The 57,671-nt window shown below is 45.1% G+C and carries 52 protein-coding genes, 1 tRNA gene and 1 riboswitch (1 of these 54 running past the window's edge); of the genes, 33 read left to right on the forward strand and 20 right to left on the reverse strand.

The features are described from left to right. Positions 1-727 precede the first annotated feature (727 nt). A complete protein-coding gene (gene fabG, locus G9Q97_RS21975) occupies positions 728-1,474 on the reverse strand; it encodes a 3-oxoacyl-[acyl-carrier-protein] reductase (RefSeq protein WP_166150959.1) in 747 nt (248 codons plus the stop codon). A gap of 219 nt (positions 1,475-1,693) precedes the next feature. Between fabG and lpdA the strand changes: the two genes are divergently transcribed. The 6 genes from lpdA to G9Q97_RS22005 all read left to right on the forward strand — a co-directional run bounded on the left by lpdA (position 1,694) and on the right by G9Q97_RS22005 (position 8,572). Next, entirely contained in the window at positions 1,694-3,091 is a 1,398-nt protein-coding gene (gene lpdA, locus G9Q97_RS21980) for a dihydrolipoyl dehydrogenase (RefSeq protein WP_166150961.1), read from the forward strand. A 57-nt stretch (positions 3,092-3,148) separates the two neighbouring features. After that, positions 3,149-3,682: an RNA polymerase sigma factor gene (locus G9Q97_RS21985; RefSeq protein ID WP_166150963.1), complete on the forward strand. Its 534-nt coding sequence runs from the start codon at positions 3,149-3,151 to the stop codon at positions 3,680-3,682. Beyond that, positions 3,682-4,521 (forward strand): anti-sigma factor, encoded by an 840-nt coding sequence (locus G9Q97_RS21990; protein ID WP_166150965.1) that lies wholly within the window; start codon positions 3,682-3,684, stop codon positions 4,519-4,521. Before G9Q97_RS21985 ends, G9Q97_RS21990 begins: the two co-directional genes overlap by 1 nt. Before the next feature lie 1,258 nt (positions 4,522-5,779). Next, complete coding sequence (locus G9Q97_RS21995; protein WP_166150967.1) at positions 5,780-6,235, forward strand: DUF2721 domain-containing protein; 456 nt, start codon at positions 5,780-5,782, stop codon at positions 6,233-6,235. A gap of 14 nt (positions 6,236-6,249) precedes the next feature. Then, positions 6,250-7,275 (forward strand): threonine aldolase family protein, encoded by a 1,026-nt coding sequence (locus G9Q97_RS22000; protein ID WP_166151119.1) that lies wholly within the window; start codon positions 6,250-6,252, stop codon positions 7,273-7,275. A gap of 34 nt (positions 7,276-7,309) precedes the next feature. Then, positions 7,310-8,572: a replication-associated recombination protein A gene (locus G9Q97_RS22005; RefSeq protein ID WP_187357744.1), complete on the forward strand. Its 1,263-nt coding sequence runs from the start codon at positions 7,310-7,312 to the stop codon at positions 8,570-8,572. Here G9Q97_RS22005 and G9Q97_RS22010 read toward each other — a convergent pair. Next, the gene (locus G9Q97_RS22010; RefSeq protein ID WP_166150969.1) at positions 8,569-9,009 is read right to left on the reverse strand and encodes a hypothetical protein; all 441 of its coding nucleotides are present in this window, start codon (positions 9,007-9,009) and stop codon (positions 8,569-8,571) included. The two genes, G9Q97_RS22005 and G9Q97_RS22010, sit on opposite strands and share 4 nt — an antisense overlap. Positions 9,010-9,119: 110 nt before the next feature. Between G9Q97_RS22010 and G9Q97_RS22015 the strand changes: the two genes are divergently transcribed. Beyond that, positions 9,120-9,692, forward strand: a complete 573-nt coding sequence (locus tag G9Q97_RS22015) for a TlpA family protein disulfide reductase (RefSeq protein ID WP_166150971.1) — start codon at positions 9,120-9,122, stop codon at positions 9,690-9,692. Positions 9,693-9,969: 277 nt separating this feature from the next. On the opposite strand, the gene G9Q97_RS22020 is transcribed toward G9Q97_RS22015, so the two are convergent. After that, positions 9,970-10,137 (reverse strand): hypothetical protein, encoded by a 168-nt coding sequence (locus G9Q97_RS22020; RefSeq protein ID WP_166150974.1) that lies wholly within the window; start codon positions 10,135-10,137, stop codon positions 9,970-9,972. Positions 10,138-10,228: 91 nt separating this feature from the next. Here G9Q97_RS22020 and G9Q97_RS22025 point away from each other — a divergent pair, with 91 nt between their 5' ends. Beyond that, positions 10,229-10,507, forward strand: coding sequence for a hypothetical protein (locus G9Q97_RS22025; RefSeq protein ID WP_166150976.1), 279 nt, complete (start codon positions 10,229-10,231; stop codon positions 10,505-10,507). Between the two features lie 58 nt (positions 10,508-10,565). Here the strand turns inward: G9Q97_RS22025 and tnpA are convergent, their stop codons facing one another. From tnpA to proB, 3 genes are all read right to left on the reverse strand, one after another. After that, entirely contained in the window at positions 10,566-11,027 is a 462-nt protein-coding gene (gene tnpA, locus G9Q97_RS22030) for an IS200/IS605 family transposase (protein ID WP_166150978.1), read from the reverse strand. A gap of 2,178 nt (positions 11,028-13,205) precedes the next feature. After that, the gene (locus tag G9Q97_RS22035; protein WP_166150980.1) at positions 13,206-14,456 is read right to left on the reverse strand and encodes a glutamate-5-semialdehyde dehydrogenase; all 1,251 of its coding nucleotides are present in this window, start codon (positions 14,454-14,456) and stop codon (positions 13,206-13,208) included. Positions 14,457-14,482: 26 nt separating this feature from the next. Beyond that, positions 14,483-15,568: a glutamate 5-kinase gene (proB, locus tag G9Q97_RS22040; protein WP_166150982.1), complete on the reverse strand. Its 1,086-nt coding sequence runs from the start codon at positions 15,566-15,568 to the stop codon at positions 14,483-14,485. Positions 15,569-15,730: 162 nt separating this feature from the next. On the opposite strand from proB, the gene G9Q97_RS22045 reads away from it, so the two are divergent. Next, the gene (locus tag G9Q97_RS22045; protein WP_166150984.1) at positions 15,731-17,089 is read left to right on the forward strand and encodes an alanine/glycine:cation symporter family protein; all 1,359 of its coding nucleotides are present in this window, start codon (positions 15,731-15,733) and stop codon (positions 17,087-17,089) included. Then, complete coding sequence (locus G9Q97_RS22050; protein ID WP_166150986.1) at positions 17,086-18,180, forward strand: glycerate kinase family protein; 1,095 nt, start codon at positions 17,086-17,088, stop codon at positions 18,178-18,180. The genes G9Q97_RS22045 and G9Q97_RS22050 overlap by 4 nt, the downstream gene beginning before the upstream one ends. 164 nt (positions 18,181-18,344) lie before the next feature. On the opposite strand, the gene G9Q97_RS22055 is transcribed toward G9Q97_RS22050, so the two are convergent. Both G9Q97_RS22055 and G9Q97_RS22060 read right to left on the reverse strand, forming a co-directional pair. After that, the gene (locus G9Q97_RS22055; RefSeq protein WP_166150987.1) at positions 18,345-19,058 is read right to left on the reverse strand and encodes a LytR/AlgR family response regulator transcription factor; all 714 of its coding nucleotides are present in this window, start codon (positions 19,056-19,058) and stop codon (positions 18,345-18,347) included. Beyond that, a complete protein-coding gene (locus tag G9Q97_RS22060; protein WP_166150989.1) occupies positions 19,055-21,007 on the reverse strand; it encodes a tetratricopeptide repeat-containing sensor histidine kinase in 1,953 nt (650 codons plus the stop codon). Before G9Q97_RS22060 ends, G9Q97_RS22055 begins: the two co-directional genes overlap by 4 nt. A gap of 425 nt (positions 21,008-21,432) precedes the next feature. Between G9Q97_RS22060 and G9Q97_RS22065 the strand changes: the two genes are divergently transcribed. Then, positions 21,433-24,063 (forward strand): histidine kinase N-terminal 7TM domain-containing protein, encoded by a 2,631-nt coding sequence (locus tag G9Q97_RS22065; RefSeq protein WP_166150991.1) that lies wholly within the window; start codon positions 21,433-21,435, stop codon positions 24,061-24,063. 40 nt (positions 24,064-24,103) lie between these two features. Here the strand turns inward: G9Q97_RS22065 and G9Q97_RS22070 are convergent, their stop codons facing one another. The 3 genes from G9Q97_RS22070 to G9Q97_RS22080 form a co-directional block, all read right to left on the reverse strand. Beyond that, a complete protein-coding gene (locus tag G9Q97_RS22070; protein WP_166150993.1) occupies positions 24,104-24,424 on the reverse strand; it encodes a 2Fe-2S iron-sulfur cluster-binding protein in 321 nt (106 codons plus the stop codon). A gap of 15 nt (positions 24,425-24,439) precedes the next feature. Continuing rightward, positions 24,440-25,444 carry an NAD(P)/FAD-dependent oxidoreductase gene (locus G9Q97_RS22075; protein WP_166150995.1) on the reverse strand — a complete coding sequence of 335 codons (1,005 nt, stop codon included), beginning with the start codon at positions 25,442-25,444 and terminating at the stop codon, positions 24,440-24,442. Positions 25,445-25,538: 94 nt separating this feature from the next. Then, positions 25,539-25,973, reverse strand: a complete 435-nt coding sequence (locus G9Q97_RS22080) for a MarR family winged helix-turn-helix transcriptional regulator (RefSeq protein WP_166150997.1) — start codon at positions 25,971-25,973, stop codon at positions 25,539-25,541. 318 nt (positions 25,974-26,291) lie between these two features. On the opposite strand from G9Q97_RS22080, the gene G9Q97_RS22085 reads away from it, so the two are divergent. Beyond that, a complete protein-coding gene (locus G9Q97_RS22085) occupies positions 26,292-27,077 on the forward strand; it encodes an SDR family oxidoreductase (protein WP_166150999.1) in 786 nt (261 codons plus the stop codon). On the opposite strand, the gene G9Q97_RS22090 is transcribed toward G9Q97_RS22085, so the two are convergent. The 4 genes from G9Q97_RS22090 to G9Q97_RS22105 all read right to left on the reverse strand — a co-directional run bounded on the left by G9Q97_RS22090 (position 27,072) and on the right by G9Q97_RS22105 (position 31,459). Next, positions 27,072-28,052: a c-type cytochrome gene (locus G9Q97_RS22090; RefSeq protein WP_166151001.1), complete on the reverse strand. Its 981-nt coding sequence runs from the start codon at positions 28,050-28,052 to the stop codon at positions 27,072-27,074. The genes G9Q97_RS22085 and G9Q97_RS22090 overlap by 6 nt on opposite strands. A 186-nt stretch (positions 28,053-28,238) precedes the next feature. Then, positions 28,239-29,279: an ABC transporter ATP-binding protein gene (locus G9Q97_RS22095; protein WP_166151002.1), complete on the reverse strand. Its 1,041-nt coding sequence runs from the start codon at positions 29,277-29,279 to the stop codon at positions 28,239-28,241. Between the two features lie 4 nt (positions 29,280-29,283). After that, a complete protein-coding gene (locus tag G9Q97_RS22100; RefSeq protein WP_166151004.1) occupies positions 29,284-30,312 on the reverse strand; it encodes an iron ABC transporter permease in 1,029 nt (342 codons plus the stop codon). Further along, on the reverse strand, positions 30,305-31,459 hold the full coding sequence (locus G9Q97_RS22105; protein ID WP_166151006.1) for an ABC transporter substrate-binding protein: 1,155 nt from the start codon (positions 31,457-31,459) through the stop codon (positions 30,305-30,307). Before G9Q97_RS22105 ends, G9Q97_RS22100 begins: the two co-directional genes overlap by 8 nt. 95 nt (positions 31,460-31,554) lie before the next feature. Then, a riboswitch (cobalamin riboswitch) is annotated at positions 31,555-31,773 on the forward strand. A gap of 165 nt (positions 31,774-31,938) precedes the next feature. Between G9Q97_RS22105 and G9Q97_RS22110 the strand changes: the two genes are divergently transcribed. The 5 genes from G9Q97_RS22110 (at position 31,939) to G9Q97_RS22130 (ending at position 37,966) form a co-directional block, all read left to right on the forward strand. Further along, on the forward strand, positions 31,939-33,828 hold the full coding sequence (locus G9Q97_RS22110) for a TonB-dependent receptor (RefSeq protein ID WP_166151008.1): 1,890 nt from the start codon (positions 31,939-31,941) through the stop codon (positions 33,826-33,828). After that, positions 33,825-34,871: a YncE family protein gene (locus tag G9Q97_RS22115; RefSeq protein WP_166151010.1), complete on the forward strand. Its 1,047-nt coding sequence runs from the start codon at positions 33,825-33,827 to the stop codon at positions 34,869-34,871. The genes G9Q97_RS22110 and G9Q97_RS22115 overlap by 4 nt, the downstream gene beginning before the upstream one ends. A 263-nt stretch (positions 34,872-35,134) precedes the next feature. Then, on the forward strand, positions 35,135-35,995 hold the full coding sequence (locus G9Q97_RS22120) for a COG1470 family protein (protein WP_246255825.1): 861 nt from the start codon (positions 35,135-35,137) through the stop codon (positions 35,993-35,995). A gap of 1 nt (position 35,996) precedes the next feature. Next, complete coding sequence (locus G9Q97_RS22125; protein ID WP_166151012.1) at positions 35,997-36,965, forward strand: ABC transporter ATP-binding protein; 969 nt, start codon at positions 35,997-35,999, stop codon at positions 36,963-36,965. Next, positions 36,962-37,966 (forward strand): ABC transporter permease, encoded by a 1,005-nt coding sequence (locus tag G9Q97_RS22130; protein ID WP_166151014.1) that lies wholly within the window; start codon positions 36,962-36,964, stop codon positions 37,964-37,966. Before G9Q97_RS22125 ends, G9Q97_RS22130 begins: the two co-directional genes overlap by 4 nt. 889 nt (positions 37,967-38,855) lie before the next feature. On the opposite strand, the gene G9Q97_RS22135 is transcribed toward G9Q97_RS22130, so the two are convergent. From G9Q97_RS22135 to ruvC, 4 genes are all read right to left on the reverse strand, one after another. Further along, entirely contained in the window at positions 38,856-39,452 is a 597-nt protein-coding gene (locus G9Q97_RS22135; RefSeq protein WP_166151016.1) for a hypothetical protein, read from the reverse strand. Further along, positions 39,453-40,742 carry an LVIVD repeat-containing protein gene (locus tag G9Q97_RS22140; protein ID WP_166151018.1) on the reverse strand — a complete coding sequence of 430 codons (1,290 nt, stop codon included), beginning with the start codon at positions 40,740-40,742 and terminating at the stop codon, positions 39,453-39,455. Between the two features lie 113 nt (positions 40,743-40,855). Then, positions 40,856-41,272, reverse strand: a complete 417-nt coding sequence (locus G9Q97_RS22145; protein ID WP_166151020.1) for a nucleotidyltransferase substrate binding protein — start codon at positions 41,270-41,272, stop codon at positions 40,856-40,858. Between the two features lie 205 nt (positions 41,273-41,477). After that, entirely contained in the window at positions 41,478-42,059 is a 582-nt protein-coding gene (ruvC, locus tag G9Q97_RS22150; protein WP_166151022.1) for a crossover junction endodeoxyribonuclease RuvC, read from the reverse strand. 35 nt (positions 42,060-42,094) lie between these two features. On the opposite strand from ruvC, the gene G9Q97_RS22155 reads away from it, so the two are divergent. The 16 genes from G9Q97_RS22155 to G9Q97_RS22230 all read left to right on the forward strand — a co-directional run bounded on the left by G9Q97_RS22155 (position 42,095) and on the right by G9Q97_RS22230 (position 54,556). Then, positions 42,095-43,216 carry a glycosyltransferase gene (locus G9Q97_RS22155; protein ID WP_166151024.1) on the forward strand — a complete coding sequence of 374 codons (1,122 nt, stop codon included), beginning with the start codon at positions 42,095-42,097 and terminating at the stop codon, positions 43,214-43,216. Between the two features lie 43 nt (positions 43,217-43,259). After that, positions 43,260-43,511 (forward strand): hypothetical protein, encoded by a 252-nt coding sequence (locus G9Q97_RS22160; protein ID WP_166151026.1) that lies wholly within the window; start codon positions 43,260-43,262, stop codon positions 43,509-43,511. A 1-nt stretch (position 43,512) separates the two neighbouring features. Continuing rightward, positions 43,513-44,730, forward strand: a complete 1,218-nt coding sequence (locus G9Q97_RS22165; protein WP_166151029.1) for a PP2C family protein-serine/threonine phosphatase — start codon at positions 43,513-43,515, stop codon at positions 44,728-44,730. A gap of 1 nt (position 44,731) precedes the next feature. Continuing rightward, positions 44,732-45,358: a polysaccharide deacetylase family protein gene (locus G9Q97_RS22170; RefSeq protein ID WP_166151031.1), complete on the forward strand. Its 627-nt coding sequence runs from the start codon at positions 44,732-44,734 to the stop codon at positions 45,356-45,358. A 4-nt stretch (positions 45,359-45,362) separates the two neighbouring features. Then, the gene (locus G9Q97_RS22175; RefSeq protein ID WP_166151033.1) at positions 45,363-46,463 is read left to right on the forward strand and encodes a glycosyltransferase; all 1,101 of its coding nucleotides are present in this window, start codon (positions 45,363-45,365) and stop codon (positions 46,461-46,463) included. Between the two features lie 155 nt (positions 46,464-46,618). After that, on the forward strand, positions 46,619-47,401 hold the full coding sequence (locus tag G9Q97_RS22180) for a TatD family hydrolase (protein ID WP_166151035.1): 783 nt from the start codon (positions 46,619-46,621) through the stop codon (positions 47,399-47,401). Further along, positions 47,391-48,467: an asparaginase gene (locus tag G9Q97_RS22185; protein WP_166151037.1), complete on the forward strand. Its 1,077-nt coding sequence runs from the start codon at positions 47,391-47,393 to the stop codon at positions 48,465-48,467. The genes G9Q97_RS22180 and G9Q97_RS22185 overlap by 11 nt, the downstream gene beginning before the upstream one ends. A 162-nt stretch (positions 48,468-48,629) precedes the next feature. Beyond that, positions 48,630-48,717 (forward strand) — tRNA-Ser (locus tag G9Q97_RS22190). A gap of 299 nt (positions 48,718-49,016) precedes the next feature. Next, positions 49,017-49,829: a MotA/TolQ/ExbB proton channel family protein gene (locus tag G9Q97_RS22195; protein ID WP_166151039.1), complete on the forward strand. Its 813-nt coding sequence runs from the start codon at positions 49,017-49,019 to the stop codon at positions 49,827-49,829. A 131-nt stretch (positions 49,830-49,960) separates the two neighbouring features. Continuing rightward, the gene (locus G9Q97_RS22200; protein ID WP_317168801.1) at positions 49,961-50,218 is read left to right on the forward strand and encodes a hypothetical protein; all 258 of its coding nucleotides are present in this window, start codon (positions 49,961-49,963) and stop codon (positions 50,216-50,218) included. A 2-nt stretch (positions 50,219-50,220) separates the two neighbouring features. Further along, a complete protein-coding gene (locus G9Q97_RS22205) occupies positions 50,221-50,856 on the forward strand; it encodes an ExbD/TolR family protein (RefSeq protein ID WP_246255826.1) in 636 nt (211 codons plus the stop codon). Between the two features lie 2 nt (positions 50,857-50,858). Then, positions 50,859-51,323, forward strand: a complete 465-nt coding sequence (locus G9Q97_RS22210; RefSeq protein WP_166151043.1) for an ExbD/TolR family protein — start codon at positions 50,859-50,861, stop codon at positions 51,321-51,323. Between the two features lie 140 nt (positions 51,324-51,463). Then, positions 51,464-51,790 carry a rhodanese-like domain-containing protein gene (locus G9Q97_RS22215; protein WP_166151045.1) on the forward strand — a complete coding sequence of 109 codons (327 nt, stop codon included), beginning with the start codon at positions 51,464-51,466 and terminating at the stop codon, positions 51,788-51,790. Positions 51,791-51,869: 79 nt separating this feature from the next. After that, complete coding sequence (locus G9Q97_RS22220; RefSeq protein ID WP_166151047.1) at positions 51,870-53,291, forward strand: MBL fold metallo-hydrolase; 1,422 nt, start codon at positions 51,870-51,872, stop codon at positions 53,289-53,291. 152 nt (positions 53,292-53,443) lie between these two features. Beyond that, a complete protein-coding gene (locus tag G9Q97_RS22225) occupies positions 53,444-54,025 on the forward strand; it encodes a YeeE/YedE family protein (RefSeq protein WP_166151049.1) in 582 nt (193 codons plus the stop codon). 42 nt (positions 54,026-54,067) lie between these two features. Beyond that, positions 54,068-54,556, forward strand: a complete 489-nt coding sequence (locus G9Q97_RS22230) for a DUF6691 family protein (protein WP_166151051.1) — start codon at positions 54,068-54,070, stop codon at positions 54,554-54,556. Between the two features lie 54 nt (positions 54,557-54,610). Here G9Q97_RS22230 and smc read toward each other — a convergent pair whose 3' ends face one another. Next, positions 54,611-57,671: the 3' portion of a chromosome segregation protein SMC gene (gene smc / locus G9Q97_RS22235; RefSeq protein WP_166151053.1), read on the reverse strand. It continues 500 nt past the right edge of the window; only the last 3,061 of its 3,561 coding nucleotides appear in the window; its start codon lies off the right edge, out of view; it ends in the stop codon at positions 54,611-54,613.

Consider the following 57,671-nt stretch of genomic DNA (forward strand, 5'->3'; position numbering starts at 1 on the left):
AATAATCATAAAAAAACCACGAAGGATATAGTTTTATCCTAGGTGGTCAAATTTTTATCGAATTTTCCAAGAAGCCCATTGTAAATGTCGGACAGCGCGGCCTCCTGCTCCGCGGGATTTGCAATCCCGTGGTACAGATAAAGGGGATTTGTAATCCCCGATCTTACGCGTCAACAGGATTGCAAATCCTCTTCATCTGTGGACCGACATTGCAAATGTCGGACAGCGCGGCTTCCAGCTCCGCGAAATTTGTAATTTTGTGGTACAGATAAAAGGGGATTTGTAATCCCCGGATTTACATGAAATAATCCCCCTTAGTATGGGGGAGTTGTTCTGTCTGGGCTTTTTGTTTTCTTTTCCGATTTACAGTTCTACGATTAGCTGTATCATTAAACCCTTAACCACCCCACAGTCCGAACCCCACAAGTTATATTGCCTAACATTCCACTTGATCCTTCCAAAACCATCCGAACCCATTAACCCTTAACCACTCCGGTTCTACCCGGAACAAGGTTTGTTGTCAAAATCAAGCCTGAAAGCCATTATCCCATTTCGATCCATATTCCCCCTTAACATTCACTCAGGCTAAAAATCATGGCTTATTGGGATCCTCGGGCAAGCCATGCTTTTGGAAAAAGGTAGCCGGATCTTCCGGAACTTCCACCGTTTCATCATATGCCCTGCCTGTTTTTTCAAACATGGTATTTTGGGTTTTAATGAATAATCATCAGGTCAGCATGGCACCATTCACCTGCAGGGTCTGCCCGGAAATATAGCTACTCATGTCAGAACCCAGGAATACACAGGCATCAGCCACCTCTTCGGGTTTGCCGCCCCTTTTCATGGGGATGCCATCTCTCCATCCCTGTACGGTCTTTTCGTCCAGTACGGCCGTCATTTCTGTTTCAATAAAACCTGGTGCGATGGCATTACAGCGGATGTTGCGGGAGCCCAGTTCAAGGGCCACGGATTTGGTAAAGCCAATGATCCCGGCTTTGGAAGCAGCATAATTGGCTTGCCCTGCATTGCCTTTAATGCCCACCACAGAAGTGATGTTGATAATGGACCCGGCTTTGGCCTTCATCATGGTGCGGGTCGCCGCCTTCACGGTGTTGAAGCAAGACTTCAGGTTTACGTTGATGACCTCATCCCAATGTTCCTCCGTCATGCGCATGAGCAGGTTGTCTCTGGTGATACCGGCATTATTGACCAATATATCCAATCCTCCCAGTTCAGCTACCACATCAGCGATCAATTGCTCGGCGGCTTTGAAATCGGAGGCATCTGAACGAAAGCCTTTGGCTTTGATGCCGAAGGCAGCCAGTTCCTCCTCCAGTGCTTCTCCTTTTTCCACGCTCGACAAAAAAGTAAAAGCCACATCAGCTCCTTCCTGTGCAAACCGCAGGGCAATGGCCCTGCCTATACCTTTGGAAGCCCCTGTTACTAAGGCTCTTTTACCTGTAAGTAATCCCATATTGAAAATTTTTATTGTTTTTTCCTGGTCAAAAATAAGTATTTATTCCAAAACATAGGGTATGCAATTTAATTTTGTGCTTGATCCTTATTTGGAAATTTATTCCAGGGCTGGAGATTCGTTGGGTTAATATCCGGTTTGATTATCAAAACCAAATTTTTTTCTGAGCATTATTATTATAAATTTGCATAGCAAAAAAGTAATCAAAAATATAAAAATATGTCTTCAACAAAATTTGATGTCATTGTTCTGGGCTCTGGTCCAGGTGGTTATGTGGCTGCAATCAGGGCCTCTCAGCTTGGATTGAAAGTAGCCGTGGTCGAAGCGGAGGAACTGGGCGGCATATGCCTGAACTGGGGCTGTATTCCTACGAAAGCCCTGATCAAGAGCGCTCAGGTATTCGAATACATCAGCCACGCAGATGATTATGGTATCTCTGTAAGCAAAGCCAACGTCAATTTTGACGACATGATCAAAAGAAGCCGCGATGTGGCCAATGGCATGAGCAAGGGCGTTCAATTTTTGATGAAGAAAAATAAAATCGAACAGTTGCTGGGCTGGGGAAAAGTAAAGCCCGGAAAAAAGGTAGAGGTAGAAGACAAGGACGGTAAGAAAACCGAATACAGCGCAGACCATATCATCATCGCCACAGGAGGAAGGTCCAAGGAACTGCCCGCACTAAAAATAGACAACAAAAAGATCGTGGGTTACAGAAAAGCCATGACCCTCGACAAAATGCCCAAGAAAATGGTGGTGGTAGGTTCCGGAGCCATAGGCGTGGAATTTGCCTACGTATATAGTGCCATAGGTGTGGAAGTTACCATCGTGGAATTTCTCGACCGCATTGTGCCCAATGAAGACCAGGAAGTATCCAAAGCCCTGGAAAAAATATACAAGAAGAAAGGCATTAAAATAATGACCAGCGCAGAGGTGACCCAGGTCGACACCAAAGGTGCCGGTTGCAAGGTAACTGTAAAAACCAAAGAGGGAGAAGAAAAGATCGACTGCGATGTGGTGTTATCTGCCGTAGGGGTGGTCTCCAACGTAGAAAACTGTGGGCTTGAGGATGTAGGTATTCTGGTAGATAAGGGAAAGATCAAGGTAGATGAATACTACAATACCAACATGCCCGGTTATTATGCCATCGGAGATGTGGTGGCGGGACCTGCCCTGGCACATGTGGCCTCGGCTGAAGGTATCATCTGTGTGGAAAAGATCGCCGGGGAGAATCCCGAACCTCTCGACTACAACAACATCCCGGGCTGTACCTATTGTATACCTGAAATTTCTTCTGTGGGATATACCGAGGCCCAGGCCAAAGAAGCCGGTTACGAACTGAAGGTCGGTAAATTTCCCTTTTCTGCTTCCGGAAAAGCCTCCGCAGCAGGAGCCAAGGATGGTTTTGTGAAATTGATCTTTGATGCCAAGTATGGAGAATTGCTGGGTGCCCACATGATCGGTTACAATGTTACTGAAATGATTGCCGAAATCGTCGCCATCCGCAAGCTGGAAACTACCGGTCACGAGTTGATCAAAACCGTGCATCCCCATCCTACCATGTCAGAGGCGGTGATGGAAGCGGCTGCTGCAGCTTATGATGAAGTGATCCACCTTTGAGATGACAGGTAGGGTTATCCTGAAATTATAAACCTCATTTATTGACCAACAGGTTTTTTGGAAGAACAAGCATTGATACAAGGGCTTAGGGCCAGAAACAGACAAGTTCAGGAATATTTGTACGAGAAATATTCCCGGGCCTTGTTCGGCGTGATCAGCCGGATCATTTATGATCCGGACCTGGCCGAGGAAGTGTTCCACGATGCTTTTGTAAAAATCAGCCAGAAAATCGACAGTTACGATCCTTCCAAGGGTCGCCTGTATACCTGGATGGCCAATATTTGCAGGAATGCCGCAATCGACAAAACACGCTCCAAAGAATTTTCCAAAAGCAGTAAGACCAATACCATAGATGATTACGTATATGGAATGGAGAGCGAGTCCGGCACAGCAGCAGCTGTTGATGGAATCGGTGTCAGAGAGTTGATGGAGGAACTGAATGAGGAGCAGCGGTTTGTCATGGAATGCATCTATTTTAAGGGCTACACACATACAGAAGTAGCCGAAAATTATGGCATTCCACTGGGAACGGTGAAGTCCAGGGTCAGATCTGCGATCACGGTGTTGAAAAAGAAAGCTGATATAATCTAGTGGATATCCAAACCTACATATCGTCCGGTAAATTGGAGCTTTTCGTTTTGGGAGACCTCAACGAAACGGAGCAGCAGGAAGTCCTGTCCATGGCCAAAAAATATCCTGAAATTCAGGAAGAGCTTAAAGCCATTGAAGCGGCCATGTTTGCTTTTGACCAGGCATCAGGTAAAAAACCTTCCGATGCGGTGAAAAGCAAGATTTTTGCCAGTTTGGATGCAGCGGGTGATGAGACTGCAGACGAGGTACCTCCCTCCGGGCAGGCGAAGCCTGTAGAGAAGGAAGTGAAGCTGTATCCGGGCATCAACCCCTGGAAGCCCTTTGCGGTAGCAGCTTCACTGGCAGCCGTGTTGGCCATTGGGGTAGCAGGTTATTTTGCCTACCGTTACTTTGATGCTGAAGAAAGGTACGCCATTGCCCTGCAGCAAAATGCGATTTTGGCAGAGGATGTTCAAAGCAATCAGGTAAAGCTCAATGAGCTGGACAAAAGCATGGAAAAACTGCTTGCCGGTAATTTCGAAAGAATACCCATGAAAGGGGAGGGCCTGCCAATGCAGGAAGATGCTTTGGTAGATGTCTTCTGGGATAGGGAGAGCCGGGAAGTATTGCTTTCCGTAAACCAACTTGCCGATCTGGACGAAAACAGTGACTATCAGCTATGGGCCATTGGAGCAGACGGCCCGGTAGGTATCGGTCTGGTAAATGCAGCGGATAAACTGAATCTTCAGTCCATGCAGGAAGCCGGAGAGGCCCAGGCATTCGCCATTACCATTGAACCCAAAGGAGGCAGCGAAAGCCCAACTCTGGAAAAACTAGTGGTCCTGGGAGAGATATCCTGATAAGAAATTGCCCTTGTCAAAGGCTACTCACAGACTAAAAAGCTAGAAAAAATTATTCTCCCCTGCAAAAGTCCTGCTGCCTCCTCCTGAGAAAACTCAGTACAGGCCACTACCGATGACCTGTTTGTTAAATTGCTGAAAACTAACATGTTAAAAATACACATCGTCATCCCGAGTTCTGCGTTTTTTTAAAATGTTAAGTCTACCGATGACGGATCTTGTCGTCACTGCGAGGGCGCAGACGGGAATAAAAAGGAATCGAAAATTGCCATGCGCCCGCAGCAGTCTGAGGGGGTACGTGGACGACCTTTCGATCCTATTCCCATTTCCCGATGAATTAATGTCGCCGCTCCGAATCAGATCGCTTTTTAGGCTGAGCCTGCCGAAGCCCGCTATACTACCGATGAGGTGTTTGTTAACTAGCTGAAAATCAATACGATAAAAACCCACATCGTCATCCCCATTTCTGCGTTTTTTAAAATGATAATTCTACCGATGACGTGTTTATTAAAAACCTGTAAATCAATGTATTGAAAAACAAACAATATCATCCTGATTTGTGTAATTTCTAAATGTTAAGCCTACCTGTGAAGTAATTGAATCAGTTGTTTTTATAAAGAAGAAACCCTAAAAAATCTGTTAGATAAAGAAGAGATAAATTTTAATACGAAAAGAGCGTAGGCCCGACAAAAAACCGAGCCTGTCCTGACGGTAGTCAGTGGCCTGTCCCGATTTTTTTCGGGAGGGTGCGGCAGGTTTGTGGGGAGAAGGATTTTTTTGTCTTGATTTCCTGCCCTCCGGGAGGCGGGTTTGGTACTTTTCATCATAGCCTGTCCCGAGCAGCGCAGCGAATCGGGAGAAAAAGTACAATAGAAACAATCTAAAATACCATAAATAGCCTTTAACTCACCATTATTCATTAAACAATGAGAAGTTTATATTCCCATATAATGCAAAAAACCAATCGTTATACCGATTTCTGCGTTTAAAAAAATGTTGGGTCTCGTAAAGACAGGCCACTGACTCGTCAGTACAGGTCCGGATTTTTCAGTGCCATTTTCATAATTCAATCCGGTTTTTCGGTTAATTTTCTAATCCTGTTAAATGCTGCCTAAGGGATTTCATTTTTAATTCATGGATGTTTTGCCCGAAAGAAAGTTCTTATTCAAAGATAAAAATTGACCCCGGGACCCCCTAGGACCTTGATGGGGTTTTGGATTTGTTTTAACTTGCTGGCAAAATCCTTCGTTAACCATTCATGGAACTACAACTATCCACTCCTGCCTTGCTTTTTTCTGCCATTACCCTGCTGATGCTGGCTTATACCAACCGCTTTCTGGCCATGGCCAATTTGATCAGGGGGCTCCACAAAAAATACCTGGAAAGCACCCGGCAGGAAAAGGCCATCATCGGACAGATAAAAAATCTCCGTAAACGCCTCCATATGATCAAAAACATGCAGATCTTTGGTGTACTTAGCTTTTTGCTCTGTGTGATTTGCATGTTCCTCCTGTATCAGGAATTTATTACTGCCGCCAACTGGGTTTTTATGGGCAGCATGCTATGCCTGCTGATTTCATTGGGCATTTCACTGGTGGAGCTACAGATCTCCAACAATGCCCTGAACATAGAATTATCAGACATGGAGGATGTGCTGAGCAAACAGCAAGGCAGCAGCCTGGATCAATTGTTCCATAAAAAAGAAGAAGATTAATGCAAAATGATGAACTGGTCATAGACCTTCGCAGTGATACCCTTACCCTGCCTACCAGGGAAATGAAAGAAGCCATGATGATGGCCAGCCTGGGGGATGATGTGTTTGGAGAGGATCCTACGGTACGGCAGTTGGAAGGCAAGCTGGCAGGGATTTTCGGTATGGAGGCCGGCTTGTTTTGTCCATCCGGGACCATGACCAATCAAATCGCCATCCGCCTGCATACCCGACCACAAACCGAGGTGATCTGCCATAAAAATTCCCATATTTACCTGTATGAGGGAGGCGGGATCATGTCGAACAGCCATGCCTCTGTAAAGCTGCTGGAAGGGGAATTCGGAAAACTTGAAGCAGAGGCCATCCGGCGGGCCATCAACCCGGATGATGACCATGCACCTGAGACTGCTCTGGTATCCCTGGAAAACACCATGAACAAGGGAGGGGGCAGCGTTTACCTGTTGGAGGAGATAAGGCCTATCCGGCAGCTCTGCAAAGAGACGGGCTTGAAATTGCACCTGGACGGAGCAAGGATATTCAATGCCCTGATTCATTCCGGTGAAAGGGCATACGATTGGGGCAAGATGTTTGATACCATTTCCATCTGCCTGAGCAAAGGACTGGGATGTCCCGTGGGTTCTGTTTTGCTGGGCAGTCATCAGGATATAAAAAGGGCCAGAAAAATAAGAAAAGCATTGGGTGGAGGCATGCGGCAGGCCGGAATGCTGGCAGCTGCGGGAATATATGCCCTGGACCACCATGTGAGCCGGCTTGAAGAAGACCACGAAAGGGCCCTGGAAATCGCCCGCATTATGGAACAAATCCCAAATGTAAAGCGTACTTTGCCGGTGGCTACCAATATTGTCATCGCTCAATTGGAAAAGATCAGTCCGGAATCCTTTTTGGAGAAACTGGCAGAAAAAAATATCAGGGCGGTAAAGTTTGGCCTGGACCAAATCCGGATGGTCACCCATCTGGACATTGATGACCGTCATCTGGAAACCATGGAAGAACGGCTTTCCAATTGGAAAATGACACTTTAAAATTTACCCATTCCACAAAAAGAATTGATTGATCATGGACCAAACCCCACTTGCAGAAAGGATGCGACCGGTCCGGTTGGAAGAACTGATTGGTCAGGAACATCTCTCGGGCCCTCAAACCTTCTTGTTTAAAGCCATCCGCTCCGGATCCGTGCCTTCCCTGATTTTATGGGGTCCGCCCGGGGTGGGCAAAACCACCATTGCCAATATCATCGCCAATGAGGTCAAAGCACCTTTTTATACCCTCAGTGCCATCAGCTCCGGTGTAAAGGATATCCGTGAAGTGATCCAAAAGGCCCGTTTTCAGCAGGGAGTGGTGCTTTTTATCGATGAAATTCACCGGTTCAACAAGTCGCAGCAAGATGCCCTGCTGGGAGCTGTGGAAAAGGGCACCATTCGTTTGATAGGTGCCACCACGGAAAATCCTTCTTTTGAAGTCAATGCCGCACTGTTGTCGCGCTGCCAGATTTTTACCTTAAACCCCCTGGGCAGGAAGGAGCTGGAAGCCATGATGTTGCAGGCCCTGGAAAAAGATGTGGTACTGAAAAAGAAAAATGTAAGCCTTAAAGAGACCGATGCCCTGCTTCGGATCTCGGGAGGTGATGGACGGAAGTTGCTGAATCTGCTGGAAATCGTAATTGACAGTTTCAAGGAAGAAGATATCGTCATTGAAAATGAGCGGGTCATGCAGGTAGCCCAACAAAAAGTGGCCTTGTATGATAAATCCGGCGAACAGCACTATGACATCATATCGGCTTTTATCAAGTCTATAAGGGGATCGGATCCCAACGCTGCTGTCTACTGGCTTGCCAGGATGATTGAGGGTGGGGAGGATGTGAAGTTTATTGCCCGCAGGTTGCTGATTCTGGCCTCCGAAGATATAGGAAATGCCAATCCCAATGCCCTGCTATTGGCCACCAATTGTTTTCAGGCGGTCAATATCATCGGTTATCCCGAAGCAAGGATCATTTTATCCCAGTGTGTTACCTACCTGGCTTCCTCTCCCAAAAGCAATGCAAGCTATATGGCCATCAATCAGGCACAGGCATTGGTAAGGCAGGAAGGCGATCTGCCGGTGCCGTTACACCTGCGCAATGCCCCAACAAAATTAATGAAGGACCTGAATTATGGCAAGGCTTACCAATATGCCCATGATTTTGAAAATAATTTTGTCCTGCAGGAATACCTGCCGGACAAAATCAAACATACCAAACTTTATGATCCCGGTGCCAATGCGCGGGAAAATGACCTGAGAAAGCAATTGAGGCAGTTGTGGGGTAAGAAATACGGCTATTAATCGGCTTTGCTAAAGGTATAGCGCAAGCCTATCAAAGCCCTGAAAGTAAAATTGAAAGCATACATGGGAGTACCTTCCATTACCACCGCAAACTGCCGGTGGGCGGCTATGGGCTTGAAGCTAAGCCCTACAGGCAGGCCAAACCTGCCATCATCAAATTCCGTATAACCCAGCATCAATCCGGCATGCGCATTGTACCAATCTGTTTGCTTGAGATTATACTGTCCCATAAGTTCCAGTCCAATAAAAGGATTGACCACATCACCAGCCAGAATGCGCGCCTCTCCGAAAATTTGTTTTTCCGGGTTGGTACCCAGTCCAATATGGTTTAGGATTCCTCCCTGGTACACGCCGACATGCATCTGGGCATTAACGGTGGTTGTTCCTGCAAAAATTAACAGTATAAAAAGGCAAAATAATAAGGTAAGGTTTTTCATAAGACTTTTTTTGACAAAATTAAAGAAATCTTTCGTTATTCATAGTCTTGTGTGTAAAGTCACTGGAATGTATACTAAAAAAAAGTAGTTTTGTGAAAATTGAAAATTCTATGAACTGGAAAAAGGAAATAAAAAGTTGGGGCATCATGTTGGGTATTTTTGCCTTTTTGTATTTTACCGGACTGATCACGCCTATTGTGGGAGGGTTGCAATCCATGGTATTGTCCACAGGTCTGATCAAGCCTAAAGTACTTTTGGAAAACAAGGAAAAGGAAGCTTTTGACTATACAGGGCAGTTTTTGGACGAATATGGGGATCGTGTTGGGCTTTCTCAGTTTCGGGGCAAAACCCTTTTTATCAACCTCTGGGCTACCTGGTGTCCTCCCTGCAGGGCGGAAATGCCCCATATTTCCGATTTATACGATAAATTGAAGGATGAGGGTCAGGTGGAATTCCTGATGATAGCACTGGATGACGATTTCAGTAAAAGTATTCAATTTGTTGAAGACAAGAAATTTTCCTTTCCGGTAATCCATGCCGCCTATGGGCTGAATCCTTCCCTTCAAAGCCAGGCCATTCCCACCACATTGGTGGTCAGTCCGGAAGGGGAAGTTGTTTTTTACCAGGAAGGCATGAGTAATTTTAATAATCAGGAGTTTCAGGATTTTCTTTTGGGCCTCTAGTCAATCCCGATTTTCCCCGAAAAGTATCGTCCGTCCCTACGGGACTTTGGGAAGGTTTGATTTCCCGGTTACCGCAGGTTAAAACCTGCGGTTACTACATGGTTCGTGCCTACGGCACTGGTTTTGGGTTAACGGCGGAGCAAGCTTTTTGCTTCATCCCAGGAAAACCGGTAACAAATTTCCGTTTTGTATTGATGTCCCTATCCAAAGCTCCGTAGGAGCGACCGATCTGGTAACCATGGGGTTCAGCCCATGGAAACAGGATCAGGCAAGATATCTAAAGTGCCGTAGGCACGGCCAATCTTTTTTCAGGAAAACCGGTAACACAGTTCCAGGTAGTAGTTTCGACCGTGCACAAAGCTCCGTAGGAGCGGCCGATCTGGTAACCATGGGGTTCAGCCCATGGAAACAGGACCAGCAAACGAATCAAAAGTACCGTAGGCACGGCCAATCATTTTCCGGAAAGCCTATAAAATATTTCCAGGTGGTAAATTCCCCCTACACAAAGCTCCGTAGGAGCGGCCGATTTAGTAACCATGGGGTTCAGCCCATGGAACAGGATCAGCAAACGAATCAAAAGTGCCGTAGGCACGGCCGATTTTTTCAGGAAAACCGGTAACACAGTTCCAGGAGGTAGTTTCGACCGTGCACAAAGCTCCGTAGGAGCGGCCGATTTAGTAACCATGGGGTTCAGCCCCTGGAACAGGATCAGCAAACGAATCAAAAGTGCCGTAGGCACGGCCGATATACTACCCCGGCAAGGTCTGAATCACCAAGAAAATCCGCCCAAAAACCCACCTTCGCATATAGGTTAGCCCCCAGCTCCATCTCAGATAAGTAGGTCAAAACCAATACTCCCTGGGAGCGGCCAATTTATTCAGGTAATTTAAAGATATACTTCTCTTCAAAATCCACCTCATACTTTTCGAGCATCTTTTTGTATTCTTCAAGGAAAGGGACTTTCTTATGGTGATTTTCTTGACCCTTAATATATTTGAATACATTATCCACCTGGGAATGGCTGTAAGTAAAAGCACCAAAGCCATCCTGCCATTCAAATCTATTTTTGAGGTACCCGGATTCATTTACCCACTTGGATGATTTTGATTTTACTGTTTGCATTACATTCGAGAGCGCATATCTTGGTTTAAAGCCAAAAAGACAATGCACATGATCCGATACACCGTTCACGATGTATGTTTTGCAATCCGCTTCATTGATCAAGTTACCGATCACAGAGAATAGCTTTTCTTTCCATTCACTTTGGATAAGGGCTTTCCTATATTTCACTGCAAAGACTGTTTGAACAATTAATTTTGAGTAAGTATTGGCCATTTTAAAAAAGGTTTATTGGATATATGAAGGACTTATCTAAAAGTAATAAAATTTTTCATGATTTTATAATCTTTTGATATACAGCAGTATTCTATTCATTGAGATAATTAAATCGTCCGTCCCTACGGGACTTTAGGTAGGTTTGATTTACCGGTAACCGCAGGTTAAAACCTACGGTTACTATATGGCCCGTGCCTACGGCACTGGTTTTAGGAAAACGGTGGGGCGATCTTTTTGATTTTTGCGGCATTTCAGAAATATTAGAAAGCTATTTCCATTGTAAATTTAATACCATCTAAAGCTCCGTAGGAGCGGCCGAATTAGTAACCATGGGGTTCAGCCCATGGAAAAACAGGATCAGCAAACGAATCAAAAGTGCCGTAGGCACGGCCGATAAACTACCCCGGCAAGGTCTGAATCACCAAGAAAATCCGCCAAAAAACCCATCTTTGCTTATGGGTTAGCCTCCCTAGCTCTATCGAAAAACCCGCAGGTTAAAATCTGCAGTTACTACATGGTTCGTGCCTACGGCACTGGTTTTGGGTTAACGGCGGAGCAAGCTTTTTGCTTCATCCCAGGAAAACCGGTAACAAATTTCCGTTTTGTATTGATGTCCCTATCCAAAGCTCCGTAGGAGCGGCCGATCTATTTTACAAAAAAAAGCAGGCCTTTCGACCTGCCTTTAAACTAAACCAACACTTTGCACAAAAAGGAATTTGCTTCCCCTACAAAATTCTTTCTGCTTTTTATTCCGTAACCGTGATGCTTCCTTCCATGGCCCCATGCACCGTACAATGGTAAACTGCGATTACTGCGGCGAGTTCTTCGGTCAGGGTGAAACTGATATTCGCTCAATCCGGGTCATCTTCACCGCAGGAAAATGCTAAAAGAAGTGTTGATGCAAAAAAGAAACTGCCCGCAGTTTTTTGTAGTTTTTTAATGGTATGGTTCATAAAATAAATAATATTTGGTCTAAAAAAGTAACCAGCCCATGCTGGAATAGTTATAGAAATTTAATCATAAGTAATATATTAGGTATGAAGCACCAAAAATGTATAATGGGTGAGACTAATCAGCGGGAAGCCACTAATCACCAATCCTGTGTATTTTCAGAGTTGTAAACCCTGAAAACCTAGGATCGACATGGCAAATATCGGACAGCCCTGTTCCTCGGGATTGGTAATTCCAGGGCGTGTATGAAAAAATCCCCCCCCTGACTCTGTTCAGGGCATCCTGTGTCCCTCCGCCGCGGCGGAGGGATTTCGTTCAGTCTGGGTTTTTTATTTAATTTGACCGATTTAAAGTTCCAGGGCTAACGACTAGAACATCCTCAAAAAAATCTGTGATAATCTATGGTGAATTTACGCTACAATTAAACGATTAACCAAATAACCAATGAAACATTTTAACCCTTAACATCCAGGGTTCAACTACCAATAAGCTTTATAACAAAACAACCCCACTCAACTCCTCAGTCCGATCCGAGCCATATTAACCTTTAACAACCATGATGCTACATAAACCAAGCACCGATGCCAAGCAGCAACTTTGATTCCCTCAGCCGACTTCCAGCCTATTGATCCCTTAGCAACCACGGTTCGATTTAAAAAAGTTTAGTTACAGGGAAGAAACAATGACCAGCTCAAACTGCTATCCGGCGACGAAGCCTGTAGGGCTTCAACAACAATAACCCCGGGCGAAACCCGGGGTTTAGATGACAATTCATCCTGCCAGCAACCCCGGAGTGGGTTGAACATGGTCATGCGAATACGGAATGCCACTTGGTAATATTTCCAACCGACACCCAACGATTAATCGATTAACCAAATAACCAATTAAACATTTTAACCCTTAACCACCACAGTTCTACTTAATACAAGCACAATTACCAGCAAGGAACATTGCCCAGCTCACCACCTTTCCTTCCTTTTAACCATTAACATCCAGGGTTCAACTACCAATAAGCTTTATGACAAAACACCCCCACTCAACTCCTCAGTCCGATCCGAGCCATATTAACCCTTAACAACCACGATGCTACATAAACCAAGCACCGATGCCAAGCAGCAACTTTAATTCCCTCAGCCTACTTCCAGCCTCGTTAACCCTTAACTACCAGCGTTCGACATACATTGCAAATATTTAACAGCAGGTAAGCCATAAGATTTACTCCCTGCTTTATGGCCTGATCTGACCCTGACCCCGGATCAGCCATTTGTAGGAACACATTTCTTCCAGTGCCATCGGGCCCCGGGCATGTAGTTTTTGGGTGCTGATACCGATTTCTGCTCCCAGGCCAAACTGTGCTCCATCCGTAAATGCTGTAGAAGCATTGGCATACACGGCCGCTGCATCCACAGCCTGGAGAAACAGGTCAATGGTATTTTCATCGGTAGCCAGGATGGCCTCACTGTGTTTGCTGCTATATTTGGCAATATGCTCCAGGGCTTCCTCAAGTCCACTTACGGTTTTGATGGCCAGGGTAAGGGAGAGAAATTCCGTTCCAAAATGTTTTTCTTCAGCATGTTGCAGCAATGTGTCCGGATAGTTTTTATCCAGGGCTTCATAGGCTGCCTCGTCTGCAAAGATTTTCACTTCCTTATTGGCCAGTGGTTTGCATATGGCTTCCAGGTCCTTTAACCTGCTTTGGTGAATCAACAGGCAATCCAGGGCATTACACACACTGACTCTCCGCGTTTTGGCGTTGAGGATGATTTGGGTTCCCTTTTCCAGGTCTGCCGACTTGTCAAAGTAGGTGTGGACTATTCCTGCACCGGTTTCAATGACTGGAACTTTTGCATTGTCCCTGACAAAATCAATTAAGCCCTGGCTACCCCTGGGTATAATCACATCCACCAGGCCAACGGCCTCAAGGAGAGCTTTGGTAGCTTCCCTTCCGGCTGGCAGCAGATTGACAATATGGGGATCAACTTTATTTTTATTCAACACCTTATGGATGACTTCAACGATCTGGGCATTGGAGGCATAGGCATCCGAGCCGCCTTTCAGGATCAGTGCATTCCCGGTTTTAAGACAGAGGCTGAAAACGTCAAAGGTTACATTGGGACGGGATTCGTAGATGATCCCGATGACTCCAATGGGCACCCTGGTTTTTTTGAGTTCCAATCCATTGGGCAGCCGCTTTTCAGCCAGAACTGTGCCCAAAGGAGAGTCAAGCCTGGCCACGTTGATGATGTCTTCGGCAATGTTTTCTATCCGCTCCTCGGTTAGTTTCAGCCGGTCATATTTAGGGTCGGAAGGATCCATGCGATCCAGGTCTTCCTGATTGGCATCCAATATTTCCGGGGTATATTTAATGGCGGCCATGGCCAGGTCATCCAGTATTTTGTTGATTTTTCCTTCAGGAAGCAAAGATAGTTTTCTGCTGGCATCCCGCGCTTGTTGAAAGATGTGTTCCTGGTTTTTCATAAGAAGCATTTGGCTGCGGCCAATTTTTAATTCAATTCTGAAATGTAAAGGTAATCATAATGCACCAATGGTTTTTGTCCCCCCAAACCGATTTTGTCCCTGGCAGTGGCAGCGCCATATTCCGCCTTTCCCAGACCGATTTTTTTACCGGAGGTATCCATGATCCGGACAATGTCCCCCTTGAGGAAATCTCCGTTGATCGCATGGATGCCTACAGGTAGTAAGCTGGTGATTTTTTCGGAAAGTAAAGCCCTTTTAGCGCCTTCATTGATGATAATTTCTCCCTTGGAATAATTGTCGCTATGGGCAATCCATTTTTTATGGTTGTGTTTTGATTTTCCGGGTTCAAAATAGGTGCATTTCAGGTCTTTGTTGTAGTAGGCGATCAGTACATTGTCCTTTTTTCCATTGGCAATCAGCACTTCAATTCCCAAATCAGCTGATTTTTTGGCCATGGTCATTTTGGTCAACATACCGCCCCGGCCAAAAGAGGACTTATGGGTGGAAATGTATTGGCTGAGATCGGGCATTTTTTGTCCTACATGGAGGATAAGTTCTGATTCCGGATCTGAAGGATGACCTTTGAAAATGCCATCCACATTGGTAAGCAAGATCAGGCTGTCGGCATCCACCATGGCTGCTACCAGGCCGGCCAGCTCATCATTGTCGGTAAACATCAACTCCGTAACAGCTACCGCATCGTTTTCGTTGATTACAGGCACAATATGGTTTTTGAGCAGACCTTCCAGGCAGTTTTTCATGTTCAGGTAATGGGTACGGTCCCTGAAATCCTCCCGGGTGACCATCAATTGGGCGATGGGGTGGCCTTTACCGGAAAACAACTCCTTATAGGCACGGATAAGGTCAATCTGCCCAATGGCTGCCCATACCTGTTTTCTGGAAACGGCATCTGTTTTTGGGGAAAGCGGCTGGGATTTTCTACCGAAAGCTACCGCTCCGGAGCTTACCAGGACCACCTTCAGGCCTTTTTCCAGCAGGAATACGACCTGGTCCACCAATGTGCGCATCCGCTGCAGGTCAGGACTGCCATCCACCATGGTCAGCACATTTGAACCGATTTTAATGACTAGAGTCTGGGTAGTAGAGGGCATAGGTGCTGGTTTAAGCGGATTTCCTGCAAAAATAACAAGCTTTGGGGAAATAGACTACTATATATAGCCCATTTATCAGATTGGTTCGAGGTTATTTACAGATTTAATCCTTACTTTGTGGGGGTTAATATAGAGCAATCGTCAGCTAAAAAACATTTGAAATTGGGAGATTTAATCATTGACTTCAGTAATTGGATTTGGGGCACTCCATTGTTAGTCCTGTTGATGGGTGGAGGTTTTTTTATGTTACTTTATTCTGGTTTTATTCCATTCAGAGGTTTGAAGCATGCCATGAAAGTGGTGGGGGGCAAATACGATGACCCCAATGCTTCGGGTGATATTACTTCATTGCAGGCATTGTCCTCTGCCATAGCTGCAACGGTAGGACTGGGCAATATCAGTGGTGTGGCTTTGGCCATCGGTACCGGCGGCCCGGGAGCCATTTTCTGGATGTGGGTATCGGCATTTGTGGGTATGGCCACAAAATTCTTTACTTGTACCCTGGCCATCATGTACCGGGGAAAGGATTCATCAGGGCATGTACAGGGTGGCCCCATGTATGTGATAGAGGAGGGGATGGGAAAGAAATGGCGCTTTCTTTCTGTTATTTTCTGTGTGGCCGGGATCATGGGACTTTTGGCCATATTTCAGGCCAACCAATTAACGGCGGTAATCAGGGTGGTCATGTTGCAGCCATTTGATCTGGATTGGGGGCAGCCTTCCCGTTGGATCATTGGCATCACGGTAATGTTATTGGTAGCAATGGTCATTCTGGGAGGTATCCAAAGGATAGCCAAGGTGGCTTCCAGGTTGGTGCCGTTCATGGTCACCATGTATTTTGTTTGTGTATTTATTATATTATTTAAGAATTTAGGTGAGGTACCATCCATGTTGATGGTGATCCTGGAAGATGCTTTTACCGGAAACGCCGTATTGGGAGGTGCTCTGGGTCAGGTCATTATCATTGGTGCCAGAAGGGCGGCATTTTCCAATGAAGCAGGAATAGGTACTGCCCCAATGGTTCATGGAGCTTCCAAAACCAGTGAACCTGTCCGGGAAGGTTTGATTGCCATGTTGGGACCATTTATCGACACCATTGTGGTCTGTACCCTTACTGCATTGGTGATTCTGGTAACCGGGGTTTGGAAAACAGGGGAAAGGGATGGGGTGCTTTTGACCTTGTCCGCTTTTGAGCAGGGTTTGCCCGGTATTGGCAAATACCTGCTGATGGCAGCCGTATTGATCTTTGCGCTCTCCACCATGTTTACTTATTCTTATTACGGGCACAAATGTTTCAATTATCTGTTTGGGGCAGATAAAGCAGATTACTACAATTATTTTTACCTGATCACCATCGTGGCAGGTGCAGTTACATCTCTGAGTGTGGTCATGAGTTTTGTGGATGGCATGTATGCGGTCATGGCCTTTCCCACCATGATTTCGGCCATCTACCTGTCTCCAAAGGTGGTAGCATCGACCAGGGATTATTTTGAAAGGATGAAAATAATGGATAAAAAATGAAATGGCTGGTAGCACCCAACGCATTTAAGGGCACATTGCTGGCAGAAGAGGCTGCTGCCACCATCAAGAAAGTAATCCTGGACTTGCATCCCAGTGACCAGGTGGATACCTGTCCCATTGCTGATGGTGGAGATGGTACGTGTTTTTTGCTGAGTCAGCAATTGGACCTGGACATTATCCCCGCCACAGCCTGTGGTCCTTTGGGCAGGCCTGTGAAGGGTTTTTTTGGCTTCGATAAAGCTTCCGGGGCCGCATTCCTGGATGTGTCCACCGTTTCCGGGATCAAGTGGCTGGCAGATCATGAAAGAGACCCCTGGACAGCAAGCTCCTATGGCACAGGGGAGCTGATCCAAAAGGCCCTGGCCCTGGGGGCGAAAAAAATCATTCTGGGACTCGGGGGAAGTGCCAGTGTGGATATGGGAACTGGTATTTTACAGGCCCTGGGCGTTCAGTTTTTAGATGCAAAAGGAAGGGAATTGTCGCAATTCAGCCCCGGGTTTTTGGATAAAATCAGGCATATTCAGTTGAGAAGAAAACTTCCTGAGGTATCTTTTACCTGCTTATGTGATGTAAGCAATAATTTCTTTGGCGCATCCGGTGCCATCCCTGTATTTGGTCCTCAAAAGGGCTTGCTTTTAGCAGATCACCAAAAATTTCTAACGGCTTCTCAAAACCTTTTTAATTTGTTCCAAAGGAAATGCAAATGGGAACTGCAGGATCAGCCCTGTTTTGGAGCGGCGGGGGGAATTGCTTTGGGCTTAAGTGCTTTTTTCCCTACCGAAATGAAACAAGGGGCCAGGTATTTTTTTGACAAAACCCGCGTAGAAGAGCGGATGTTGGCGGCAGATATCGCAATTACCGGAGAAGGTAAGTTTGATACCCAATCCGCCCATGGAAAAGGCAGTTTTGAATTGTTGCAATTGGCCAAAAGAATAGGAAAGCCGATTTGGCTGGTTTCTGCTGGGAATGAGGGAGAGCAAATAGGTTTTGATAAGGTGTTGCGGTTGCCAGATCTGGATTTCAATTCCCCGGAGCTGATGGAAAAGGCCCGGGAAAACCTAAGGGATACCGTTATGCAGGGTTTAGCCTAGCATGGTTTTTTGACAATTGTATTATCGGTCCAGGATTAACCAGGATTGAAATTCTGAGCATGTTTACATTATGCGGATTTCGAATCCCCAAAATCTGTACCGGGGAATTTAAATCCCAGTGAGCAGGTAAGCCTCGCAGGGATTAAAAAAAACACAAGCATTCGCTATAAGGTATTGATTTTCTTCAATAAGCTTTGCTTGAACTGCTTGCTCACAGGTAATGTTTTTTTGTTGATTTCAACAAAACCATCCCCAACAGCTTCAATTTTAGGGATATTGACCAGATAGGACCGGTGAATGCGGATAAAGCGATGAACGGGAAGTTTGTTGGCCAGCACTTTCAGCGGTGAAACTACCAGAATTGTCTGCTCCCTGGTGTGGATTTTTGCGTAATTTCTTTCAGCTTCCAGATAATATATGTCCTCATAAAGCACCTTTACCAGTTTGTTATGATTCCTGATGAAAATACTTTCTTCATTAAATGTTGCAGGCCTTGCCTTCTCATTATTATAATTGAGTTGTGCTATGACCAACTCCAATGTTCTTTCCAATTCCTGGTAGCGGAATGGTTTAGAAATAAAGGCAAAAGGGTGGGTTTTTTTGGCTTTTTCAAAATGCGCTGCATCATTGTTGCCGGTAAGGAAAATAACAGTGGTATCATCGACTTCCTGTATCCTGCTAACGGTTTCAATACCGTCCATTCCTCCTCCCAATCCGATGTCCACCAACAAAATATCAGGCCGGAATTGGTGAAAATGTTGTATGGCTTCTTCTCCATTGTTTTTGATACCGGTTACTTCATAACCAGACTTTTTGAGATTTTGAGCCAGATCCGCAGCCAGAACCAAATCATCTTCAATGATCATTGTTTTTATCATGCGTAAACCGTTTGTGGTGCTGTGTGAAAGGTCAGCAGGAAGTATGTTCCCTTATGGTTTATTTTTTCTATTTCCCCATTGAGCTGGCTGCTTAGCAACTGAATCAGCTGGGCACCGAAACCTGCCGGACTATCCGGATTCTTTTCTCTGAATCCTACCCCATCGTCCCTGTAATGCAGTTTTAAGCTGTGATTTATTTTTTCCAGTTGAATGGTAATTTGACCTGAACCTGTTTTCGGGAAGGCATACTTCAGGGAATTGGTAATCAATTCGTTTACGATCAGTCCTATGGGTATGGCCTTCACAATATCCAATTCCATGGGTTTCATATCACATGTCAGATTCACCTTATTTCCGGCACCAAAACTGTAGACGATTTCCTCTCCCAATTTGGAAAAATAATCCTTCATTTCTATGCAGGCAAGGTTTTTTCCCTGGTATAGCTTTTGGTGAACCAAACCCATGCTTTGCACCCTGGTCTGGCTTTCAAGCATGATTTGCAGCATTTGCGGATCTTTTATACGTGCGGATTGAAGGGAGAGCAAACTACTTACTACCTGAAGGTTATTTTTGATGCGGTGATGTGTTTCCCGAACCAAAAAACTTTTTTCTTTATTCTGAATTTCCAGCAAATGGTTTTTCTTTTTGATTATCCTGTAACCCCGAAAAAGTACCAGGATGAATACAAAAAGGAGTATACTTCCAACATACCAATAGGTTGCTTTCTTTTTCTGTTGAGCAAGGTCAATGGATTGCTGCTTTATCGTATTTTCTTTTTGAGCCAGATCCAGAGCTGCTTTCAGGGTAGCTGTTTTTTGTTCGGTTTCCTTATTGAATATGGTTTGGTTTAATGTATGGTAGGTCTTATAGGCTGACAAAGCCTTATCACTATTCCCCAACATTTCATAGGTGTTACTTAAGTTTTCATAAACCTTGCTTAAAAAAAAATGGTCGCCGAAATCCTCCCCTGCCACTTTGATACTGTTTATCAAATAACTTTCGGCTTCCCTGAAATTGCCCATCGCATAGGTTACTTCCCCCAATCCAAGTAAAGCCCTCATTTGCATGAATTCGTTGTCCAGTAATTCGGCATAGTACAGAGCGTTGTTTCCTGCTTTTTTTGCCGCCGGGAAGTCATTTTTATAGATATAAAGGGTTACCAGTGAAATGTAAGCATCGCTGAGGTTATTGTAAAAACCAAACTTTTCTCCCATGGCAATACTTTCCAGGAAATGACTTTCCGCCTTGTCGATCTGAGACAAAGCCAGGTAATTGTTTCCCAGGACGTAATGGGTAAAGTCAAAATCCAAATCATCAATCCCCCTTTTTTGAAACAATTCCAGGGATTTGAGTCCATAGATTAATCCGCTTTCGTACTTTCCCTGCTTCCAAAATAAATAACTGATATCGCTATAAGCCATGGCCTGGGCTTTAAGGTCGCTGGTGGCAATGCCTAAATCCAGGGTTTTTTTTGCCCAGTCAAAGGCTTTGCCCAGATCACCCCTGCGCTCATAAACATATCCCAGGTTGGTGTACAATAACCACAGGTCATTTGGGTAGACTTTATGCTGAGCAGACCTTAGGTAGATTTCAGCCTGATCCGGTTCATCCATTCTCAATAGTATGGCACCTTTGATCAACTGAAACCTGCCTTCCCAAACCTTGTTTTTTGCCTTTCTGCTTTCTTCCAGCCCCTGATCCGTAAAAACCAAAGCCCGGTTGAGATTCCTGGTATGTGTATAATACCCCAGGTCCCATAGTACCCTCCACCGGAGGCTGTCAGGTTTCAATGGCTGAAGCGATAAGTGCTGCAATTCATCCAGATACTCCCGTGCAAAATCAGGAGGATACGAAAATACCGGCTTGTATGTTGTTGAATTCTGGCCAAACACGTTTCCTGGTAAAAAACAAAACCAAATAAAACCAGGGAGAATGAGCAAAAACTTCATACAATAAATATAACAAAAAACCGCTAATAACCGGCTTTTTGATATTGTCAGGTATAGGATTTTTTTACTATTTATAGGTGCCAGGAAAACAAAAGTCCGCCGCCCGGACAAAAATTCAACCCATTGGGAAAACAAGTCTTGTTTGCAGCAGGGATAATGGTTTACTTTCAACCTGAATACAATCCTACAAAAACAATAAAGATTAAGGTTTTTAACAAAATAAATGCAGCCTCCCCTGGAGGCTGTTTTTATTTTTACCCTTCTTTTTTTTAAACAACTTTTTATGCATTGTAAGGCTCTTTTTGTTTATGATAAAATTTATAAATTCATCAAACATATGGTCATATCGGGTAAATAATTATTAATAAAGTACCATATGTGTTTTTATTCTTCTATATTACTTCTCAATAAGAAGTTTTTTTACTATGCTTTCGTATTCGGAATATCCCTTATTGTTTTTCGTTTTGATGGCTGTTGCTATCGTTCCTGTTTTGTTTCCACTTCTGATCAGAAAGGAGAAACAACAAAGAGTATTCAGGTATTTCATTGGATTGATGCTGGCTTGTTTTGCCTATTCATTTTCCTATTTTCTGGAATTGACCCTGCCAGCTGTTTCAATAAAAATAGTAATGGTCAAAGCCCAATACCTGGGGGCGGTGTTTTTTGCGCCCCTTGTCATTTTGTTTACCCTGGCTTATACCAGAAAAAGCCAGTGGATTTCCAATAAATTGATCTATGCTTTACTTTTTCTTCCTTTTCTGAATTTAATCGCTGTGTGGACCAATGAATGGCACCAGCTGTTTTATACTTCTTTTGAAACCGTAGACAATGGACATTTTCAAGTGATGCAAACAGGGAAGGGCCTCGGTTATTGGATACATCAGGGCTACACGTTGATTTTATTGTTTGTCAGTCTTGGTTTGCTGCTTAAAAGAGTCAGGGAAATCCCGCCCTCTGATTCAAGGCAGGTGATCATGGTCATCCTGGGTTTATGTAGTCCTTTGTTGTTGTATATATATTATTTAGTGGGAAAATTTCCCTTTCTTCTTGATCCTATCCCTTTTGGGTTCCTGGGTACAAGTGTGTTTTTTTATTTTGGACTAAAAAAATTCAACCTTTTTAAAATTGTGCCCATTGCCTATCACACCCTTTTCAATAATATGCAGGAAGGTGTACTGGTATTGGATAGCAACGGAAATCTCGCAACCTTGAACCTGTCAGCAGCAAAAATGATTGGTATTAGCAAAGTTGATGAAAAAAGGGCCGTTTTGGAAATAGAAAAAAACTGGCCCGAAATAAAGGAGCTATTTACGGGGCAGAATGACTTTCAGGTTTGTGAAATAAAAAGGAGGGTGGACGGATTTACCCACTGGTACCTGCTTACCAAATCTTTAATAAAGGATGAAAATCAGAAAGTAGCCGGTAGCTTGCTTGTGATTAGGGAAATTACCCAACAAAAAAATTTCCAAATGGAAATAGAGCGGTCAAGGGAAGCTGCTGAGGAGGCCAACCGGGCAAAGAGCGAGTTTTTGGCCAATATGAGTCATGAAATCAGGACCCCATTAAACGGGGTCATAGGCTTTACGGAATTACTGACCAAAACAAAATTGAATGAGCAGCAACTGAGATATGCTCAAACTGCCCTGAATTCAGCCAATACCTTACTGGGTCTGATCAATGATGTGCTTGACCTGGCAAAAATTGAGTCAGGTAAAACTGATCTTCATCCCGAAAATGTCCCCCTCCATGAGCTACTTGAAAATATTTTGGACGTTTTAAGTTTTCAGGCCCACCAGAAAGGTCTGGAGTTGATTTTGGACCTGGGATCTAATGTGCCTGCTGTTATAGAAACAGATGAACTTAAACTCAGGCAGGTGTTGATAAACTTGCTCAACAATGCTTTAAAATTTACCGAGGCAGGGGAGGTATTGCTGAAAGTGGAATGGATGGAAAATGTGGAAGACGGCGATAGGGGAAACATCCGGTTTTCTGTTATCGATTCAGGTGTAGGTATACCCGAGGAAAAACAGGAATTGATTTTTGAGGCTTTTTCTCAGGCAGATTCCTCCACAACCAAGAAATTTGGTGGAACAGGTCTTGGGCTGACCATTTCCAACAAACTGCTCAAACTGATGCAGAGTAAGATACAGCTTAGGAGCGAGGCGGGAATAGGGAGCTGTTTTTATTTTGACCTGATGGTGCCCTATAAAAAAAGGACTGAGAAAAAGATAAGGGGGTTTTCTGAGGTATTGATCATTGACGGGAATGAAAATTCAGGCAGGTCGATTGAAAAATACTGTATGAATTTCGGGTTGAAAACCATTGTCCTTACTTCAATAAATGATTCATTTACCCTACTTGAGAAAAACAGGGATATTTCAGTGGTATTACTGAACCATAAGATATTGGGTAAAAACAGTGTGGCTGCCATGGAGCAAATGATGCGCATTGCCCGTCCTTCAAAAAAGAAAATTGAATTTGTGGCAGTAGTAGGCAGCAGCGATAAGGAAGAAACGATCAAATCCTACGAAGGGATCGGCTGTACCTGGGTGCTGGACAAACCTGTGACACCAGGCAAATTAAAGGCATTGTTTACCAAAATCCTGGCTATTGAGCTTAAGCCCAAAACATCTCGTCCTATTGCCAAAAAACCCGCAGAAATTCCTCACAGCGGTTTCAAGCTGCTGCTGGCAGAAGACAATGCGGTAAACCGGATGTTGGTAAAAATTCATTTTGAAAGACTGATACCCGGTGCCAGGGTGCTGGAAGCCGAAGAAGGAAAGCAAGCTATGGCTATTTTTTTGAAAGAAAAACCGGACCTGGTCATTACAGACATTCATATGCCTGGAATGAATGGATATGAATTGTTGCGGGCCATCAGGGAAACACCTCATGGGAAAAACATACCGGTAATAGGGTTTACCGCCAATGCTATAATCAGGGAAAAGACGGCTACACCGGACCATGACTTTGATGCCTATCTCACCAAACCAGTGAAACAGGATAAATTCCGCGAGGTGGTGAGCAACTGCCTATTCAAAAATGAAGCGGAATAAAAAAGGGGCACAGCTGCTTGGCTGTTCCCCTCATTGATTTTTAATTGTCTTCTCCCCTTAGCTTGATGACTGCCCCATCCAATTCTTCACTTATTCTGATTTGGCAAGCCAGTCTGCTGGTAGGAAAAAACTCCGGAAGTGCTTCCAATTGATCCAATTCAACATCAGTGGCTTCTCCCAGGCTTGTTTTTCCGGACAAAACCTCTATGTGGCAAGTGGCGCAAAGTGCCATGCCTCCACAGGTGGCCAGTACTGGATATTCGGATGCTTTTAAAACCTCCATCAGACTGAGTCCCATGTCATCAGGGGCCTCAATATCCTGGCGATTGCCTTCCAGGTCTTCTACAGTGAATGTTACCATTTGCTAAAAATACAATTAAAATGAATTGACTCCGTTTACAGTGGTATATTTAAAACTCAGTTTTTTATCCGGATACACATATTTAAAGGCCGACTGCATCATGATTGCGGCCTCATGAAATCCGCATAGAATCAGCTTCAATTTGCCAGGGTAGGTGTTGATGTCTCCAATGGCGTAAATTCTTTCAACTCCGGTGGAATAATCCCTGGTGTCTACTTCAATGGCATTTCTATCTACCGTCAAACCCCAGTCTGCAATGGGTCCAAGCTTGGGGCTAAGACCAAAAAGCGGGATTAAATAATCGGTATCAATCTTGATCTTTGCTTTGGCTTTATCTTCCAAAAGAACCGACGCCAGGTGCCCATTCCCTCCCAGTTCTTTCAGGTTGGCAGATAAAATCAAATCTATTTTCCCTTCATTGGCCAGGTCAAATACCTTGGAGGCAGAGTCCGGTGCTCCCCTGAATGTTTCATTCCTGTGCACCAAAGTCACCCGCTGGGCCACATCGGAAAGGTAAATGGCCCAATCAAGGGCTGAATCACCTCCACCTGCCAGAATCACTCTCTTATCCCGAAACTGCTCGGGATTTTTAACCATATAAGCCACGCCCTTGCCTTCGAAAGTTTCTAAATTTTCCAGTACGGGCTTTCTGGGTTCAAAACATCCCAAACCTCCGGCAATGACCACAACCTGAGCATGAATTTGCGTTTTGTCATTGGTGGTCAGAATATAAGACCCATCGGTTTGTTTACTTAGATGGTCTACCCGTTCTCCCAGCGAAAAGGTGGGGGTGAAGGGTTTGATTTGATCCATGAGCTTATCTACCAACTCCTGGGCCTTAACCTCAGGATACCCCGGAATATCATAGATGGGCTTTTGGGGATAAATTTCCGAAAGCTGACCCCCTACCTGCGGCAAGGCATCTATCAAATGGCAGCGCATTTTCAATAAACCGGCTTCAAATACGGCAAACAAGCCTACCGGGCCTGCTCCTATAATACAAATGTCAGTAGTAATCATGGTATTATTCGATTTTTATGGTTGAACCCCATGAGGATTCGATTGTTTGTACAAATATAGTTAGTATAACAACTATTATAAATAATTGGCGATTTTATTCTTCCAGGTTGCTGTAAATGGTGTTAAGAATCCGCTTGAATTCATGAAAATCTTTTTCATTTAAATTTTCCCAGGCCTTTTGCCTGATCAGTGCTATTTGAGGCTTTAATTCCGCTACCTTTTCTTTGCCTTGCGGCGTCAGGTGAAGCTGGTAACTCCTCCTGTCTTCCGGATGCTGGATCCGCTCCACATACCTTTTTTTACAAAGGATGTCCACAATCCTGGTCAATGTGGGATGATCTTTGAAAACAAGATGTGCCAGTTCTGTTTGACTGAGCTTCTCCTGTGCATCCAGATTTTTCATGACCAGCCACTGATCTACCGTGATGTCAAATTCCTTTACCTTAAACTTTTGCTGGGCATATTGTTTGACCTTCCTTGCGGTCCTGTCCAGCAGAAAGGAATACCTGCTAAATTGCTCGTATGTCATGCCAATTATTAGTACGACAAATATAAATATTATTTTTCAACAATATCCAACAAAGCCTATAAAAATTATAGGCTTTGTTGATTAATTCTTTCCGGCTTTTTTTCATAACGGTTTTGGCCAAGTGCGGGTTTAGTTTTATTTTCAACAAACAACAATCGCCGATAAGTTGCAAAAATACCTTTTAAACACCTGAATACTAAGAAGATAAATGCAACAGGTTTTACGCTGTAGATTTTGACAGGGGTTTGGTGATTGCTAAAGCCTGAAAGGCAATTGGAATTCAGGAGTCGTATAAATGTTAATTAAATAAAATAAAAAATGATTATTGACCTTACAGGATATCATGCAGTAGTAGGTGGGGCCACCCGTGGTTTGGGTCTTGCCATTGCCCAACAGTTGGCCGAAAGTGGGGCTAGCATTACCCTTTTGGCAAGGAACCAGGCTAAATTGGAAAAAGCCCGGGATTCGCTTGCGGCAGGGGCGGGGCAAAAACACGATTTCCTGGAAGTGGATTTTTTGGAATTCGACACTTTCAGGGACCACACAACCAGCTTTTTTGAGAATAAAAAAGTAGACATTCTGGTCAACAATACCAATGGACCACAGGCCGGAACGGTGGAACAAAAGTCAACGGAAGCCTATCAGGAAGCTTTTGACCTGCTTTTTAAAACCTACCATCATTTAAGCCACCTGCTCCTGGAAGGGATGAAGGAGCGGGGGTTCGGACGGATTTTAAATGTGGCTTCAGTTTCCGTAAAGGAGCCCATGCCCAATTTGGTATTGTCCAACAGCATCCGGTCTGCCGTGGTCAGCTGGGCAAAATCACTTGCCCAGGCAGCGGCACCCTATGGGGTAACGGTAAATTCCATTCTGACCGGAGCTTTTGATACGGAACGGATTCGGGAACTGACCGAATACCAGGTGCAGGGGAGTGATAAATCTTTGGAAGAACTGATGGAAGCCAGAAAAGCAGCCATTCCCGCAGCTCGCTTTGGTAAACCCGAAGAATACGGGTATTTGTTGACCTTTCTGGCTTCTCCCCAGGCCGCCTACATCACGGGAGCAAGTATTCCCATAGATGGAGGGGCAAGCAGGGGCTTATGAGTTTTCACCTGCGATAAATTTCGTAACGGTATTGTCTACCGGTTCAAGGCTTTGCAGGTAATCATAGATGGCCCCCAGGTCTTCCCGGCTCATGCCGGCATACATGGCCCAGGGCATGATGGTTTGCATTTCTCCGGGGTTCAGCTTGCTGATATTTTCCGGCAATTCATACATTTTAAACCGCTCAATAAATTGTGACCTGGACCAGTTTTTCAACCCTGTTTCATGCGGGGTGAGGTTGGCTGAGTTAAGTATGCTGCCATCTGGAAACGAAAAAGAACGTCCTCCTGCAAGGGGCTCACCCGTATAGGCTCCGTTCTCAAATTGAGTATGGCAGTCGGCGCAGGCAGATGCGGTGGTAAGGTATTTGCCATAGGCCACAGCATCTTCTGCAGGAGGCCTTTTGGTCAACTCGGCTTTTACCGGCATGGTCCGCATGATCAGATTTACCGGAAAGTCCGCTTCGGATACCGGGTTTTCGGAAGGATTGGACTCCAGGCTACGGATATAGGCAATAACGGCTTCTTTGTCTTCGGGATCCATCTTTCCATAGCTGGCATAAGGCATGACGGGAAAAATGGGGTTTCCATCTTTTTTGACCCCTGTTGTGATCAGTCTGAATAATTCTCCGTCTGTGTAATCCCCTATGCCTGCCGGGGTAATGTTGGGAGAAACAAATACACCGGGGAAGCCCATGCTATGGTCAAAGCGCTCTCCCCCTATGGCTTCAGTTCCGGGTACAGGCGGAGCACTAAATAGGCTGAAATCTCTTTTGGAATGGCAATCGATACAGAGCATGACGTGATTGGCCAGATACTCGCCCCGCTCGATCTTTTCAGGGCTGGCTTCAACTATTAAGTTTTCAGGAGCGGGCCCTACATTGGGCAAGGCCGTGGACACATAGACCAGTCCTGCAATAAGCAGCAGTACAATAACGGAAACCGAAACGATAAGGACTTTGATGAAGGTGGACATCTTTACTGGGGTTTTTTGGGGAATATTTAACTAAAGTTTCACTAAAGCACCTCTTGTGCCTTTCAGTATTTTCAGTTAATCAATGTTAATGAAAAACCTGAAAATACAAGATAAATGGAATTAAATATAGGTAGTGTTGCTTTCTGAAAAATGATAATTTGATATTAAATATAATAAAAAAATTTTTTAACGGCTAGTATTTGAATTGTTTTTCTTTGCACGAAGTCGCAAAAAACCAATCATTTCAGCAATGCTGTTAACCTCCTCTTTTTGGTCTGCAAAATCAAGAAGTATACTGAAAGGCTGTTCACTTACCACGATGCGTTCAGGCTGGGCCAATTCCCGATTTTTCCTGAAGGCATTCCGGATCCAATGACTCAGGTGGGCAGGGCCATCAATTTGTGGCAGCCGTGCAGGGTCTTTAAGCCTGATTTTACCTGATGCTGCATCTATTTGCCACTTGTTTCCCGGAAGCAAATTTTGGATGCCTCCCTGTATCATAAGGTCCTCCGGACTACCTGTCAGCAAAGGCTTGTGGGCTTCCATAATCCATAGCTTATCGGCCGTTTCCATGGCTACTTCCAAATCATGGGTGACTACCAGGATGGCCTTAGCGGCTTTTTTGGCCAGGTCACGCAACAAATACATGATTTCAAACCGGTTGGTCAGGTCCAGATGGGCAGTGGGTTCATCCAAAATCAGGATGGGGCTGTCCTGTGCCAGTGCCCTGGCAATTAAAGCGGTTTGCCGCTGACCATCACTGAGTGCAGCCAGTTTTTTACCGGCCAGGTCCCTGATATTGGTCATGTCCATGACCTTGTTCACCACGGACTGATCATGTGGACTGAGCCGGCCCCACCAACCGGTATGGGGCACCCTTCCCAAAGCCACCAACTCAAGGACTGTCATGGCACCGGAAGGAATTTTCTCCGTGAGCACTACTGCCACTTTTTTGGCCCGCTCCTTATCGCTGATTTGTCTTACATTCTCTTTTCCAAGGAAAACAGCCCCTTTTATTGGGGGATGCTGGTCCATGATTGCCTTCAGTAAGGTGGATTTACCTACACCGTTTGGTCCCATCAGACAGGTTAGCTCTCCCTGCTGCAAGTCAAAGGAAATTCCAGAAGCAAGCAGATTTAGGCCCTGGGCAGAGCGGTAGCCCAGATCCAGACCTGCTGCATGAATTGCAGGTGTTTCCGCTTTATGCCATTTATTTTCGCCATCCATAGCCTTAAAATTCTTCGCTAAAATTCCTTCTCATGATCAGCCATATGATCAATGGGGCCCCGAAAGCTGTGGTCACGGCATTGATGGGCAGGCTTGTGGCCATGCCGGGCAGTTGGCTGATGCTGTCACAGGCCAGCAATACCAATATCCCCAGAAGCGCAGCTGCCGGGAATAGCTGGGTATGGTTATTGGTTTTGAAGAGCAACCTGGCCAAGTGGGGAACAGCAATTCCAATAAAGGCAATGGGGCCGCAAAATGCCGTAATGCTTCCCGTCAATATCCCGGTGCTCAATATCATGGACCAGCGCAATCTTTGAAAATTGATGCCCATGCTGACGGCATAGTTTTCTCCCAAAAGCATGGCATTATAGGCTTTCACTGAGGTCAGTACAGGCAAAAGCCCCAGCAGGACTGCCCCGCTGAGCAGCCCCAACTTTTCCCAACCGGTGCTGCCCAGATTACCCATGGACCAAATGGTGAACATCTTTAATTCCTCGGCAGCACTGAAATAGGCCAGTAAGGTAATCAGGGAGGAGGCGGCACTGCCAAACATCAGCCCCACAATCAGCAAAGTCATGCTGTCGCGGACTTTCCATGCCGCCAGTCCCATCAACACCAGCACACCGATAGAACCCAGGCTGGCCGCTGCTATTGCAGACCAATAACTCCCGGAAGCCTGCATGAATTGCCAGCCAAATGCCGTTCCCGCCATGGAAAGCAGCGCTACCCCAAGTCCTGCCCCGGAACTGATACCCAGTACATAAGGCCCGGCCAATGGGTTTCTAAAGAAAGTTTGCATTTGCAAACCGCTGATGGTAAGGGCTATGCCGGCCAGAATAGCGGTAATGGATTTGGGCAGGCGGTATTCCATGACAATGATTTCCCAACTGCTCCTGGGAAAAGGGATGCCCAGCAGCCTTTGCAGCAGGTGCTCCACAGGAATCGATACCGAACCCAGGCTCAGGTTGACCAGCCATAGTAGCAGACATAAAATCAGGCAGATCAGTAGCTTATAAGGCTTTAGTTTATTCATCCAGTCGTTGGAAATATTGAAAGTCGTGCCTGAGGGCTTTCCCCGGATGCAGGATTTTGATCATGTCCAGCAACACCCAATCCGGCCGGAGGTAGCCCTCTTCAAAGTACATCAGCCCCCCGGTTTCCCCTTTTTTCAAGGTATAGGTATAAACCTGTTTATTTTTGAAAGCTTCAAAATTTCCGTATTTGGGGTTTTCTGACAGCATGTGGCCCAGGTTTTTAAAATCTGAAGCCCCAATCCAATAGCTGGCATCCCGGGCCTTTTCCAGCACGAATTCATAGTTCAGCATCAAACTGCCATTTCCGCCAAGCTCCCCAAACAGGTACTGCCCTCCCGCATCCTGTATGATCTGCGCTGCCCAGCTGTCTTTCGAAGGGGCATACCAAATGTCTTTGTAAAGGTTGCCCGAAAGTACCGAAGGCCTATCTTTTTCCGGAATTTGGAGGGTTTTGGTCAAGGCTTCCTGGTAGTTTTTTTCGATCTGATCAAAGACACTGTCAGCCAGATCAGGTTTCCCCAAAAGGATTCCGGTTAGCTTGATCCATTCGCTTCTTCCCAGGGGATGCTTTTCCAGAAATTCACCATTGACAATGACAGGAATATCTGCCGCCTTTAGCCGCTCTGCCAGTTGCCCTGCCTCTCCAAAACCGGATACCATTACCCAGTCGGGATCTGAAGCAACAATTTTTTCCAGGTCAGGGGAGGGGCCCTTTCCCAGATCCAGGATTTCATTGCCGGCAATTCTCTTGCGGACTTCCCGGGAGGATATCAGGTCCAGGTTGGGAAAGGCCATTAAATGCTCTTCTGCTCCCAAATAGCTCAGGTGTGGGATTTGGGTGGTGGCTGTAAGGATGATTTTCCGGCTTCCCATAGGAATAGACCCGTCAATTTTACCGGCGAAAGCACTGCTTTTTTTACCCGCTTCATGGACCAGCAGGAGGCCTTTGCTTTCCTGATCCGGCCCGATTTCCAGGAGGTAAAAATCAGCTCCCTTATAGATGGAAAACCCCCGGGCATAGCTCATAGGGATTTTCTCCAGGGAGGACAGGTCGGCTGCGGCCGGCTTTTCGCTGCAGGCAAAAGCCATTACCCATAGGATGGCAATGAAAGGGATGAAAACTATTCCTGGTTTGAAAAGCAGCATTGATGATGTGATTTGGCTCCAAAGTAAACCAATGTGCCTTCCATTTCCAACAGCTAAATTTTCATCAAAAATTTTTTGGATGCGGAATTTGCTGTATGTTTGTGCCGAATTATGGTTCCCGAACCTGTTCCAGGCTCTCGGGATTAATAGGGAATCCGGTGAAAATCCGGAGCTGTCCCCGCAACTGTAACCCATACCTCCAGCCGGATTCCGGCAAGAGGGGTTGTCCATCCTCAGCCATTGTCCCTTTTCAGGGATGAGAAGGCGGATCAACCAGGGAAAGTCAGGAGACCTGCCATTTTTTATGTATTCAACGCTTTCGGGAGAAAGGCGGAGAACTAGGTTTTCTTACCTGTAATTTCTGCTATTTCAAGAGCTGCTGGATATTTTCCAGGCAGTGAGTGGATTGTGGCGTTTCCCGGGAACAAACTGATTTCTCTTGCTATTTCTTGCCGGATGCTTTAAGAAAAGATGTCCCAATGGCTGGAATAAAAATGCGTATGGCAAAAGTCACGGTCTTTCTGTGGCTGGGCTTGACCCCGGGTTTTTCTCAGGATTTTTCTGCAGACACCCTGGACCTGACAGCAGTGGAAGTCCGCGCAAAGCAGCTGCAAAAATATGCCTACGGGCAGTTCGTCCGGAGCCTGGACAAAGAAAGGTTGACACAAATGTCAGGCATGACACTGGGCGAGGCCTTACAGCAAAGCACGGGTTTGTTTGTCCGGGAATACGGTCCCGGCATGCTGGCTTCCGTGAGCATGAGAGGGACTTCTGCCGGACACAACGCCCTCTTCTGGAATGGCCTGCCGGTAAATAGCCCCTCCCTGGGTCAGGCCGACTATTCCATTTTCACCATGGGGGGAGTTGACCAGGTGGCCATCCATTACGGCAGTTCCGGCACACGCTATGGGACGGATGCCATTGGTGGAGCCATTCACCTGGACAATACACCTGACTTCGGGAAAGGCAATGAAACCAGGGTCAACACCCGCCTGGGCAGTTTCGGTCGTTGGGATCAGGAGCTGAGCCACAGGTATGGAGGTGATGCTTTTTCCTTCAAGACAAGCCTTTACAGAAACTTTGCGGCCAACCGGTTTCCCTACACCGATTGGGCCAGCGCGGGGACGCCCACAAGGGTGCAGGACCATGCCGAAGTCACCCAAATGGGCTGGGCACAGGATCTGGCTGTCAAACTGGACAAAAGACAATCCATTGAGGCCTCCTTCTGGCTCAATGAAATCAACCGGGAAATACAGCCCCTGCTGGGTTCTTCGGAGCGGGATCAGCAGCTGGATTGGAATATCAGGGGAGTGGTGGATTATTATCACCGAAGGGATAAGGCCAGCTGGAATGTAAAGGCAGGCCTGGTAAGGGATAAAATGCGGTTCAACCAGGAGGAAAACCAAACCCTTTTGGCCCTGTTGGGTGCAGAGCTGGACTGGGAACCTGCGGATGAATGGCAATCAAACACAGGCATTCGCCTGACCCATATCAAGGGTAATTTGGCTACCTATTCAAGGGAGGAACAGCGGCTGGAATTGTATCAGGCCACGAATTTTAAGCCATTGCCCCGGCTGGGTTTTTCCCTGCAACTTCGGCAATTGATCCATGATGGGGAGCCGGTGCCCTTCACCCCGGGCCTGGGTGCCGCCTGGTCTATTTTTAATCAGGAGGATCAGGAATGGGAACTGACTGGAAATATTTCCCGAAGCTTTAAAGTTCCCACCTTAAATGACAGGTTTTGGGTTCCTGGCGGAAACCCCGACCTGCTGCCCGAACAAAGCTGGAGCCGTGAAGCGGGTCTCAACCATTCCCTGAAGGGTTCCCGGTTACACATCAAAAACAGGCTTGCTTATTTTCACATGGCAGTGGACCAATGGGTCGTCTGGCTGCCAAAGGGAACTTTCTGGACTCCGGAGAATGTCCGAAAAGTAGTCAATCAGGGACTGGAATATTTTTTTGAAAGCGAATGGAAAAGTGGAAGCTGGGAGATGGGTCTGGACCTGGATTATGCCTTTACACGCCCCATCATTGAATCCGACGACCAGGACCAAAGCATCGGTAAGCGATTGCCCTATGTGCCTGAGCACAAGGTTCAGGGCCAGCTGCATGCCGGAAGAGGGCCCCTTTCTTTTTTTATCCGGGGTCAGAAAACCGGGAAGCGATTTGTAACCACAGACAATCGCAGCTCCCTGCCGGCATTTGCTTTATGGGGAGCAGGGGTACAATACGATTTTAAGTTTTCTCCCTGGTTAAAGGGGGATATGGGGTTTAGTGCCCACAATATTTTTGACCGGGACTATCAGGTCCTGCGTCTCCGGCCCATGCCGGGAAGGAATTTTCAATTTAATGTAAACCTGGTTATATGAAGAAGTTAACTATTGCCAATTGTCTGTTATTGATCAGCCTCCTGTTTTCTTGCGGCACAGATCCTGTAGAACTCCCTCAGGGGGCATATGAGGAAGGGGTTTTGATTGTCAACGAAGGTGCCTTTGGTGCCAATGACGGGGAGATCTTTCATTTTGACGTAGCATCTGGAGAGATGGAGACTGCCATTTTTGAGAAGGTCAATAACCGCCCTTTTGCCGGCTTGATCCAGAACATGCTTGTTTTTGGCGATTATGCTTACCTGGTGGCCAATACCGGGAAGGTAGAAATTGTCCGCTCCTCGGATTTTATGAGCATGGGAGCGGTAGAAGGGGAATTGGTAAATTCCCGTTCATTGGTTACTGCTAAGGGGAAGCTATTTATCAGCGATTGGGGAGCCTATGATGACAATTATCAAAATCCGGATTCGTTTATCGCCGTGGTAAATGATCCCACTGGCGGCACCATTGCCAATACAATACCTGTTTCATCCAGACCTGAGGGTTTGACTTATTTCGGGGACAGGGTGTTGGCCGCTTGCCAGTCTGAAGGACAGCTGCTGGTGATCGATCCGGATACGGAAACAGTAGAAAAAACGGTTCCGGTGACGGGCACTCCTTTTTCCTTTTTTGATTACGGGGGTAAATTGTACCTGTATGCCACGGATGCAGCCAATGTTTACCTGCATGAAATAGCTCCTGGGGGTTTTGAAATCGCAGACAGCCAGGCATTTTCCGTTGCCAATAGCATTTACAATGGCAGTTTTACGCTCACGGACGGCGGAGAGATTTTTGTCATCAGTAAGCAGGAGAGCGAAGATGTGGTGGTGAAGTTATCCATCAGCTCTGGTTCAGTTATTGAGGAGCATTTTTATTCAGGAAATAATTTCTACGGATTGGGTTACGATGAAGCAACGCAAACGCTATATATCGGTGAACATGCCGGCTGGCAGGGAGACGGATCGGTGTTGCGTGTCAATTCGGGAGGGGAACTGATAGACCAAATGCCAGCAGGAAGAGGGCCCAGCGGCTTTTATTTTCCATGAGTTTGGATGTGCTGATTACTGATGTTGAGTACTGGGTGAAGTATCCTACTTCACCCAGCTATTTTCAGAATCATAAACAAGTAAGCCCCTTCAAAAAGCCATTTGTAAAGAAGAATTGTTAAAAAAAGTTAATTTTTTGGATAAGGTATTGTGGAAATTATTCTTCTCACATAAAATTGTCTCTGTAATTCTTGAAGTTATCTCAAGGTAAATAGAGTAGAATTTAACGTTATTCATTTAATTAATAAATTTCACTTATTTATATGAACTTAGAAGGTAATTTTAACACAAAGGCCTCCAAAGGGAGCATGGCTTGTTTTTCCGCATTACTGATTATTGTTTTTTTATCCCTGTCTCCCTTAAATGCTTCGGCACAGGGTACGCCGGAAGGCGCTTCATTTACCGCAAGCCTCCTCAATATCGAAGCCCCTGTCAATGAAACATTCCGCTATCAGACCACGCTGAAAAATAGTTCAGGTCAAGCACAGGTGTATGAATTAAAGGCGGAAACTCCCGAAGGCTGGAGACTGGCGTTCAAGGCAAGAGGAAGTCAGGTCACTTCGCTAAATGTGGAGCCTGGAAAAACAGAAAACCTCACCATTGAAATAAGGCCGGCCTACGGGGCAAAGCCCGCCAGGTATTCCATACCTGTACAGGCCATCGCAGACAGTGAGACATTGGACCTGGAGCTTGAAGCGGTGGTGGAAGGATCCTATGAAATGGAGCTTACCACGCCTTCGGGGCGTTTAAGTGGTGAGATAACAGAGGGTGAAAAGGCTGAAATACTTCTTCAGGTCAAAAATACAGGTTCCCTGCCCTTGAATGAAATTACGCTGTCCTCACAGACTCCTCCGAAGTGGGAGGCCAGCTTTTCTCCATCAGAAATCCAACAGCTAGACCCAGGAAAGAGCGTTGATGTGATCGCGACAGTGTCCGTTCCCGACAAGACATTGGCTGGGGATTATGTCAACAAATTTACCGCTAAGAATGCCCCAAGTACCAGTACGGCAACCTATAGAATGACGGTCAAAACCTCGATGCTGTCCGGTGGGGTCGGTATACTGGTGATCTTGTTGTCTATCGGTTTTGTTTTTTACCTCATCCGAAAATTTGGTAGAAGATAATATGAATCACCCAATCATAGAGTTGAAGCGGCTGACAAAAAGGTATCGTGACTTCAAGGCGGTCAATGAATTGGATCTTACGGTAACCAAGGGGGAAATATTTGGATTATTGGGCCCCAACGGAGCCGGAAAGACCACGACAATCCTCATGATGATGGGATTGACCGAACCCAGTTCCGGCACTGCCCATATTTGTGGTTTTAATGCCACCAAAGATCCCATATCCGTAAAGCGGCTGGTGGGATACATGCCAGACAGCGTAGGGTTTTATGATACGATGACCGCCCTGGAAAACCTCATGTATGTGGGGGAATTGAACGGGATCCCACGTGAGGAAGTGGAGGAACGGGCCCTTGCCACCATGGAACTGGTAGGCCTGTACGGGGATGCGATCCATAAAAAGACGGCAGCTTATTCCAGGGGAATGAAGCAGCGCCTGGGACTGGCCGAGGTGCTTATCAAAGATCCGGAGGTCATTATTCTGGATGAGCCCACGTTGGGAATAGACCCAAGTGGTGTCAAGGAATTCCTGACGCTCATTGTTCGCCTGAGCCGGGAGAAAGGGCTTACCGTGTTGCTTTCATCCCACCACCTTCACCAGGTTCAGCAAGTTTGTGACCGCGTAGGCATTTTTGTCAAAGGAGAGCTGCTGGCAGAGGGCAATATCGATACCCTTTCAAACCGGCTTTTTGCGGAGAAATCATACGAAATCGAAATCGGTCTGGTGAATGGCATAGACCTTCCCTGGAAAGATGAGACGGAGATGCTTCAAATGGAGACCGTCCAAAGGGTCACTGTAGAAGACCGGATTATTGGGATAACAAGCAGTGCCGATGTGACACCTGATATCGTTCGGTTCTTTGTTCAAAAAGGATACGATGTTAACAGTGTCCACAAGAAGGAATATGGATTGGAAGAAATTTACGAAAAGTATTTTGAGAACAACATAACTGAAAATATAGATCAATGAAAACAATCATGGATCCATCTGAAGGTCATTCTGCTACACATACAGCCACTCAACCCCATCCCTTTTGGGTGATGGTGCGGAAAGAAATAGCCGGACATATTCGGAGCTGGCGGTTTCTGGTGCTTTTATTGCTCATCTTGCTGACATTTTGGGGCAGTATATCGGTGGCCATGAGCAATATACGTGAGGTGTTGGGCAATGTTAAGGACCCGGACCATTTGTTCCTTTACCTGAAGTTGCTTACTACTACAGAAGGCACCCTACCGCCTTTCCATGTGTTTCTTAATTTTCTAGGCCCCATTTTAGGTATCAGTCTGGGTTTTGATGCGATTAATTCCGAACAGCAAAATGGTACATTGACCCGGATCATGGCGCAGCCTGTATACCGGGATAATTTACTATTGGCGAAATTTGTCAGTGCGTTGACTTTGGTCGGGAGCTTGTTGCTGACCCTCTCCTTACTGATGATCGGTGGGGGCATCCTGATCACCGGAGTGCTCATCGAGGCAGAGGAGGTATTTCGAATTATTGGTTTTACCATCCTTTGCACGGTCTATGTGGGATTTTGGCTGGGGCTATCCATCTTCTTGTCGATCCTTTTCAAACAGGCCTCGACATCAGCACTTACCGCAATTGGTATTTGGCTGTTTTTTACCGTATTCTATCAGATCATCATTAACCTGGTGGCCAAGGCGTTTATGCCAGGGGCCAATGAATTGGCCCAAATGGAGCTGTTCCAATATAATGATTTATTTTTAAACCTGTTGCGCCTAGCACCCAGCCAGCTATTTACTGATGCCACGACTACTTTACTGATGCCCTCGGTGAGGAGTCTGGGACCGCTCACGATGGAACAGATGGCCGGTGCGATTCCTTCACCGCTTCCTTTAAAGGAAAGTTTGATGATCGTTTGGCCTCAGGTCAGTGGTCTGATTGCCGCTACTACCCTGTGTTTTGCAGCTGCTTATTACCTGTTTATGCGCAGGGAAATAAGGGGGTAGTTCTGAAAGGGATAAACAGGATTTGCTGAACTTTGAGGGGCTGTTTCAGGGGTTCGTCTTCGGGATAAAAAAAGGTGCACCACAGATAGCTCAGATTAACACAGATAAAAAGATCAACACCGGGTGACGAAGGCCGCTTCATCCAGCTATTTCCGGAGTCATAAACAGATTAGACCTGCCAAAAAACCATTTGTAAAGGCAAGCAGGGTGCGTTTGAAAGAATGGTTTTCTTTACGGCTGGTCATTGGTTTCCGGCATTACAAATGCCTCGTATATGTAACCAATTGGATACCTGGGATGTAGATGCAATCTACACCCAGAGACGGTACTGGGTGAAGTATGTCACTTCACCCAGCTATTTTCGGAATCATAAACAGTTAAGCCCCTTCAAAAAGCCATTTGTAATGGCTAAAAGTGTGCGTATTAAAGAGCGTTATTTTTTTGGCTGGTCTTTGGTTTCCGGCATTACAAATGCCTCGTATATGTAACCGATTGGATACCTGGGATGTAGATGCAATCTACACCCAGAGAGGGTTGTTTCGGGGATTCGTGTTCGGGATAATAAAAGGTGCACCACAGATAGCTCAGATTAACACAGAAAACAGGTAAAATTATTTAACTTATCCAGTTATTTTAAATCCGAAAAAGAAATCTGTGAAAATCAGTGCGAATCTGTGGTGAAAAAAGTGGCCTTTGTGTCACCTTTGTACCTCTGTGACGCCATTTTTTTCGAAAAAACGAGGCTTTTTTAACTTCGCTGTCCGGCATTTGCAATGTCGGACTCCCGATGAACAGGATTTGCCATCCTATTTTCGATGGCTTAATTGAGGAACCTGCCCATTTTTTGAAAATGATTTTTCCCCTTTTCTAATCCTTTTTATTAAAATTATCAAAACCAATACCCAACCCGGTACACCAGGTTATTGAAGGTGATGTTGTCTTTGGCATAATAGCTCCAATCCTCCGGACGATTGGGGTCCGGAGCGTTGACACGTGGATTTCCAGTGGTCAGTTGGTAATTCTGCCTTTTGTATGCCAAACTGAGGGTCCAGAAATTAGCCCTTCCCGTTTTAATGCGCAACCCGATGCTGGCCTGGCCCATAAAGCCTCCTTCCTGCCAGCGGTGTTCGTTCCATTCGGTGACCACCGTAGGCTCCAGCAGGGTGGAGCCGAATCCCAGATCCACTCCACCATAAAGCTGCCAGTTGTTTTCCGGATTTAAAACAGACCGCCATCCCATGGCGATGGGCAGCACAGAGAGGCTGCCATATTGGTCCAGCCCTGTCACAAACCCAAAAGCATGCCGCTCGGAAAGTTGAAATCCGTTGAAAGTCTGGAAGGTGAAATTTGTTCGTGTGCCGAAATCATCCCTACCGGTGAGTATACCCATTTCCGAATGATGGGTAAAAGGTAAGGCCTGTCCCCAGCTGTTAGAAGGACAGGCCAAATATAGGGTTGCTGCAAAAATGGTATAAATGACCTTCATCTATCGAAAAGATACACTGATACAGCTTAATTCCTTAAGTTTTTCGGGATCGGAGTAGTCAAACTGACAAACGCCATCCGGACCTATTACAATCAGCGATTTTGGTCCCGGAATAATATCAATGGAGGCATAATCCTTCAAATGCTCGATCTGGTTATTGCTTATCTCCATTACGTCAGCCACGTTGAAACTCTTCAATCCGTGTTCGCCTTCTGCAAGGTACAAATAATCTCCGGAAAGACCTAGACCATGGGGGTTGTCCATGGGGTAGGATTTGATTAATTTAGGATTATACAGGTCTTTGATATCCAGCACGTGCAGCTCGTCGGCCCCCATGCGGCATACGGCGGCACTTCTCAGGGTAACGAAAGCGTAGTCGTCATTCACGACCACCGGATCGCAGGAGGTAACATGTTCGTAGACGGCCATTTTCTGAGGTTCCGCTGGGTTGCTGGCATCGTAAATGTGCATCCCGGTCATGGAGCCGATAAATAATTTCCCCTTAAAGGGGAAAATGGTCTCGATGCCCCAGCCCAGGTTGATGTTTTTCAGGTACTGCGGGTCGGTGGGTTCTTCCACATTAAATACCCGCAGGTCGTAATCGTCTACCGTATAGAGGTGCCCTCCCAATAAGGTGAAGCGGGCCATTGATCCACCCTGTCCATAACTTTGCCCACCTCCAGCTTTTCCGGCATCACTCGAAAATGCAAGGGATTCCATGACCATAAAATCAGATCTGAATGCAGGTCGGCCCCAACTGGACCACATCATATTGGCATCTGTGGAGGTGATCAGGGTATCTTTGTAGGTCACGATGGTACCCGTTTCCTCGTTGGAATACAGGTTGGGGAAAACATCTTCCTCTCTTTTGACCATTTCTATATTTTGTGGATCGGAGATATCAAAAGCCAGTAGGTCTACATAATTGTCAGCGTAGAGTATGTTTTCATTGATCGCCATGTCTCCTGTTCCGGGGATATTGATAAAGTTGAGGTTTCTTGGACTGGCAGGATCGCTGTTGTCCAGGATATGGATGCCTTCACCGGGTTCGGAAATAAATAAATAGTCACCAAAAATGTAAATTTTGCCCGGATTGTCCAGGGGTTTGCCCGGTTCGATGATGATGTCTGCTTCCCTGAAGGTATTCACCTGAAGAAAAACGGGGACCTGGGTTTGGTACACATAAGTGGTTTCCACCTGGTCTTCACAGGAGGTGACGACAAGCAGGAGCATCAGGGACAAGACCAACTGCATGGTCCACTGGAAAGGTTGTTGTAAACTTGTTTTCATGGCATAACGGGAATAAATGGATTCACACTTAAAGTTTCTTATTGACAGGACGATAGCACCGTTTAAAACGCTACAACCCGATCAAAAAAATGCCGAAAAATTTAAATTTATTTTTACAGGTCCAGATTTTTGCCCATGGTCCTTTCAAAGTCTTCGAGAAAATGAATGTATTTATTGACGATATTTTCTGCCAGGGATCCCAGGTAGTCTCCCGGGTAAAGGGGATTGTACTTGATTCTACAAATGATCATGTCCAGCCAGCCCTGCCCATCATCGATAAGGTCTGCATGAAAAGCCTCTACGGTGGCGTCCCTGGATCCGGAGAAGGGTGCCTTTCCCTGCTTTCTGAAATAGGCGGCTATGGTTTCCAGGGCTGCATCATGGGTTTTTTCAAAAAGCCTGACCAGCCTGCTCCTGGTGTCATCGTTCATGCCATGACGCTTCCCCTCCTGAATCAAATCCCTCAGGTCATTCAGCAGGTTTATAAATTCGGTGAAACAATTTTCACAGTCCAATGCTACTTTTTTCATGGGTAAGCTGTTTTAAAGATCTTGTTTTTAAATTACCAAATTACCAGTAAAATTGAAACAATAAACTTAATAATTATTTAGAATCTGCAAACCTGTCAGGTTTTGTTGATTTTCAACCGACAACAAACTTTGGGGAGATTAAACCTGACAGGTTTTACACCCTCTTAGTCAGTTAAATATGGAATTGTGTTGCGGATTTCTGAAATTATTTTTTGATGCGACCGGGGTTTTCATTGATGAAAGATTTCCAGCCGCCACTTCTTCCCCTGGTCTGTAATCTACCTTCATGGAAATGGTGGCACAGGGCCACGGCCAGGGCATCGGTGGCATCCAATAGTTGGGGGAGTTCTTTGATGTTTAGCAGGGTTTTGAGCATTTCTGCTACCTGTTCTTTAGAGGCATTGCCATTTCCGGTCACCGATTGTTTCACCTTCTTGGGTGAATATTCTGTGATGGCAATTTCCCTGGCCAGGGCAGCGGCCATGGCTACCCCCTGTGCCCTTCCCAGTTTGAGCATGGATTGCACATTCTGTCCAAAAAAAGGAGCTTCAAGGGCCACTGCATCAGGGGAAAACTCTTCCAGGATCTGGCTGATTTTTTCAAAAATTTTCTTCAGCTTCAGTGCATGGTCACTGTACTTTTTCAGGTGGATTACTCCAAACTGCAGCAAGGTATACTTGTTGCCTTTTACCAAAATCAAACCAAATCCCATAACGTTCGTCCCCGGATCTATGCCCAAAATGATTTTTTCTTTTGTTTGTGTTTGAATTTTCGGTTCTTTATCCATCGGTGCAATTTACCACAAATCCTGCAAAGCACTATATGGTTCCTCTGATTGGTTTGGCATACTTTTTAGTTTTAGGCGTTTACCTGGCCATTTTGTTGCTCCTCGGGCAAGAATGGAAGAATATCCCCACCGGCCAATACCCGGTCGGATCCCAGCGGCTGCCCACTACTGTATTATTGCCCTTTAGGAATGAGGCGAAGAATATGGTCGATTTACTGCCTCATTTACTGCTTCGCCTTCCTGCGGATGTCCCGCTTATGCTCATTGATGACCACAGTGAAGATGATGCTGCGCGGATCGTCACCACTTTTATCCTAACCCACCAGCTAAAACACTGGCGATACCTAAAAAGTGAAGGAATGGGAAAAAAAGCCGCTCTGAGTACCGGGATTGCGGCTGCTACCACCGAAATCCTATTGACTACCGATGCCGATGTGCAGCTTCCTGAGGGCTGGGTGGATACAATGACGGCCCCTTTCAACCTACCCGGGGTACAAATGGTGGCCGGACCGGTGATTTCTGGCGGAGGTTCCGGTTTTTTTGCCAGGTTTCAGCAGGTTGAATGGGCCAGCATCATATTGCTCACAGGAATTTCATTCCACCAGAAAAATCCATTGATGTGCAGTGGCGCAAACCTGGCATTCCGAAAGGAAGCTTTTAGGCAGGTAGGCGGTTACCGGGGTAATGCCCACCTGCTGTCGGGAGACGATGAGTTTTTAATGAAAAAAGTGGCCAGGGAACTTGGCGCAGCGGCTTTGGTGTACCTTCCGGAACTTGATGCTTTGGTAGAAACACAACCTTTGTCGGGGCATATGGACTGGATAAGTCAGAGAAGCAGGTGGGCCAGCAAGTGGAATGCCCATCAGGGCAGTGCCCATTGGCTCAGTGCCGGGGCGTTGGCCCTGATTTCCTTATCTCAGGTGCTGACCTGGGTTGTGGCCCTGATTTCCTGGAAGTTCTTTGCCCTGCTGCTGATATTCTGGGTAGGGAAATTTGTAGCAGAAAGCACGGTATTGGGTGTGGTTTTGCGTCGATTCAACAAGCAGAACAAGCCTATGGATTTTTTCCTTTCAGGTTGGCTATACCCCTGCCTGGTCCTGGCGGCCCTTCCTTTTGCGATTTTGGGAAAATATTCCTGGAAAGGAAGGAAAAACTAATCTATCCCTTATTTTTGTCATTCCACCTAACCGATGGGCTGAAATGACAGATGACGAATTTGACTTGTTGGATGAATTGTATTTTCTGCAATCCTTTGCTTACCTTCAGGACAGTTTGGGTTGGGAGGATGAAAGGCTGCTCCTTAATCTGGAAGCATTGGTAAAGAAAGGCTGGATAAAATGTTTTTCAAGCCCTGAGGAAGAGCTTTTTGACAATCCTCCTATACAAAACAAAGGCAGGGAACTCTATTACCTGGCCACCAAAAAAGGCCTTCTTCAACACAATACACGGTAAAATGACCACAGAAACTGTAAAATACCAAAGGAAGGAACTGGAATTAAAGGCGCTTTTGGAAATTACGCAAGCCATTAATGAAAACAAAACAGAAAATGTGCTGTTGAATATTTTTAAATTTACCTGTTTGGTTCACCTGAATATAAAATCCCTGCTGCTGTATGTATTTAACGAGCAGGAGCAGTTTTTTGACCGGAAAATTTCCCATCAGGTAAAGGGTAATTTGCCTGAACACATTCAAAGAGAAGATGTGCAGGAAAATAAAACCCAGGGCAAGCTGAGCCTGACCCTTTCCGGCGAGTATTCCTTTTCTGAAGTAAACATTTATGTGCCCGTTTACCACAAAGATAAAATGCTGGCCATTTTGTTTTTAAGTACCAAGGACAAGGAAAAAGGCCTTGACCTGGACTTTACCCAGGCTTTGGCGAATATTTTGGTGGTGGCCCTGGAAAACAAGCGCTTTGCCAGGAAGCAATTGGAACAGGAACGTTTGAGGAAGGAATTGGAGATTGCCAGCAACGTGCAAAGGATGTTGTTTCCTGCTACCCTCCCTTCCCATGATCATTTAAAAGCCAAGGTTACCTATTTCCCGCACAGTACAGTAGGTGGGGACTATTATGATTTGATTCAAGCTTCAGAAAATGAGGTGTACTTTTGTGTTGCGGATGTTTCCGGAAAAGGGATGCCCGCATCTTTGTTGATGTCCAACTTTCAGGCTGCCTTGCGGACCTTGCTTCGCAGTGGTTCCAATTTGAAGGCGATCGTAGAACAATTGAATTTCACGACTTTTGAGAATACCAAGGGGGAGCGGTTCATAACTTTTTTTCTGGGACATTACAATTACAAAGAGGAAAAACTCAGTTATATCAATGCAGGGCACAACCCACCGGTAATTTGTCTGGATAAGGATGGCAGTTTGGAAGTATTGGAAGCAGGCACCACCATTCTTGGGGCCTTTGAATCCCTTCCTTTTTTGGAGGAGGGAGAAAGAAAGGAGTTGAAAAATTTTATGTTGCACCTGTACACGGATGGACTCACGGAGACTTTTAATCCGGAAGGGGAGGAGTTTGGAGAGGATCGCTTTTTGGATTATATCAAATCCCATCCTGGTGAAAACCCGGAAGCCTTTCACGATGGTTTTTTTGAGTACCTGCATACATTTTCTGCGGGGGTACCAAAAAAAGACGACATCACCCTGCTGAGCCTTCAGTTTAATTGACATGAGACCATTCAGGGTACCCCACATAGCGCAAAGTATATTCAAGGGATTTACCTGGCATAAGGATAGGGAAAAGAGAGCAGTTTTCCTGACTTTTGATGATGGTCCGGTATCCGGGGTTACTGATTTTGTTTTGGAGGAGTTGGGCAGTCGAAATATGAAGGCTACTTTTTTTATGGTAGGCGAAAACGTTCAAAAAGCCGGATATCTGGCCCGTCAGGTGCATGGGGAAGGACATGGAATAGGCAACCACACTTTTCATCATCTCAACGGAGCGAATACTTCCATGTCGGGTTACCTGGCTGATGTGAAAAAGTGCCAGGAGGAGATACTGGACAAAACAGGGGTGAACACCAGGTTTTTCCGACCTCCCTACGGACGCATGACTTGCTCCCAAAAACGAAAAATAGCGCCAAACCATGAAATTGTATTGTGGGAGTTGATCTCCTGGGACTTCCGAAAAGAAATGTCACCCTACAGATCCCTGCAACAATTGAAGCGAAAAACCGCCAATGGCTCGATCGTGTTGTTTCACGACCAAAAGAAAAGTGAAAGTTTTCTCAAGACCATGTTGCCGGATTACCTGGATTTTCTGGCCGGGGAGGGGTATTCCACCAAATCATTATAAGCCGATGTTGCTCACGGGAGGAATTTGTATCATGGTTTTGGTGGGCATACAATACCTCATGCTGTGGTTGCTGATCCGCTTTAATTTTCGAAACCACGGCGCCTGTACATCGGAATTGCCAAAGGTAAATATCCTGATTCCCTGCCGCAATGAGGCGCACAACCTTCCTGCCTGTCTGAAATCCCTGGAGGACCTGAAGTACCCTGAAGACAAAATCCACTTTTTTTTGGCAGATGATCATAGTGAAGACCAAACAGAGGCCATCCTTGCCGATTGGGCAGCCGCCGGGAACAACAGGCATCTGGTGCAGTTGGAACATAGGCCGGGGGCAGAGGAGAACGGTAAAGCGGTAGCACTGGCTGCTATGGTTTCTTGCGTTAAAGAGGGATTATTGCTTTTTACGGATGCAGATTGTGTGGTACCACCCTTATGGGCAGAAAAAATGTGCCTGGCCTATCAGGAGGATTTTGGGTTGCTCACCGGGACTACCATGATATCCGGAAACCATTTGTTTCACCTGATGCAGTCAATGGATTGGTGGCTTACGCTGGGAAAGGTAAAGGCCGTGGCGGATATGGGCTTTTCCCTTACGGCCATGGGCAATAATATGCTGGTCGGGCAGAAAGCCTATTGGCAATCGGGTGGATTTTTAGTGGTAAAGGATCAGGTAACGGAGGACCTGGCCCTTTCCAAAATTTTGTTTCAACAGGGGTACCGGCCTGCCCATCTGGTGAGTAAGGACGTTTTGGTAAAGACAAAACCAGAAAAAAACTTTATCTCACTTATGGAGCAGCGGAAAAGATGGGCAAGGGGTGCATTTTCACTTCCCTGGTACTGGCAGTTGCTTTTGGGGCTTCAGCTGGCTTTTTATTTGGCACTGCTTGTGGGCCTGATCCATTCTTTTTGGTTGGCAGCAGGTATTTGGGGAGTTAAAATTTGCTTTCAATCCTTATTCATTAGCACTTTTGCAGGGAAAACGGAAACTAAAATTGGCCTTTTGCCATTATTAGGATTTGAAATTTACAATTGGCTGGTCAGCTGGTCTACCGTTTTGTATTATTTCTGGCCATCAGGCATCAAATGGAAGAACCGAAAATACTCATGAAATCGAACCTGCCTGATGCAGACTGACTTGTTGCAATCTACACAAAGCGGGATTTCCGATAGTTCCGATAGCCCCCATAGCTACCGGGACGGGACAGGCTTCCCTAACTTCGGTGCGGGACAAGTTATGACCTATTAAAAACAAATTATAAAAAGATGAAATTCATAGAGACCCACGCCCATATCTACAGTAAAAAATTTGATCAGGACCGGAATCAGGTAATCCAAAATGCCCTTGATGCAGGTATTGAGAAGATTTTTATGCCCAATATTGACCTGGATTCCATTGAAGGGATGCTGGCCGTTGAAAGGGATTTTCCCGGGGTTTGTTATCCCATGCTGGGCCTACACCCCTGTGATGTGGGGGAGGACTTTGAAAAACAACTTTCCCAAATGGAGCAATGGTGGGGGAAACACAAATTTTGTGCCGTTGGGGAGACGGGCATTGACCTATACTGGGACAAGACTTACTTTGAGCAGCAGCAGGAATCCTTGAAAAGGCACATCCAATGGGCCAAAGAAAAGCAGCTGCCATTGATCCTGCATTGCAGGGAATCCATGCAGGAAACCATTGACCTGGTCCAATCCATGAACGACGAAAAGTTAACGGGAATTTTTCATTGTTTTTCAGGTAGTCTGGAGCAGGCCAGAAGTATCATTGAAATGGGCTTTTATTTGGGGATCGGAGGTACGTTGACCTATAAAAACAGCGGTGTAGGGCAGGTCATTGCAGAAACCGGGCTGGACAGACTGGTCTTGGAGACCGACAGTCCCTTTTTGGCCCCCGTACCATTCCGGGGCAAGCGCAATTCCCCCGAATATATTCCCCATATTGCAGAAAAAATGGCCCACTTCACCGGTACTTCAATGCAGGAAGTAGCTGATGTCACGGGAAGAAATGCCCTGGAAGTGTTCAAACAACATTCTCATGAATTATAAAATTGTAAGGTTAAATACAGCAGCCAAGCAGGAGATTGAACATGCGGTGCTGATCATTTATACCGGAGGTACCCTGGGGATGGCCTATGACGAACAGGGAGCCCTGGTGCCTTTTAATTTTGGTAAGATTTTGGAAAAAATCCCCAATCTCAATAACCTTAACATTAGCATCACCGTCATTTCTTTTCCTGAGCCGATCGATTCCTCCAATATCAACCTGCAACATTGGGTAGATATGGCGTATATCATCTATGAGAATTACGATACCTATGATGGTTTTGTGGTGTTGCACGGGACAGACACCATGGCATACAGTGCTTCCATGCTCAGCTATATGCTGAAGGGCCTGAATAAGCCTGTTATTTTTACCGGAGCCCAGCTTCCCATTAGTGCCATGCGCTCGGATGCCCGGGAGAACCTGATGACTTCGCTTGAGATAGCCATTTCCAAGGTGAATGGAAAGCCGGTAGTACCTGAGGTCTGCATTTTTTTCAACCACATGTTGTTGCGTGGAAACCGGGCCAAAAAGGTACAGAGCGTGCATTTTGATGCCTTTGAGTCTGAGAATTATCCGGCACTGGCAGAATCAGGCATTGTCATCGATTACAATTATGCTTCCATCAGGCCTTATGAGGAGGGAAAAAAGCTCAAATACCTGAATAAGTTGGATAACAATGTGATGGTGTTGAAACTCTTTCCCGGGATTACCAAAAATGTCGTACAGCACTGTTTACAAATGGAAGGTTTAAAGGGGATGGTACTGGAAACCTACGGATCGGGCAACAGTCCGAGTGAGGACTGGTTTATTCAATCCATGGAGGAGGCAGTGGAAAAAGGACTGCTGATCCTGAATGTTTCCCAGTGCAACGGAGGAAGGGTGATACAGGGCAGGTACCAAACCAGTAAAGATCTCAAAAGGGTAGGGGTATTGAGTGGAGGAGACATAACAACTGAGGCGGCAGTCACCAAAATGATGTTTATTTTGGCCAATGAGACAGATGAAACCGAAATAAAAAGGAAGATGATGATGCCTCTGGCGGGAGAAATGTCCGTTTTGAGCCAATGAAAAAGGGCCAATCAAGGCTTTGACCATCAATCCCATAGCTTTCATAGGCAAAAAGAATACTTTCGAACCCTGTTTTTTTTCAATAATAAAGCAGACAATTATTTGCATGGGCTGAATTTTATAATTTTATTTGTCGCTGCAACAATTAAAAAAAACACAAAAAGAGAGGTGTCCGAGCGGTCGAAGGAGCACGCCTGGAAAGCGTGTATACCCCTAAAGGGTATCGAGGGTTCGAATCCCTTCCTCTCTGCAGATTTCAGGCATAAAGTGATAAAAGGTCACTTTTATTTGAAAGGAAAAGCCGGTAATTAAAATACTGTCTGGATTTTATCCGCTCAAATAGTGCAATTTCCATTGAAGTAAATTAAATTACAGGTTCCAAAGCATTGGGATAGATTAGAAATCTGTTAAAATCACTTACCCAATAATTGTTTTCTGAGAAATTATAATGGATTCATTTGCAATTTGAGCTGAAAAAATTATAACTTTAAAAACTTAATTCGAATTTAGAAACCGTTCAACCTTTAAAAGTCTATTAAAAACTACATTATGAAAAAGTTAATCGCTTTGTTCATGCTTTTCGGAATTTTATTTTCTCCGATGATCACAAAAGCACAAGAAGAAACAGAAGAAGCAGAAGCTGACACCACTGAAGAGGCTGCTGCCCCAGCTCCGGAACCAGATCCAACACCAGTCATGACTGATGATGAAATTGTTGCCGAAGAGCAATCTTTTCATCAGGTTATTAAAGACAAGTTCATTGAAGGAGACCCTACCTACATGACTCCTGTGTTGTTGTGTTTGATTTTGGGTTTGGCAGTTGCCCTGGAAAGAATTATCACCCTGAATCTATCCACTACCAATACCAAAAAACTTTTGGCGAAGGTAGAAAATGCATTGGAAGAAGGTGGGATTGAGGCCGCTAAGGATGTTACCAAGTCCACCAGAGGCCCAGTAGCTTCTATCTTTACTCAAGGGTTGATGCGGTATTCTGAAGGAATCGATATGGTGGAAAAATCCATTATTGCCTATGGTTCAGTAGAAATGGGCCGCCTTGAAAAAGGTCTTGTATGGATTTCGCTGTTTATCTCTCTGGCTCCTATGTTGGGTTTCATGGGTACGGTAATCGGTATGATTGGTGCTTTTGATTCAATTGAAGCAGCAGGGGACATTTCTCCATCATTGGTTGCTGGTGGTATCAAAATCGCCCTTTTGACAACAGTAGCTGGTCTGATTGTGGCCATTATCCTACAGTTGTTCTATAACTATTGTGTGGCGAAAATCGATTCTATCGTGAATGATATGGAAGATGCGTCTATCAGCTTAGTAGACATTTTGGTGAAGCATAAATTGACCAGGTAATTCTGGTCATTTTGTTTTAACCCAATAAATGATTTATTTCACTTTAGATTTAAGATAAAATGGATACTACTGATATATTCTTATATGCAGGGTACTTGCTGATCATCATAGGAGCAGTGTTTGCTATACTTATGCCTTTGATCAAGTCCTTTGATAACCCTAAGAGTCTGTTGAAAACAGTAATTGGGGTGGTAGTCATTGGTGCTTTGTTTGGTATTGCCTACAGCACAGCTAGCGGTGATATTGCTGCCAAGTATGCTGCAGACCCCTTTAACATTACTCCTGAGGGAGCGAAAATGGTAGGCGGCGTGCTTATTACTGTGTATGCGCTTGCGATACTTGCAATCTTTGGGATTGTAGTCACAGAAATCACTAAAATAGTCAAATAATTATGGGCAAGAGAGGTAGAATGAGTCAGGAGGTAAATGCAGGGTCGATGGCGGACATCGCCTTTTTGCTTCTTATCTTCTTTCTCGTAACCACGACAATCGCTTCGGATAAGGGTATCATGAATATCCTTCCTCCCAAAAAGGATCCGAATCAGCCACCACCGGAGGTGGAATTGAACGAACGAAATATTTTCAATATTCTGATCAACTTGAATGATGATCTTTTGATAGAAGGTGAATTTCGTAACAGTACGGATGGACTTTCTGACGAAATCAAAAGCTTTGTGCTGAATTTTGGAAATCCGGATGAGGATGCAGTTGCTCTGTTTAACAGCCTGCCGCCTTCTTTGAAAGGTATGGCAGATCAAAGTCCGGAATCTTCTGATCATCCGATGTCCGGAGGCGCAGTAATTTCAATCAAAACCAATAGAGGTACCAGCTATGAGACCTACCTGGAGGTTTTGGATGAGGTGAAAAAAGCATATTTTGAAATTTATGGTGAGCGGGTCGGTCTTTCAGGAGAAGAATACCGCGCCTTATCCGGTCAGACAGCTGCTGAACAAGAACTGCTGGACAGAGGTAAGGAAGGTATACCTATGGCCATCTCTATCGCAGAACCTGATAAAATCGGAAGCTAATTATGTCAAAGTTTAAAAAGAAAACCAAAGCGGAAACCAATATTCCTACCTCAGCTCTTCCGGATATTATCTTTATGTTGTTGTTCTTTTTTATGGTGACAACGGTGTTGAGAGAGCAGGAGATTTTGGTGGAGCAAAAGATTCCTCAGGCTACCCAACTTCAAAAGATTCAGAAAAAGACCCTGATTTCGTATTTGTACGTTGGTAAACCGAAGAATACTTCCATGTATGGATCAGAACCAAGGATCCAGGCAAATGATGTTTTGATCAATACCTCTGATATCGTGCTTTGGGTAAACCAGGAAAAAGATAACCTTTCTGAAGCGGAGAGAGACCAGATATGGATTTCTCTTAAAGCCGATAGAGACGTAAAAATGGGTCCCATTAGTGATATTCAGTTTGAATTGAGAGAAGCGGATGCCAGAAAATTGATGTACGCATCTGTAGGCAGGGTCGAAAACAACTGACCTTAAGTTATTTGATAAAATCATTGAAAGCCGTCCATTTGGACGGCTTTTTTTTTGCCTTTGTGGTTAATGTGATAAAAATTACTTTTTCTGGTTTTTTCTTACCCTACTTTTGTTGTGTCACTTAACAAAAGAAGAAAATGTTCAATCTATTTCATAAGCAAATTAAGCAGTATTCAGATCTCGGTGCTGAAGACTTTCACCAGGGTATCCAGGATAAGGATGCTGTTGTCATTGATGTCAGAACGGCAGGGGAATTTAACCAGGGGAAGTTACCCAAAGCCAGGAACCTGGATATGATGTCCCCTAACTTCAAACAACAAATTCAAAACCTGCCTAAAGACAAATCCTACTATTTGTATTGCAGGAGTGGTAACAGAAGTGGCCATGCCTGTGCGATGATGGCAGATTTAGGTTTTGAAAAAGTATATAACCTGGCAGGTGGGATCATTTCCTGGCCTTATTAAAACTCTTATGTGACCAAAGTCCTATTGAGCTTTGTCAAGAGTACTTTAATTTGTACACCAATTATTAACCATACTACCTATGAAAATAGAACAAATTTATACCGGTTGTCTGGCTCAGGGAGCCTACTATATTGAGTCTAATGGTGAAGCAGCAATAGTGGATCCTCTTCGGGAGGTACAACCTTATATGGATAAGGCTGAAAGGAATGGTGCTACCATCAAATACATTTTCGAGACCCATTTTCATGCTGATTTTGTCTCCGGGCATCAGGATTTATCTGCTAAAACCGGTGCAAAGATCGTATTTGGGCCTACCGAAATGGCCTTGGGTTTTGATGCCATTGTTGCCAGGGATGGTCAGGAATTCCAATTGGGGGGAGCTACTGTGAAAGTAATTCATACTCCTGGACATACCATGGAGAGTGCAGTCTTTTTATTGTCAGACGAGGCAGGAAAAGAAGTGGCTTTATTCACTGGTGACACCTTGTTTATTGGAGATGTGGGTAGACCAGACCTTGCCCAGAAGGTAATCAAAGACCTGACACAGGAAAAGCTTGCAGCCCATCTGTATGATTCCTTACGGGAAAAAATAATGCCCCTTCCTGATCACCTGATAGTATATCCAGCTCATGGAGCTGGAAGTGCTTGTGGCAAAAATATGAGTAAGGAGACCAGTGATACCCTTGGAAACCAAAAGAAGACGAACTATGCTTTGCAGAAAATGAGTAAGGAAGCTTTTATTAAAGAGGTGCTTACCGGTCTCACCCCTCCTCCTGCCTATTTCCCACAAAATGTTTTGATGAACATTCAGGGATACGACAGTATTGATACGGTATTGGACCGGGGGCAACAAGCCTTGTCGCCTGGGGCATTTGAAGCTGCAGCCAATGAGACAGGGGCTGTGGTGTTGGATACCCGGGCTCCTGAACAATTTGCCAAAGGCTTTATCCCCAATGCCATTAATATTGGTATTGATGGCAGCTTTGCCGTTTGGGTAGGAACATTGATCCCGGATGTGAAGCAAGAAATTCTGGTAGTAGCCGATAAGGGTAGGGAAGAGGAAGTCATTACCCGCCTGGCAAGGGTTGGATATGACCATGCACTGGGTTATTTGAAAGGGGGGATAGCTGCCTGGAAGAAGTCGGGTAGAGATATAGACACCATTTCAATGGTATCGGTCGACGAATTGGCTTCCCTGGTTGCTAAAGTTAAGGATCTAAAGATTTTAGATGTGAGAAAGGCCAGTGAGCATCAAAGCGAACACCTGATTGGTGCGGAGAACATACCGCTGGATTACATAAATGAAAACATGGCGGAAATCGATAAAGAGAAGCCCTGCTATGTGCACTGCGCTGGCGGGTATCGTTCCATGATTTTCAACTCTGTATTAAGAGCCAGAGGTTACGATAATCTGGTCGATATCCAAGGTGGTTTTGACGCTATTAAAGCATCAGGCAAGTTTGCGGTGAGCGATTACGTTTGTCCGACGACTTTATTGTGAGCTATTTTGGTTGATGTGTTGGTTAATGGCAGGACCTGGTTTCCTGCCATTTTTATAGCCCTCAACCGAAGGAACAGTATCAAATGGATAAATTTAAGCTGATTTCCTGTTATCATTGGGAGTAGATTAATAAAAATAAAACAAAATAAAAAATGGAACAATTAATAGAATGGATCAGACAACCATGGCCATGGTATGTAGCCGGCCCTTTGATAGGGTTGACCGTGCCTGCGTTATTGATCATAGGAAATAAATCCTTCGGCATCAGCTCTTCTTTGCGGCATGCCTGCGCAGCCTGTATACCAGCTAAAATTCCTTTTTTCCAGTATGACTGGAAAAAGGAAATATGGAATATCCTTTTTGTAACCGGTATATTCCTGGGTGGAATAATCGCCTCCGTATTTCTTTCCAATCCGGATGCCATAGTGCTGGCAGAAAGTACCCAGCAGGACCTGATACAACTGGGAATCACTGATTTCAGAAATTTGCTACCTGCAGATATCTTTAGCTGGAGCAACTTATTCACCTTAAAAGGCCTGTTCTTTTTTGTGATCGGTGGTTTTCTGGTAGGTTTCGGGACGCGTTATGCCGGAGGCTGTACTTCTGGGCATGCCATCATGGGTATCAGTAACCTTCAATGGCCTTCCCTTGTGGCAACAATCTTCTTTATGCTTGGCGGATTTGTGATGACCCACCTGATTCTACCTCATATCATGGCATTCGTAGGGTTTTAAATTGAAGGAACGGGATATTTAAACAATTCAAAAGAAAAAGAAATGAAAGTAAAAGAAAATATACCAGCCAATCCGGTGGAATGTGAAGCTCCCAATATGGGTAAATCCGGTGAGTCCGGTTGGAAACTAATGAGGTACCTGGTAGTGGGAGTTTTGTTTGGGATAATATTTGTCAAAGCAGAAGTCATATCCTGGTTTCGTATTCAGGAGATGTTCAGGCTACAGTCATTTTTCATGTATGGGGTAATAGGGTCCGCCATTTTGGTTGGACTTATCTCGATTCAATTGATCAAAAGATTAGGCATCAAAACTCTTGGTGGCGAACCCATCAGGATTGCCGATAAGGAATTCAGGAAAGGGCAGATCATAGGCGGATTTATTTTCGGCCTGGGTTGGGCCCTGACCGGAGCTTGTCCGGGGCCTTTGTTTGCACAAATCGGATCAGGTTTCTCTGTGGTGGTGGTAACCTTGCTAAGTGCCATTGCAGGCACCTGGGTATATGGTAAATATGCCGATAAATTACCCAATTGATTCTTTTCAATGATGGATATTTTCCGGGCCACTTTCCATCGTGGCCCGGTTTTTTTATATCTCTTCTCCGTCATTCTCTACAAGTTCCCGCAAATCCACAGGCACCACTCTTGAAATTCCAGCTTCTATCATGGTAATGCCATAGATGATGTCAGTACTTGCCATCGTTCGTTTATTGTGCGTGACGATGATGAATTGGGATTCATTGGAGAATTTCTGAATGATTTGATTGAATTTATCAATATTGGCATCATCAAGAGGAGCATCCACCTCATCAAAAATACAAAAAGGAGCTGGTTTTAAAAGGTAGATGGAAAATAGCAGAGAAGTAGCGGTTAGCGTTTTTTCCCCTCCCGAAAGCTGGTTGATGGACAATGGCCTTTTTCCTTTGGGTTTGGCAATGATTTCTATGCTGCTTTCCAATGGTAAATCAGGATCTGCCAATTTGAGGTCACAATCATCCTCTTCTGTAAAAAGAGACCTGAATACTTTGACGAAATTGGTTTTTATTTTATCAAAGGCATCCAGGAATGTCTCCCGGGCGACCTGGTCGATTTCGTTGATGGTGGTCACCAAGGATGCTTTTGCTTTTTGCAAATCATCTCTTTGTTCGGTAATAAAGGTATGTCTTTCTTTAATTTCATCATAAGCTTCCATGGCCATGGGATTTACCGGTCCCATTCTTTCAAGCTTTTGCTTGACTTTGCTGACCTCTTCTTTGATAAAGGCTTCATCCTTCCCTTCAAATTGTGCCTCCGGTTCCGGATCTTCCCGCATCAGTTGGTCCAGGTCAATTTCAAACTCCACACTTAATCTCTCTTTTAAACCGTTGAGCTTGAGATTGATTTCATTGGCTGCCTGTTGCAATTCCATCACCAGGCTTTCTACCTGTTCTTTGCGTTTCTGGATTTCTCTGATGGATTTCTCTACTTCATCGATTTCCCCCCGAACAGCGTAGTAGTCTTTTTCCGCCTCATTGACTCCTTCTTCTATATCTTCTTTTTCTCCATATAGTTCGATGAGTTCATCATCTTTGATTTCATTATTGTCAATCAACGACTTAATTTCCTGATCTGTGCGACCCATCTCGAGTTGAGCGGTTTCTATGCGTTCCTTACTGTTTTCATAAGTGCTTTGTTTGAAACCTATTTCCTGCTCGATGCTTTGTAATTTATTCAGGTGTTGGTGATATTGAATATTCTCCTCATTGTATTGAGAAGAGCGGAGGGAGAGATCTTCGGCAGCTTCCTGCAAGGCCAGGTTTATTTCGTTGATTTCTTCCTCAAGATCGGCAAAATCTTCCTTTTGATTGGCAAGCTGCGGTACCAAAGCCTCCAATTCTTCGGAAAGCTGATAAAGTTTTTCCTGGATGTCCTCTTTTTTGTTGGCGTTGGAGGAAAGCATTTCTGCCAATTGCTCTTTTTTGGTTTTCAAAGAGATGTGCTCCTGGTTCAGTTCATTGACAATTTTTTGTTTTTCCTCAAGGGGCTGCTTGAAATTAAGTGCTTTTAATTTAGAAACCTCTGATGCTTTTTTATCCAAATTGGTTCGGACCTCACCGATCTTTTTTTGCAGGGACTTGATTTCTTTGTCCAGTTTCTCCAGATTTTTGGCCCTTCCTATCCTTTTGCCTTCAAACAGGCCAACAGATCCACCAGAAATGGTGAATTGACGGTCTATGAATTTACCGCTTTCTGTAATAAAAATCGCTTCCTGCGACTTGGGAACCTGGTGGATATCACCATTGAAAATATAGACATCGTCTAAGAGATAGGCTACCAGTGGTGCGTATTTGCTATCATATTCGATAATCTCAGTGGCAGCCACTGCATCTGAAAACAATTTGTTCTGGGAAGCTCGGAATTTCTCAAACCTGTCCAAAATAAAAAAATGTGCTTTTCCCTTTCCCGCATCACTCAACAATTTTACTGCTTCTATGGCTTCCTTTTCTGTTTCAACCACATAGTAATTCATGTAATTTTCCAGAAAATTTTCTATGGTGACGCGGTACTTCTCATCAGTTGTCAATATATCCGAAAGCAGGGGTTTGTTCTTGCCCCAGTTGCTGTTTTTCTTTAAAAATTTGATGGCCTCCGGAAAGCCTTCCAGGTTATCCACCAGGGACTTGGTGAGTTGAAATTCATTACTTTTGGCATCCAGCTTCCTGTTGATCTGGGTCGATTCATCACGTATAAGGTCCAGGGTACGGGTGGCTTCTTCCAACTTCAGCTGATGACTTTCTTCCTCGGCCTTTATTTGTTGTAATTCCCGGTTTTCTTTGTCCAATTGATCCTGGATGGCTTTCAAACTCTCTGTAAATCCAGCCAGGTTTTCCACCTGGCTACTATCATCCGTGGCGGTTTTTTCCAACTCCTGTTTCAGGCTGTTGAGTTGGATTTGTTTTATTTCCTGATTTTTACTGAGCTGATACATCTCATCCCTTTTTCGGGAAAAGTTGCTTTGGAGGACTTTTTGTTTTTCCTGATAGCTGCCATGCTGCAATTTTTTTTCTTCATAGACCGCTTTCAATTCCTGAACCAGTTGTTCTTTTTCTGCAATCAGTTTTTCGGCTACCTGTTTTTCCTGCTCCAAAGATTTAATACTAAACCCAGCTCTTTCATTGCTTTTTTTGTCCTGGTCTATTTGTGTTCTGAGCTGCTCTGATTTATCCTGAAGAAAGCGCAGTCGTTCGTTTTTTATTTTTTTATCGCTTTCAAACTGCCGGATTTTAAGCACATGTTCATTGAGCGTTTTTTGCCGGGAGGAGAGTAGCTTTTCCTTATTCACCATGCCCGATTTTAGTGCTTCCAGGGCCGCTTCCTTTGCTGCAATGGCTGAATTCAGTTGTACTTTTTGGTCACTTTCTGCTTCTAATTTTTGGTTGAGACTGATAAGGCTGTCCCTATGGTCTTTTACTCCCTTTTTTGCAAGGGCGATGCTCAGAGATTTGTATTCTTTTTTTAGTTCGAAATAGCGGACTGCCTGTCTGGCTTGCTTTTCAAGGGATTTGAGGTTTTTTTCTATTTCAAACAAGAGGTCTTCAACGCGGTCCAGGTCCGCATCGGTATCCTCTAATTTTCTTAAAGTCTCTTTTTTCCGGGTTTTAAACTTGGAT

This window comes from Cyclobacterium plantarum (assembly GCF_011290685.1).
In the GTDB taxonomy this organism is placed as follows: Bacteria; Bacteroidota; Bacteroidia; order Cytophagales; family Cyclobacteriaceae; genus Cyclobacterium; species Cyclobacterium plantarum.

Bases quoted from the DNA above. Each gene is read 5' to 3' on its own strand.
- proB (WP_166150982.1), bottom strand. From the start codon at position 15,568: ATGCCCTCTACTACCCAGACTCTAGTCATTAAAATCGGTTCAAATGTG.
- G9Q97_RS22080 (WP_166150997.1), bottom strand. From the start codon at position 25,973: ATGACATACGAGCAATTTAGCAGGTATTCCTTTCTGCTGGACAGGACC.
- G9Q97_RS22060 (WP_166150989.1), bottom strand. From the start codon at position 21,007: ATGAAGTTTTTGCTCATTCTCCCTGGTTTTATTTGGTTTTGTTTTTTA.
- G9Q97_RS22035 (WP_166150980.1), bottom strand. From the start codon at position 14,456: ATGAAAAACCAGGAACACATCTTTCAACAAGCGCGGGATGCCAGCAGA.
- G9Q97_RS22005 (WP_187357744.1), top strand. From the start codon at position 7,310: ATGGACCAAACCCCACTTGCAGAAAGGATGCGACCGGTCCGGTTGGAA.
- G9Q97_RS22210 (WP_166151043.1), top strand. From the start codon at position 50,859: ATGTCAAAGTTTAAAAAGAAAACCAAAGCGGAAACCAATATTCCTACC.
- G9Q97_RS22205 (WP_246255826.1), top strand. From the start codon at position 50,221: ATGGGCAAGAGAGGTAGAATGAGTCAGGAGGTAAATGCAGGGTCGATG.
- G9Q97_RS22155 (WP_166151024.1), top strand. From the start codon at position 42,095: ATGGTTCCTCTGATTGGTTTGGCATACTTTTTAGTTTTAGGCGTTTAC.
- G9Q97_RS22105 (WP_166151006.1), bottom strand. From the start codon at position 31,459: ATGCTGCTTTTCAAACCAGGAATAGTTTTCATCCCTTTCATTGCCATC.
- G9Q97_RS22015 (WP_166150971.1), top strand. From the start codon at position 9,120: ATGAACTGGAAAAAGGAAATAAAAAGTTGGGGCATCATGTTGGGTATT.
- G9Q97_RS22110 (WP_166151008.1), top strand. From the start codon at position 31,939: ATGGCTGGAATAAAAATGCGTATGGCAAAAGTCACGGTCTTTCTGTGG.
- G9Q97_RS22185 (WP_166151037.1), top strand. From the start codon at position 47,391: ATGAATTATAAAATTGTAAGGTTAAATACAGCAGCCAAGCAGGAGATT.
- lpdA (WP_166150961.1), top strand. From the start codon at position 1,694: ATGTCTTCAACAAAATTTGATGTCATTGTTCTGGGCTCTGGTCCAGGT.
- G9Q97_RS22145 (WP_166151020.1), bottom strand. From the start codon at position 41,272: ATGAAAAAAGTAGCATTGGACTGTGAAAATTGTTTCACCGAATTTATA.
- G9Q97_RS22200 (WP_317168801.1), top strand. From the start codon at position 49,961: ATGCCTTTGATCAAGTCCTTTGATAACCCTAAGAGTCTGTTGAAAACA.
- fabG (WP_166150959.1), bottom strand. From the start codon at position 1,474: ATGGGATTACTTACAGGTAAAAGAGCCTTAGTAACAGGGGCTTCCAAA.
- G9Q97_RS22100 (WP_166151004.1), bottom strand. From the start codon at position 30,312: ATGAATAAACTAAAGCCTTATAAGCTACTGATCTGCCTGATTTTATGT.
- tnpA (WP_166150978.1), bottom strand. From the start codon at position 11,027: ATGGCCAATACTTACTCAAAATTAATTGTTCAAACAGTCTTTGCAGTG.
- G9Q97_RS22050 (WP_166150986.1), top strand. From the start codon at position 17,086: ATGAAATGGCTGGTAGCACCCAACGCATTTAAGGGCACATTGCTGGCA.
- G9Q97_RS22165 (WP_166151029.1), top strand. From the start codon at position 43,513: ATGACCACAGAAACTGTAAAATACCAAAGGAAGGAACTGGAATTAAAG.
- G9Q97_RS21995 (WP_166150967.1), top strand. From the start codon at position 5,780: ATGGAACTACAACTATCCACTCCTGCCTTGCTTTTTTCTGCCATTACC.
- G9Q97_RS22135 (WP_166151016.1), bottom strand. From the start codon at position 39,452: ATGAAGGTCATTTATACCATTTTTGCAGCAACCCTATATTTGGCCTGT.
- G9Q97_RS22065 (WP_166150991.1), top strand. From the start codon at position 21,433: ATGCTTTCGTATTCGGAATATCCCTTATTGTTTTTCGTTTTGATGGCT.
- G9Q97_RS22095 (WP_166151002.1), bottom strand. From the start codon at position 29,279: ATGGATGGCGAAAATAAATGGCATAAAGCGGAAACACCTGCAATTCAT.
- G9Q97_RS22010 (WP_166150969.1), bottom strand. From the start codon at position 9,009: ATGAAAAACCTTACCTTATTATTTTGCCTTTTTATACTGTTAATTTTT.
- G9Q97_RS22025 (WP_166150976.1), top strand. From the start codon at position 10,229: ATGGGGTTCAGCCCATGGAACAGGATCAGCAAACGAATCAAAAGTGCC.
- G9Q97_RS22130 (WP_166151014.1), top strand. From the start codon at position 36,962: ATGAAAACAATCATGGATCCATCTGAAGGTCATTCTGCTACACATACA.
- G9Q97_RS22225 (WP_166151049.1), top strand. From the start codon at position 53,444: ATGGAACAATTAATAGAATGGATCAGACAACCATGGCCATGGTATGTA.
- G9Q97_RS22220 (WP_166151047.1), top strand. From the start codon at position 51,870: ATGAAAATAGAACAAATTTATACCGGTTGTCTGGCTCAGGGAGCCTAC.
- G9Q97_RS22175 (WP_166151033.1), top strand. From the start codon at position 45,363: ATGTTGCTCACGGGAGGAATTTGTATCATGGTTTTGGTGGGCATACAA.
- G9Q97_RS22180 (WP_166151035.1), top strand. From the start codon at position 46,619: ATGAAATTCATAGAGACCCACGCCCATATCTACAGTAAAAAATTTGAT.
- G9Q97_RS22230 (WP_166151051.1), top strand. From the start codon at position 54,068: ATGAAAGTAAAAGAAAATATACCAGCCAATCCGGTGGAATGTGAAGCT.
- G9Q97_RS22055 (WP_166150987.1), bottom strand. From the start codon at position 19,058: ATGATAAAAACAATGATCATTGAAGATGATTTGGTTCTGGCTGCGGAT.
- G9Q97_RS22120 (WP_246255825.1), top strand. From the start codon at position 35,135: ATGAACTTAGAAGGTAATTTTAACACAAAGGCCTCCAAAGGGAGCATG.
- G9Q97_RS22140 (WP_166151018.1), bottom strand. From the start codon at position 40,742: ATGAAAACAAGTTTACAACAACCTTTCCAGTGGACCATGCAGTTGGTC.
- G9Q97_RS22115 (WP_166151010.1), top strand. From the start codon at position 33,825: ATGAAGAAGTTAACTATTGCCAATTGTCTGTTATTGATCAGCCTCCTG.
- ruvC (WP_166151022.1), bottom strand. From the start codon at position 42,059: ATGGATAAAGAACCGAAAATTCAAACACAAACAAAAGAAAAAATCATT.
- G9Q97_RS22070 (WP_166150993.1), bottom strand. From the start codon at position 24,424: ATGGTAACATTCACTGTAGAAGACCTGGAAGGCAATCGCCAGGATATT.
- G9Q97_RS22215 (WP_166151045.1), top strand. From the start codon at position 51,464: ATGTTCAATCTATTTCATAAGCAAATTAAGCAGTATTCAGATCTCGGT.
- G9Q97_RS22085 (WP_166150999.1), top strand. From the start codon at position 26,292: ATGATTATTGACCTTACAGGATATCATGCAGTAGTAGGTGGGGCCACC.
- G9Q97_RS22125 (WP_166151012.1), top strand. From the start codon at position 35,997: ATGAATCACCCAATCATAGAGTTGAAGCGGCTGACAAAAAGGTATCGT.
- G9Q97_RS22170 (WP_166151031.1), top strand. From the start codon at position 44,732: ATGAGACCATTCAGGGTACCCCACATAGCGCAAAGTATATTCAAGGGA.
- G9Q97_RS22160 (WP_166151026.1), top strand. From the start codon at position 43,260: ATGACAGATGACGAATTTGACTTGTTGGATGAATTGTATTTTCTGCAA.
- G9Q97_RS22075 (WP_166150995.1), bottom strand. From the start codon at position 25,444: ATGATTACTACTGACATTTGTATTATAGGAGCAGGCCCGGTAGGCTTG.
- G9Q97_RS22090 (WP_166151001.1), bottom strand. From the start codon at position 28,052: ATGTCCACCTTCATCAAAGTCCTTATCGTTTCGGTTTCCGTTATTGTA.
- G9Q97_RS22195 (WP_166151039.1), top strand. From the start codon at position 49,017: ATGAAAAAGTTAATCGCTTTGTTCATGCTTTTCGGAATTTTATTTTCT.